Below are 40752 nucleotides of genomic sequence, written 5' to 3'. Positions count from 1 at the left end.
ACGTCGCTAAGCTGGGCATATTCGCGTGATAACGCACGGAAACGATCCTGATCGGCAATCACGCCGGCATCGCCCAGCAACGCTTCCACTTCCTCGTGGCGTTCCTGGAGCGCTTCCAGCTTGGCAACAATAGAACTCTTCATGTAATAGCGGGTATCCCAGTGATAGGTCGTGACCGGCTAGATTACTCTAAACCGAGGCTGTCACGTAAGATCTGCAGGCGTTCGCTATCGCCGTCGCGTGCGGCCTGCTGCAGTGATTTGGTTGGAGCATGGATTAAACGGTTGGTCAGCTTATGCGCCAACTCTTGCAATACTTTTTCGGCGTCAGCGCCTTGCTGTAACGCGGCAAGTGCGCGTTCCTGCAATTCGGCACGCACCTGATCGGCTTGTGACCGGTATTCACGAATGGTTTCGACGGCACTTTGTGCCCGCAGCCAGGCCATAAATTCGCCGCTTTCCTGCACCACAATGCTTTCAGCTTGCACGGCGGCGGCTTTGCGCTGCGCCATGTTCTGCTCGATGATGGCTTGCAGATCGTCGACGCTGTACAAATAGGCGTTAGCCAGTTTGCCCACTTCGGGCTCGACATCGCGCGGAACGGCGATATCCACCAGCAGCATTGGCTGATTGCGACGTGCTTTCAGCGCGCGCTCCACCATGCCTTTGCCGATAATCGGCAGCGGGCTGGCGGTGGAAGAGATAATAATGTCGGCATCGGCCAGGCGGGTTTCGATATCGCCCAGCCCAATCACTTCCGCGCCCACTTCATCGGCCAGCAACTGCGCACGTTCGCGCGTGCGGTTAGCAATCATCAGCTTCTTCACCGAATGTTCACGCAGATGGCGCGCCACCAATTCGATGGTTTCACCAGCGCCAACCAGCAGCACATTGACGGTGCTAAGCGATTCAAAGATTTGACGAGCCAGAGAACAGGCGGCAAAAGCGACCGATACTGCGCTGGCACCAATTTCGGTTTCGGTGCGCACGCGTTTAGCGACAGAGAAAGTTTTCTGGAACATGCGCTCCAGTTCGCTGCTCAACGCGTGATCGCGTGATGAATCAGCAAACGCTTTTTTTACCTGACCTAAAATCTGCGGTTCACCCAACACCAGCGAATCGAGGCCGCTGGCAACACGCATCAAGTGGCTGACCGCCGCGTTATCGTGATGCCAATACAAACTGGCTCGCACATCTTCTTCACGCAGGTCGTGATACGCACACAGCCACTGCACCAGCTTCTCCTGCAAATCGGTTTGCTGCTCTACACTCAGGTAGAGTTCCGTCCGGTTACAGGTTGAGAGAACCACGCCACTCTGCACCATCGGCTGAGACAGCAGGCTATTCAGCGCCTGTTCCAGCGTGTCGGGTGTAAACGCAACGCGTTCGCGCAGCGCAACTGGGGCAGTTTTGTGGTTGATTCCGAGGGCTAGCAGCGTCATGGTGAATTCGGGTTGGGATATCCCAATAATTGTCAGGGTTTTGTGCAGCGCATTCTACAAGATGCCACAGGTCAAGAAAAGCCATACAAAGCCTATGACTGTAATAAGATTAAACTGATCGTGCGCAATTATCGCTACATCGCCATTGACGGCTTACCTGCGGATGGTTAGCGTTACCGGTTACGAAGTAAAAACGTGTCTGAGGAGATGACCACGTGATGCATTTGCCCCCGCGCAAGTTACTGCGCCTTTTACCCCTTGCCAGCGTGTTACTGGCTGCATGTACCATTAACAAACCACAAGGTCCGGGCCCAAGCACCACGTCACCACAATGGCAGCAGCATCAGCAAGCTGTCGCCAAAATTAGCCAATATCAGACGCGCGGCGCCTTCGCTTATCTTTCTGATAAACAAAAAGTCTATGCACGCTTTAACTGGCAGCAAACCGCCGCCGATCGTTATCGCCTGCTGTTAACCAATCCGCTCGGCAGCACCGAATTGCAGCTCGATGCGCAAGGTTCTGTGGTGCAGATCGTCGATAACAAAGGCAAGCGTTACGTCAGCAATGACGCCGAGAAGATGATTTCGCAGTTGACCGGCATGGATATCCCGCTAGCGAATCTGCGTCAGTGGATGATGGGCTTGCCGGGCGATGCCAGCGATTATCAGCTGAACAGTAATTATCAGCTGCAAAGCGTGAACTACAGCCGCAACGGCCAGCAATGGCAGGTCAAAATCAACGATTACGACAGCAAAGTGAATCCACCGCTGCCGGCGAATCTGGAGCTGACCGAAGGCGGGCAACGTATCAAACTGCGCATGGATAGCTGGACCACACAATGATCACCACGTGGCCCGCGCCAGCAAAGCTGAATCTCTTTTTGTATATCACTGGCCGTCGTACTGACGGCTACCACAATCTGCAAACCCTGTTTCAGTTTCTTGATTACGGCGACACGCTGGAAATCATCCCGGATAACAGTGGCAAGATTACGTTACTGACGCCGCTCGATGGCGTGCCAGATGAACAGAACCTGATTGTGCGTGCCGCACAGGCGTTGAAAGCCGCTGCCACCGAGCGCGGAACCCTTCCTGCGCAAGCCGGCGCCACCATCGCGCTGGAAAAGAGTTTGCCGATGGGCGGCGGATTGGGCGGCGGTTCATCCGATGCCGCAACCGTGCTGGTTGCCTTAAATCATCTGTGGCAAACCGATCTCAGCGTCGATGAGCTTGCGACGATTGGCATCAAATTGGGTGCAGATGTACCGGTGTTTGTGCGCGGTCACGCGGCCTTTGCCGAAGGTGTTGGCGAGCAGTTGCAGCCAGCCAATCCTGCGGAAAAATGGTATCTGGTGGCGCATCCGGGCGTGAGCATCGCCACACCCGATTTGTTCCGCGATCCGGATCTGACGCGTGATTCACCAATCCGCACATTAGATGAACTGTTACAGCGTCCTTTTCACAATGATTGTGAGGCTGTGGCAAGAAAACGTTTTCGTAAGGTTGATGCGCTGCTTTCCTGGCTGCTAGAATACGCGCCGTCGCGCCTGACTGGGACCGGAGCTTGTGTGTTTGCTGAATTTGACACCGAGTCCGACGCACGTCAGGTGCTGGAGCTTGCCCCGAAATGGATTTGCGGATTTGTGGCGCGCGGGCTTAATCTCTCGCCGTTGCAGCGCACACTTTCTGGGCTCTAAGCGTTAACGTGACAGTGTCACTCGTTCCAGACACTGCACGTGGCGCATTAACACACCCGTATGAACATGCTCTTTGGTATTCGCCGGTTACTCTAGAGCCGTTCATTCTCTGGACGCCAAGCCTGAGGTTCTTCTCGTGCCTGATATGAAGCTATTTGCTGGTAACGCCACCCCGGAACTAGCACAACGTATTGCCAACCGCCTTTACACTAGCCTCGGAGACGCCGCTGTTGGCCGTTTCAGTGATGGTGAAGTAAGTGTACAGATCAACGAAAATGTACGCGGTGGTGATATTTTCATCATCCAGTCCACCTGTGCCCCCACCAACGATAATCTGATGGAGCTGGTTGTGATGGTCGACGCATTGCGTCGGGCTTCTGCTGGTCGTATTACTGCTGTTATTCCTTATTTTGGCTATGCGCGTCAGGATCGCCGTGTGCGTTCTGCTCGTGTGCCGATCACCGCCAAAGTGGTTGCCGATTTCCTTTCCAGCGTGGGTGTTGACCGTGTTCTCACCGTTGACCTGCATGCTGAACAGATTCAGGGCTTCTTTGATGTCCCGGTGGATAACGTATTTGGTAGCCCAATTTTGCTGGAAGATATGCTGCAGATTGGTCTGGAAAACCCAATCGTTGTTTCTCCAGACATTGGTGGCGTAGTGCGTGCCCGTGCTATCGCTAAACTGCTCAACGATACCGATATGGCTATCATCGACAAGCGTCGCCCGCGCGCGAACGTTTCTCAGGTGATGCACATCATTGGTGACGTTGCAGGTCGTGACTGTGTACTGGTCGACGATATGATCGACACCGGCGGTACGCTGTGCAAAGCGGCTGAAGCGTTGAAAGAGCGCGGCGCGAAACGCGTATTCGCCTATGCAACTCACCCAATCTTCTCTGGCAACGCGGTTGAAAACCTGCGTAAGTCAGTTATCGATCAGGTGATTGTATGCGATACCATTCCGCTGTCTGAAGAGATGAAGTCACTGCCAAACGTGCGTACCTTAACGCTGTCTGGCATGCTGGCCGAAGCGATTCGTCGTATCAGCAACGAAGAATCGATCTCCGCGATGTTTGAGCATTAATTCATCGCATGAAACCGGGCCCAGTGCCCGGTTTTTCTTTATCGTAGATGATGAATTCCCACCGATTAAGCCGCTGTTGCCACTGATATTCACGCGATAAATTTCGTTAAAATCCGCAATTTTCGCTGCCATTCACTATTTTCATTCCGTGCGCATTGCCGCCCTTTAGCGGTCCATTGATTAGTGGTATTTTTCTTGACACTTTTTTTCAAGAGCTCCGACCACTATGCCCCTCGACATGTATACGCTGTTTGTTTGCGAGCTCTACGTGCTGGGGTTTTTAAGCATTATTTTGGTATTTGCGTGGGTCGGCGCGCAATATGACCGCGTGCTGGGCTGCACCACATTAGCGTTAGTTCTCACGTTCGCCACGGTGCTGCTCAGCAGCTTGCGCAGCGGCGGATTCCAATTTTTACCGGTCGCGATGGGCAATGTTCTACTGCTACTGGCTTACGGCAATTTGCTCAATGCCTTCCGTTTATTCTGCGGAAAACCGCTTGGACTCAGTTGGCTAGGCGGCGCACTCTTGTGGGCGATCCTCTGCATCTTCCCGGAATTCTATTACAGCCAACCCAAACGCGTTTTAGTGATCTGTTTGCTGTGCATTATCTACACCGGCGCGTTAATCCGCTTGTTGTGGCGCGTGCGCGCAAGCCTCACCGTGACGTTTTGGCCGGCACAAATTCTGCTGTGGATTCACCTGTTATTTCACGTGGCGCGCATCTTTCTGGATGATGCGGTGGCTACGCCGGTGCACGGCGCAATTGCCGGTTCGAGTTTCTCAGTCTACGTAATACTGGAATCAATCTTATTTGTGATTGGCCTGACATTCACCATTCTGGCGATGGTCAATGAACGTACGCAAATTGCGCACAAATTGGCATCGCTGCGCGATCCGTTGACCAGCGTGTGGAACCGCCGCGCGTTGTTTGAACAAGCGGACAAAATGGTGCAACGCAGCACGCGCCCCGCTCAACCGTTTATCTATAATGCAGTGCTATTCGATTTAGACCATTTCAAAAGCATTAACGATCGCTATGGTCATCAGCAAGGTGACCAGGTTTTAGTGGATTTTTGTTTGGTGGTGCAGGCGTTATTGCCGCAGGAAAGTCATTTTGCCCGTTTGGGCGGTGAGGAGTTTGCCGCGATTATCCCCGGCGATGGCGATCAAGCGCGAATCGCTTGTGAACGTATTCGATTAGCGACACAGCTGTCGCAGCCCAACGACGTGTGTTACACCGTCAGCATTGGCTTTGCTACCGCGTTGCAACCGGGACAACCTTTCCCGCCTTTATTGGCGTTGGCCGATGAAGCGCTGTATCGCGCTAAAGCCAGCGGCCGTAATCGCACCGAAAGTTATCAGGCAACATTACAGCCGCAGCAGGAAACAGTGCTGACTTAATGCGAAGAGTGATCGCGACGGCAGCGTTTGTCGCCATAATGACGCAGCCAGTAATAACGATCTTCAACTCTTTCACGTCCGCTCACGCGCGCACCCACCAGCCATAACAATGCACCCACGAAGATGCTGAACATGGCGCCATGCGCGAGGAATTGCGGCAAGTTTAGAGAAGGAAGCTGATTGATAATGGAATACCCGACGCCCAGAACCATCGTCAGTAAACCTAAGCACATCAAACCATTACCTACATAGCGGCATTGTTGACGTTTCATGATCCACCTCCATCCATATGACTATAAAACCAAAACAGCACGTATGGTTAACTAGCCATAAGCTTAGGCAATAGTTGCCGCTTAAGTTGCGTACAGGATCACATATCCTTCACAACCTTTGACAAATCTTTACCGCCATAACCTTGATTTCGATAGAAATTGATTAGTCACGCAGAGACATTATCTGTGGCGCATGGCCTTTGTGATCCGTGTCGCCAGGCAGTAAACTATCGCCCTTTCCGCAGCAAGACAGGATAAACATTGTGAGCAGCATTAAACTGATTGTGGGGCTAGCCAATCCCGGCGCTGAATACGCCGCAACACGCCATAACGCAGGCGCCTGGTATGTTGATTTACTGGCCAGCCGTAACAATCAGTCGTTAAAAGACGAACCCAAATTCTTTGGCTACACCGCGCGCTTGTCATTAGCGGGGGAAGATGTGCGCTTGCTGGTGCCGACCACCTTTATGAACCTGAGCGGCAAAGCGGTAGCAGCGATGGCGACTTTTTATCGCATCGCGCCGGAAGAAATTTTGGTGGCACACGATGAGTTGGATTTACCACCGGGCGTGGCGAAATTCAAACAAGGCGGCGGCCACGGCGGCCATAACGGCCTGAAAGACATCATCAGCAAATTGGGCAACAACAATAATTTTCACCGTCTGCGCGTCGGCATCGGTCATCCTGGCGATCGCAATAAAGTCACCGGCTTTGTGCTGGGCAAGCCGCCGGCCAGCGAGCAAAAGCTGATAGACGACGCAGTAGATGAAGCGGTGCGCTGCACCGAGCTGTGGCTAAAAGAAGACAAAATTAAGGCGATGAATCGCCTGCACGCCTTCAAGGCGGGCTAAGGCCAATTCCCGCGCCGCAGAAGGCAATTCTGTGTATAATGCGCGAAATTTTTTGAATCTGTCGGCGCTGTTTCGCAGCGTCGCGCACTCAGTGAGAAAGGTAATCAGACCATGGGATTTAAATGCGGTATTGTGGGCCTGCCGAACGTCGGTAAATCCACCCTGTTCAACGCGCTGACCAAAGCGGGTATCGAAGCAGCCAACTTTCCGTTCTGCACCATCGAGCCAAACACCGGTGTGGTGCCAATGCCCGATCTGCGCCTCGATCAACTGAGCGAGATTGTTAAGCCACAGCGCGTGGTGCCAACCACCATGGAATTCGTCGATATCGCCGGTTTAGTGGAAGGCGCATCGAAAGGCGAAGGTTTGGGCAACAAGTTCCTGACCAACATCCGTGAAACCGAAGCCATCGGTCATGTGGTGCGCTGCTTCGAAAATGACAACATCATCCACGTTGCGGGTAAAGTTAACCCAGCCGAAGATATTGATGTGATTAACACCGAGTTGGCGCTGTCGGATCTTGATACCTGTGAGCGCGCGATTCAGCGTTGCCAGAAGAAAGCCAAAGGCGGCGACAAAGATGCTAAAGCCGAACTGGCCGCGCTGGAAAAATGCCTGCCGCACCTTTCCGAAGCCGGCATGTTGCGTGCACTGGATCTGGATGCTGACGAAAAAGCCGCCATCCGCTATTTGAGCTTCCTGACGCTGAAGCCGACCATGTACATTGCTAACGTCAGCGAAGACGGTTTTGAAAACAACCCGTATCTCGATCAAGTCCGTGCGATTGCGGAAGCCGAAGGTTCTGTGGTGGTTCCGGTGTGTGCTGCGGTTGAATCTGACATCGCCGAGCTGGAAGATGATGAGCGCGACGAGTTCATGGCGGAATTGGGTCTGGAAGAGCCAGGTCTTAACCGTGTGATCCGCGCCGGTTATGCTTTGCTGAACCTGCAAACTTACTTCACCGCGGGCGTGAAAGAAGTGCGTGCATGGACCATTCCTGTCGGTGCGACCGCGCCACAAGCGGCCGGTAAAATCCACACCGACTTCGAGAAAGGCTTTATCCGCGCGCAAACCATCGCATTTGACGATTTCGTGGCGTTCAAAGGTGAACAAGGCGCGAAAGAAGCCGGCAAAATGCGTTCAGAAGGTAAAGAATACATCGTTAAAGATGGCGACGTGATGAACTTCCTGTTCAACGTCTAAATATTCTGCCTGAAAAAATCCACGCTTCTGCGTGGATTTTTTGTTTCTGGCACCTGATTATCTTCCACTATGCTTAAAAGGCTCATTAATTACGGGAGACGATCATGTTGCGAATCACCCTATTAATTCCGGCCCTGTTTCTTACCATTATTCATACAGCGCAAGCCGACGAACCGCCTTTATTTCAGGATTTAACCCCAAGCACCGCCAACCTAAATCAGTACCAATGGAACATGCGTCCGCTGGTAATTTTTGCGCCGTCAAAAACAGATGCCAATTATATTAGCCAAATGGCGATGTTAAGAAACAACGCCGACCAACTTGCCGACCGCGATATTGTGGTGCTGAGTGATACCACGCCAGCGGAAAATGGCGTGCTGCGTTCACAACTCAAACCCGAAGGTTTTGCTGTGGTATTGGTGGGTAAAGATGGCGGGATAAAACTGCGCGAAACAACGCCATTGAGTTCGGAAGTGTTGCTATCGACTATCGACCAAATGCCAATGCGTAAAGCCGGTCAGAAGTGAAAGAGTAAAAGCCTGAGAACAGGATTCCCAGGCTTAATCGCATAACGTGATTTATGGCTTATTCAGTATCGCCATACTGCTCATCGGAAACATGCTCCAGCCACTCAACCACTTTGCCATCCTGCGCTTCCTGAATCGCGATGTGCGTCATCGCGGTGGTTGCGCTCGCGCCGTGCCAATGCTTTTCGTGTGCTGGAATACACACCACGTCGCCCGGACGAATTTCACGCGCCGGCTCACCCCAGGTTTGCACATAGCCAAAACCGGACGTCACGATCAAGCGCTGCCCCAATGGATGGGTATGCCACGCGGTGCGTGCGCCCGGCTCAAACGTCACATGGCCGGCGCTGGCACGCGCATTTTCATCCGCGGCAAACAGTGGATCAATGCGTACGGTGCCGGTAAACCAGTCTTCTGGGCCAACCATGGATGCTTGTGCGCCGGTTTTGTTGATAGTCGTCATCTCGTTTCCTTAAACATTTTGCCTGTTGTTGGAGTCCAGTATGCCTGAGGGATTGATGCGCATTAACCCTCTAAACCTGAATGCATTTATGAGGAATAATCATCAATATTGTTCTCCACGATGCGTTAACGCACAGTGTAGCCACCATCAACCGGTAATGCGTGACCAATAACGAAGCTGGATTGAGGGCTGCACAGCCACAGCACCGCATCGGCAATCTCCTCAGCACGGCCCAGCCGTTTAATCGGCACGTCTTTCATCATTTCAGCCATCGCTTCGGGCTGGCTTTCTAACATGCCAGCAACCATCGGCGTTTCAATGATTCCCGGGCAAACCGCATTAATGCGGATGTTTTGCGCGGCGTATTCCAAACCGGCGCTTTTGGTTAATCCCACCACGCCATGTTTTGATGCATGGTAAATGCCGCGTTCCGCTATCCCGACCAAACCACCCAGCGAGGAGTTATTGACGATGGCGCCACTGCCCTGCTTCTTCATCTGGATTAGTTGGTACTTCATGCAGTTCCAGATGCCACGCAAATTCACATCCATTACGAAGTCATAATCTGCCGGATCGGCGATGGCTGTTTCAGCGACCGGGCTCTGCACGCCAGCATTATTAAAAGCCGCATCAATGCGTCCAAAAGTGGCGACTGCCTGATCAACCATGGCTTTCACTTCATCGATATTGGCGACATTACAGCCAATACCAATGGCATCGTATCCTGCCGCAGTGAGTTCGGCTGCGGCGTGAGTAACCGCCTGTTGATTAATATCAACCAGCACCACCGCAGCGCCAGCCGCCGCAAAAGCGTTGGCAGCAGCCAAGCCCATTCCCGATGCAGCACCGGTAACCAACGCCACCTGACCGTTAAATGAATAATGCATAGTGTATTTCCTGATTCAGTTAATTAGTACAGCGGGTCGTAACCGGGTTTTTTATAGAGTTCGTTGGACTTAGCGAGAATATCCGGCTTATAAACCGCTTCGATCCAGTTCTCTTTTAATACATCCTCAATCGACACAGAAATAGAAGATTCATTAATGCCAAATGCGTTAATTAACGTTTCACTCAATGCTTGAGCGATTGCTGTTTTATTCTCTTCCGACTGGCCGACAATTTTAACAATAATATGTGGCATAAACATTCCTCTATCCAAATGACATGTAATCAACATAGCGTGATTAAATGCCGGCGATAAGCGTCACTGAATGAATAGAGTTATGAGGAATCATCATCAATCGATATTTTCTGCTTTATCAAGTTCATAGACACTGCTGAAAATATATTGTTAATATCAGTCGCACCGAGTACAGGAGCGAAAAATATGGCCCGAGACAATCTCAATGATTTGGTGGCATTTGTCACTGTTGCGCGTGAACAAAGTTTTACCCGAGCAGCAGCACAGTTGGGTGTCTCGCAATCCGCCTTGAGCCATACCATGCGCTCGCTGGAAACTAAGATGGGCGTGCGCTTATTAACGCGCACCACGCGCAGTGTTTCACCGACAGAAATCGGTGAGCAGTTGCTAGCCAGCCTTGCACCGAAATTTGATGATATTTATAGCGAGCTGGCCGCGTTACACGACAAAAAAGAGCATCCGGCGGGCACCATCCGTATTTCAGCCACCGACTTCGCTATTGAAACTATTCTCTGGCCGAAGCTGGCGCCGTTAATGCACACCTATCCCGACATCAATATTGAGTTCGTCAATGATTACGGTCTTACCGATATTGTGGAAAAACGTTATGACGCTGGCGTGCGCTTGGGCGACCAATTGGCCAGCGGCATGATTTCGGCGCGTATCGGTCCAGATATGCGTTTTCTGGTGGTCGGATCGCCCGACTACTTTGCCGGTAAAAACCTGCCGACGTCACCGCAGGATTTGCTCAAGCACCAATGCATCAATCTTCGCCTGCCGGTTCATGGTGGCTTCTACGTGTGGGAGTTTGAGAAAGATGGCCGAGAAGTCACGGCACGCGTTGAAGGCCAGATTATTTTCCACAGCATTTTCCAGATCGTCAAAGCCGCAGTGGCAGGATTTGGCCTGGCACACGTTCCGGAAGAACTGGCGGCGCCTTATTTGCAATCAGGCCAATTAATCAATGTCATGGAAGAGTGGACGCCGTATTGGGAAGGCTTGCACATTTACTATCCCAACCGGCGCGGCTCGTCCAAAGCATTCTCGCTAGTGATCGAAGCGCTGCGCTATCGGAATTAATCGGCAAAATCAGCATCTCGGATCGCACGTTCCGCTGCTGCCAGCGTCACCAGAACATCGCGATCGAGTAATCCTTTCGCCCCGCTATCACCATTAAGTTGTGTCAACGCATGCTGATATTGTTTGGCGAATCCCACCGGATGCCCCGGTTTATCCTGCCAGCACAGACGCGCCTGCTGTGCGCCGCTTTGCAGCGCCCTTGCCACTTGTTGAATATCGTCGGCGGTGACCCAGCCCATATCCCCTGGCAGAATAAGCCAACCGTCCCAGTCGGCGGTGGCGCGCACGCCCGCCGCGATGGTCTCGCCGCTGCCGTTGCTGGCGTAGCGGATGATTTGCGCCTGATAGCTTGCCGCAATCGCCTGGATTTCAGACGCCTCAGGATGACAGACCAACGCCACCGGCAGTCCGCTTTGACTCGCGTTGTGCAGCGTTAAGGCAATCAGCGGCTGCACATTCCCAGCCGCATCAGCGTGAAGCGCCAACAGTTTATGCCCGCGCCCGCCGCTAAGCCGATAGCGCGTGCCTTTGCCCGCCGCCAGAATCACAATGCCGATGCTTATATCTTTCATCAGGTTAACGCATCTGCAAGATGATGACGTTACTGCTGGCGGGATCGGTGCGCTCACGCAGCGCCTTGACGCTTTCGGGTTTCACCGCACTGCCATTATTGCCCCACGAAGTGCGGATAAAGGTCAGCACATCCGCCATCTCTTGATCTGAAAGCTGTTTGCGGAACGGCGGCATGCGATAAGCATCCGGCATGCCATCGGCTACCACGCGAGCTGAACCGTTCAGCGTCACGTTAATCGCCGAAGCATCATCCACCATCATTGATGTCGCACCCGCCAGCGGGGAGATCCACGGCGCTTGTCCTTTGCCATCTGGGCTGTGGCAGCTGCTGCAACGCGCAATAAAGGTCTGCGCGCCCGGCGTGTGTAAGCGTGCGGGCAGTGCCAGCTTGCTGCTGGAATCCTGATATTGCCAATTGAAATTGACCGGCTGATTGTTGCTGCCGGCCGGCAATGCCTTGAGATAATGCGCGATGGCTTTTAAATCGTTATCACTCATGAACTGCGTCGAGTTATTGAAGGCGTCGGCCATTGAACCAAACACCACGCCATGCTGATTACGGCCAGTTTTTAGGAACGCCACCACATCATCTTCGCTCCAGCGCGCCATGCCGGTGTTGCTGTCCCCGCGTAAACTTGGCGCGTACCAACCATCCAGCAATGCGCCCGCAAGGAAATCGGGGCTGCTGCTGTCCAGGCCTTTCTCGTTGAATGCCAGACCGCGCGGCGTATGGCAGCTACCACAATGTCCCGGCCCTTCAACGATATAAGCGCCGCGATTCCACAACTCATCCTGCTGGGCATTGGCTTGCCATGTTGCAGTGGGAGCAAACGCGCCACTCCAGAACGCCAGCGGCCAGCGCATATTCAGCGGCCACGGAATGTCTGATTCCTTGTTTGCCTGATTCACCGGTTTAACCTGATGCTTAAACCACGCGTAGAGATCCTGCACATCCTGATCGTTCAACTTGGCATAAGAAGGAAACGGCATGGCGGGATAAAGACGATGCCCATCTTTTGCCACGCCTTTGCGCACTGCACGATCAAAATCCGCCAGCGTGTAGCGGCCAATCCCGGTGGCGTCGTCAGGCGTGATGTTGCTGGTGTAGATGTTGCCGACCGGCGTGGCCATTTTTAAGCCACCGGAAAATGGCGCGCTGTCTGGCGTGCTGTGGCACGCCACACAATCGCTGAGTCGTGCCACATATTCGCCGCGCTTCAACACGTCGGCATTGGGCGTTGCCAGCGCGGCTTGGCCATCGAATACCGATTTTGGCGTGCGCGTCGCATACAACACCGCGGCCAGCACAATGATGATAATCGCCAATAACCACAGCGAAATCCTGCGTTTCAACATGCTCAATCCCTCAGGTTCGTCGTGGTGGGTTAGGTGAAATCATGGCGTGATAACGGCATACTGCGCGCGCGTTTGCCGGTCAAACGGAACACTGCATTCGCCACCGCAGGCGGTACGGCAGGCAGCGGAGGCTCGCCAATGCCACCCATTTTTTCACCACTTTCAACGATGCGAACGTGCACCTTAGCCATGCGCGAAGCGGGCAGAATCGGATACAGATCATAGTTGCGTGCCAGCGGTTTACCCTGTTGATACACGCACTCTTCCAGCAACACTTGCGATAATCCCAGCGCCGCTGCGCTGTTAACCTGCGCTTTGACGATGGCCGGATTGACGATGCTGCCCGGATCGATGGCTTCCCACACGTCATGCACCATCACTTGCCCATTTTTGATCGATACTTCCGCGATCGCCGCCGCTTCGGTGCCGAACGGTGATGCCATCGCAATACCACGTGCGCGCGTTGATCCATCTGCCGCCTGGAACGGCCCCGGTTTCCAGCCGCCTGACAAATCCGCCACGGCATGCAGCAGGTTGGTCAAGCGTGGATTATCGCGCAACAGATGCAGGCGCAAATCGAACGGATCTTTCTCGCCTTTCGCGGCAATCTCATCAAGGAAGCTTTCGTAGAGGAAATCGTTCATCGAATTGCCCACCGAGCGCCAATAACCGAGCATCACCGGGCCTTTTTTATACAGCTGCGCAATGCGGCGATTGGGGATGGCGTAAGCTTTGCCGGTCAAACCTTCAACGGCGGAATCGTCCATTTTCGCGCCCTGCTTCCCGGCGATACCTTCAGTTGGGCCTTCCGTGATACTGACCGCTTCCAGCGCCAGCGGATAGCCCTCCGCATCCAGCCCGGCACGGAAACGCACCGCCGCCATCGGACGATGGGTATCGCGCAAGAATTCTTCTTCCCGGCTCCAGATGACTTTCACCGGACGTCCGACAGCTTTGGCGAGCGCAATGGCTTGCGGATAGACCATCGCGGTGTCGTAAACGAAGTGGCGACCAAAGAAACCGCCGAGCAGCGGAGAGTGGATGAAGATCTTTTCCGCAGGCAAGCCGGTGCGTTTCGCCGCATCCGCCTGGAACATTTCCGGTGCCTGATTCGGCATCCACAACTCCAGCGAACCATCCTCATTAAAGCGCGCCAGCGCAGAAGGCGGTTCTAACTGGGCATGATTGAGGTACTGGCTGTGATAAGTGGCTTCCAGCGTGCTATGGGCATTTTTCATCGCGTTGACGCTATCGCCTTTAACTTCAGCATCTGCGCCCTCGCCCGGCTCTTTTGCCAGTTGCTCGGCGTGGGCATCGGAAGAGAAGTCGGCAGGCATATAGCGATCGCGCTGATCTTCCGGCGGTTCAAGCCACTCCACTTGTAACGCTTCCGCCGCGCGTTTGGCATGCCACCAACGTTCTGCCACTACTGCCACTGCGCCGGGCAGTCGATGCACCGAATGCACGCCGTTCATGGCAGTGACCTGCGCTTCATTGCGAATCTGTCCAACATTCAACCCGAGGCGTGGCGCGTGCTGGACCGCCGCTTGCAGCATGTTATCGACTTTAATATCAATGCTGTAAATCGCCTGACCGGTGGATTTGGCATACACATCCAGCCGCTTAACCGGCTTACCAATCCAGCGGAATTGCGCCGGATCTTTGAGCTTCACGCTGGCGGGATCGGGCACCGGCATATCCAGCGCACGCTGCGCCAGATCGCCGTAGTTAATCGAACGGCCAGACGCCGGATCGATCACTTTGCCAGGTTCGGTAATCAGATTGCCAATCGGCACCTGCATTTCCAACGCGGCGGCTTGCAGCAGCATCTGTCGAGCTGACGCGCCGAGTCGTCGCATAGTGTTGTAACTCATGCGCACCGACATGCTGCCGCCGGTGATGCGCATCCCCGAATCCATCACTTTGTATTGCGCATCCGCCGGGGCATTTTCCACCACGAAGCTGGCCGGATCGGCATCCAATTCTTCGCCCACGATCTGCGCCATGCCGGTAAAGATCCCTTGTCCGCCTTCGACGAACGGGCTTAAAAAGCGGATGGTGTTATCGGGGCGGATTTCCAGAAAAGCTGGTACGCGCGTGCCAGCAGGCGCAGCAGCGGTCCCTTGCGCGCGCGCCTCGCCAATCGGCAATCCGAGGCCCAGCACAAAAGCGCCCGCCGCAGTGCCAGCCACGCTGAGTAAAAATCGACGACGAGAAAGGTTGTGCGGTTGTTCAGAGGTTAAGGTTTGCAGAAGCGTTTCAGGGAGGTTCATGCTTCACCTCCCTGCTGCGCCACGTCATGAATCGCTGCGCTAATCGCGTTGTACGTGCCGCAGCGACACAGGTTAATCATCGCCGCCACGATCTCTTCATCAGATGGATGCGCCACTTGTTTTAGCAGCGCGGTCGCCGCCATTACCTGGCCGGATTGACAGTAGCCGCATTGCGGTACCTGATGCTGCATCCACGCCTGCACCACGCGTTTGCCAACCTCATCACTCTCAATCGCTTCTATGGTGGTAATGGTTTTTCCCACCACCTGCTCGACCGGCGTCACGCAGGAGCGCACCACTTGCCCGTCGACCAGCACCGAACAAGCGCCGCACTGCGAAAGTCCGCAGCCATATTTAGTGCCGGTCATGCCAAGATCATCGCGGATCACCCACAGCAGCGGCGTATCCCCTTCAGCATCAACCTCAAGCGTTTGGTTATTGATTTGAAGTTTCATAGTTCTCCAGTCACGACATTGAGCAACGCGCTTTATCCGCACAAATATTGGGAGTTATAACAATTAATCCTGGCTGATTTTGATGAGATTTCCTCATAACGCTATTCACAGATAGCCACTCATTAATTATGGCTATGAGTGCTAAGCTGCAAATGCGGCTTAAAATTTATTCGTCGCGCATCTGCAAGCCGGTTTTCCTCCAATATTGATTAGGATTGATGGGTGCAAAATCTCGATATTCAGGTATTAACCCGCGCCCGGCATTGGGCTGAAGACAACGATGTGTGGCTCTGTACCGTGCTGAGCACCTTTGGCTCGTCGCCGCGTCCGCCAGGCACCATGATGGTGTTGCAAGCCGATGGCCGCTATGTCGGTTCGCTGTCAGGTGGATGTATAGAAGAGGATTTTATTGATCGCATTGCCAGCGCGCAGTTTGATCAACCGGCGCAGATTGTGCGCTATGGCGACGGTGGCTTAACGCCAAGCCAGGCGCTGCCGTGCGGCGGCAGGTTGGATATTCTGATTGAGCATTTAGCTGCGGGTTCAAGCAGCGTCGAGTATTTCGAGCAGATGCTGCACGCGTTGCGCGGCGCACTGACGCTGAAAAAAACGCTGGTGCTGCCTGATGCCTGCCCGTCATTGCAGCCTTGTGAGTGGTCAAGTTCGACCATCGCCCATTACAGCGCCACCCAGGTTGAATTAATTCTGGCGGCACCGCCACGCATTATCATTGCCGGCCTCTCCAGCGTGGCGCTGTTTTGCGCCAATTATGCGCTGTCGTTAGGCTTTGAAACTCTTGTATGTGAGCATCGCCAGGAAGTGCGCGACAATTTCGCCAGCAGCCTGCATGCCGATATCACCTTGATCACGCAATTCCCCGCCAGCTATTTAGAACAGCATCCAAGCCACGCTAACACCGCCATTATTTCGGTCACCCACGATCCGCGGATTGATGATTTAACCATGATGGAAGCAATTAACACTGATGCGTTTTATATCGGTGCGATGGGTTCAATGAAAAACAGCCAGGGACGACTGGAACGATTACAGCGCATCGGCGATTTCTCGGCGCAGGATCTGGCGCGCATCCATGCGCCAATTGGATTGGATATCGCCAGTAAAACTCCGGCTGAAATAGCGATTGCGGTGATGGCGGATATTATTCGCTGCAAAAACCAGCGCCATTAACCGGCAACGTCAATCAGCACTTTAATAAAATCAAACTCGCGATTATAGAGTTGTGGAAATAGCGCAGGCGCTTGATGCATACCAATGCGATGGGTTATTAGCGGCGCGGGATTGAGTTGGCCTTTCTGCATATAATCCAGCGACATTTGCCACTCCTTACCCGGAAACGGTGCCGATAGCGAATTCCAGGAACCGCGCACCACTAATTCGTTACGGATGATTTTTTCAAAGCTAGTGCGATCAAATGCCACATCGCCATAAGGAATGCCCAATAACAGCACTGTGCCGCCCTTGTTGGCCAAATTCATGGCATTCACGATGCCGCGCGCATTGCCCGATGATTCAACCACCACATCGCAACCTCTCCCTGCTGTTGCCGCAGCAAAGCGCTGGGCGAAATCAGCATCGCTGACGTTAAACGCGGCATCAGCGCCAGTTTCTAACGCCATCGCCAGTTTGAAGTCATCGGTATCACAAGCAAAGACGTTGGCGGCACCGTAAATGCGCGTCCACTGCACCGCTAACAAACCAATGGTGCCGCAGCCAACAATCACCACGCGGCTGTGCGGTTGGATGCTGACTTGATCCAGCCCATGCACCACCACCGCCGACGGTTCAACAAAGCTGGCGGCGGCGAAATCCAATCCCTCGGGAATCGCCACCACATTCGCCGCAGGCAAACGTACATATTCGGCAAACGCGCCTTGGTGATGGCCGCCGAGCACCTTCAATTCGATGCATTTGGAAAACTGGCTTTGCTGGCAAAATTCGCAATGATGGCAGGGAAAACACGGACAACCAATCACCCGATCGCCGGGACGGAAGCCAGCGACATTTTTACCCACTTCTGCCACGGTACCGGAGAACTCATGTCCCCAGGTCAAACCGGGATTATAGGAGCCAATTTTGCCAAAGCGCGAAATATCAGAGCCGCATATTCCCGCGGTATTTACTTTAATTATCACGTCATCATCGTGCTTAATAAGCAACATCGGCACATCTTCAAATCTGACATCTTGTTTGCCATATAAGTTGAGGGCTTTCATGATGTATTACCTTGGATAAATAGCATTTTCAAACACCGCACATTCCGTAGCGGCGCAATTTATTGCGTTGTATTGATCTTTAAAAATCAACTGAACGCGATAAATCGCGCCGCTACAAATACGCGCTATTTAACTTAATTACTCTTTCTCACCAAACCCGCTGGCAAATAAACCTTTAATTTCACTCATGGCATCATGTTCGTCGCTGCCTTCACAGATAATCTCAATATTAGAATTACCCTTGACGCCAGCGCCGAGCACGCTCATTAATCCCTTTAACTCGATGGTTTTGCCATTATTCACCAACATCACCGATGACTGATATTTCTTGACGGCTTTAATCAGCGTGGCAGCCGGGCGCGCGTGGAGGCCCGTGCTATTAACGACACGTATATTTTCTTTAATCATTTTTAAATCCCGATGTGCAGGTTTTCTTTTATTAATATCAGGAAGCGCGATTCATCATTTGGATTTTGCTAAACACATCGGCTTCCACCGCTGCTTTGGCGCTGGTCATCACACGAGCCAGATTGGCTTCATTATTATTTTCTGTCCAGGCGCGGCCCACGGAAGTAATAAACGCTTTGCGCAAATCGCTGGCAATATTGACTTTCACCACGTTGTATTTCACGAAGCTGCGAATAATCGCTTCATCAATCCCTGAACCACCATGAATCACTAATGGCACCGGACAGATTGCAGCAATCTCTTTTAACAACGGGATATCAATACGTGGAATATCTTCTAAGCCGTGCACGTTTCCAACCGAAACTGCCAGCATGCTACAGCCGGTTTCCTGCACGAAGCGCAACACCTGCTGCGGATCGGTTTTACAATCCGCTTCACTGACGTGGTCGTCCTCTTTACCCAAAATCGCGCCCAGTTCCGCTTCCACCGGCACGCCAAACGATTTACAGAAATCCACCGCTGCTTTAGTAAAGGCAATATTCTCTTCAAATGGCAATTCAGCACCGTCAATCATCACCGAAGTGAAACCGGCGCGTACCGCCTGTTTAACATCATCGAGCTCTTTACCGTGATCGAGATGCAAGCTGATCGGCACATCCATGCTGGCCGCGCGCTTTTTGACGATTTCATAAATGTAATCGTAGCCAGAAAGTTTGGCATTGGTCGGTGCAATCTGAATGAAATTGGGTAAACCTGAACGCTCAATGGCATCCAGAATGGAAATAGTGGTTTCCAGATTGGTGGTATTAAATGCACCGGCCAGCACGCGTTTCTCCTGAATGCTATTCAGCAGAATATTACCGTTTACTAATGGCATAACATTTACCTCTCTCTTCGTTGAAGTACCGTACCTAAATAATATTTGTCGGATTTGAGCCAGACATTGCCAAACTCAATCGCCATATCTTGTTGGAAAAATACCAGCTGTTCTAAATGCAGCACCGGTGCATCTTCATGCACTTCTAAATAATGGCCGCGATCGGCACCAATAATTTTTGCGGCGTAGCGGCTTTCAGAGAAACTGATCTTCTTGCCGGATAATCTTTCAATGGTTGGGAACAGGTTATTGCTGTTGAAATCGATCGCTTCAATGCCTGGGCAATAAGCAATATTGATGCGGTTTTCGATCAGCATCACCTTTTCGCCTTCGACGCTGCGCACACGTTTCAGATATAAAATCGGCGCGCCCACTTCAATGCCTAATTTGGACGCCACCAGCTTAGAAGCCACATCCAGCCGTGATTCAATCACCTGGGTTTCAAAGTGCAGATGCTGGCTTTCCAGCGACTCCGCGAAGGAGAGCAATCCTTCACCCAGCGAATACGAGATATTTTCGCTTTTAACGAACGTTCCCTTCCCCTGCACTTGCACCAGCAAACCTTCATTCACCAGCATGGTGACGGCTTTCTTTACCGTGCCGCGACTGACACCAAGCATCTCCATGATCTGATTCTCAGATGGCACGCGATCGCCGGTGGTGAGATCTCCCTTGTAAATGTTTTCACGGATCCACTCTGAGACTTGAAGGTAAAGCGGGACTTCAGAGTCTTTCAAAACGGTATTCATGCGATGTTCCCTCAGTAATTAAGATCGTCTATGTACGACTATGCACAAGTATCGCCCGAACATAACCTGATTTCCCGCCTTTCACAAACGATCTGCTTCACAAAATCCACGCCCTTAACCGCACGTAAGATCAGGAAATATCGTCACTGTTACGCATCCATCTGCATGATGACTTTCAACACGTCGTTATGCGGATTCGACGCAAATTCGATGGCTTCCTCTAACTGCGATAGCGGGTAAGTGTGGGTGATCATCTCATCCACGTTGATGCGGTTTTGGCGAATAATCTCCACCGCTTCCGGCATCTCATACGACGAAAGCGAATATGTGCCAATCACCGAGATTTCATCGCGGAAGAAACGCGCCGCATCAATGTTGACCATGTTGTGCTGGTCAAACGGGGAGAACACGACGACGCGTCCCCCGCGTCGCAGCAAATTAATGGCTTGCGGCAGAAGTGCAGACACGCCCGCAGCGATGACCACCACATCGACACCTAAACCTTCGGTGATATCACTGATGCGCGCTTCCAGATTTTCAGTAGACGGATTGATGGCATGGTGAATCCCCAGTTTCAAAGCCAGCTCCAGTTTGAACGGTGACAAGTCGGAGACAATGACTTGCGACGCGCCCATCATGGCGCTGAGTTGTGCGCTCAGCAGACCGATGGTGCCCGACCCCATCACTAGCACGCTGCAACCTGGCGTAATTGCCGCTCGTTTCAGGCCATGCAGACAGCAACCGATTGGCTCGACCATCGCGGCTTTTTCCCACGACACGCCTTCTGGAATTTTGTGCGTCAGATGTTTAACGTGCAGCTCCGGCAAACGGATGTACTCGGCAAAACCGCCTGGTTCGATGTGGGTGGGTTTAAACTGTTCGCACAGCGTAAAATGGCCGCGGTCGCAGTAGTGACAGCTAAAACACGGTACATGGATGGCAGTCACCACGCGATCGCCGGGACGGAAACGCGTCACCCGTTTGCCCACTTTCACCACTTCCGCCGCCACTTCATGGCCTAACACCACCGGGCCAGTGACGGTTTGATGCTGCGCTTTATGAATGTCGGTGCCGCACAGACCACAGCTTTTCATTTTCAATAAAATGTCACCGTCCTCAATTTCAGGCACCGGCAACTCTTCGTAGCGGATATCATTTTTGGCGTAATAAACACTGGCTTTCATGGCTCACGTCCTGCTTAGCTGATTTTCAATGTGCATTTTGGTGTGGTAGAGCGGCTGATAGATCTGCTGATAAACACGCTCAAAACCGGTGGCGGCCTGGTTGTCGGGCTGATAACGCACCAGCGCCTCTTCCGGCAAGGTGCGATTGCCCGGCTCAAATCCTGCGCCTTGCGCACCGATCAATGCCGCACCACGACTCACCGCTTCGGGTATGTTGCAGGCCACTATTTCGCGATTAAGAATGGTCGCCTTGAGTTGCAACCAATATGGATTCTGGCAAGCCGCGCCAATCACCATCACCGATTTCCAGTGCGAACCGGTTAAGGATTCATAGGTTTCCAGCAGCAAGCGCAGCTCGTAACACAGACCGTGAAACACCGCTTTCAGGAACGTTTCGGCATCGGTTTTATCTTCCACGCCGTAAATCAATCCTTTGGCATAAATCGATCTTTTCGGCGGCCCGCTGCCACGCAGATGGGGAATGAGAAAACTGTCGGTTGGCGTGGTCGCCGCACCTTTATCCAGCAACCAATGCGTCATGCAGTTGAAATCCGCCGGTTTCAGATTGAACAGTTTTGAGAACCACTCAATGGCGTAGCCAGCCGATGGCAGCGAGGCGTAAAGCGTGTAGGCATTCGGCAACACATGAGAACCATTCGATACGCGTGATTGAAAGTACGGTTCGGTGGCCGACGGTTTATTTAGCACCACCAGCAAACCTTCGGTGGTGCCGGTCGAATTCAGGATCTGCTGTTCATCGGTGATGCCCACCGCTACTGAACCCACCATATGATCGTGACCGGCAATCGAAATATTGGGTGCAGCCGTAATTGCGGTGATGGCACACAACTCCGGAAGCAACTGACCAATCGGTTCACCCGCAGCGACTAACGGGCTGAACAGTGACAAGGGAATATCCAGCGCCGAACAAATCTCTGCCGACCAAACCTGCTCGCTAATATCAAAAGCCAGCGTACGGGAGGCCAGCGAATATTCTGCGCGCTTCACGCCGCTGAGGCGGAAAGCAATATATTCCGCCATGCACAGCCAGTGCGCTGGCTTTTGCTTATTGGCGTGTTCCATTAGCCACAAAATTTTATTCAGGCTGTAATTGCTGTGCGCCGGAATACCGGTAATTTCATACAGCCGACTTTCGCTGATGCGACTAATAACCTGCTCAAGTTGCGGTTGCGTGCGAGTATCGTACCAGGTCATCACCGGGCCAATCACATTATCGTTTTCATCCAGCAACACACCGGCTTCACCGACGCTGGCGACAGAAACGCTGACGATATTTTCTGCATCGTTAATCGCGCTGGCAATGTCACGTAAACCGGCGATGATACCGAGCCACAGCTGGTCGATATCAAAATCACTGCCATATTGCGTACTGTTTTTTGGCGTAATGAAACTGTGCTTTTTAATTAATGCCAGATCTGCGATGCGATATAAGCAGACCTTGCAATTGGTGGTTCCAACATCTATGCCAATCGCGTACATATCTCTCCCCTCAGGCAGGGAATATCATCAATGATTAAGAAAGAAGGGAAATACCACTCTGCCTTTCCCTTTTTATATCGTTATGGCTTATTTCGACATCGCAGCCTGTTGTGCTTCGGCGTGCTCGGCCAACTCTTCACGCTGCATCTGTTTCGTCGTCATGCGATACAGCAGCAAGCAAGTCACGAAAATCACCGGAATCAAGCCCAGGGCGATAATGTTGCCTTCAAAGATCTTCACCATCCAGAAGCGGAACGGGTTGCCGCCATCCAGCAAGCTGGAGATTTCGCTGTCGGTGTTGATCGGGAAGTGAATACTTTTGGCCACCGCAGTGAGAATCGGTGCCGCCGCCGAAGCGACGTACAGATTGACCGTCAACAGCGGGATGCCCAGGATAAAGGCACGCGCAATGTTGCCACGGCAAGCCAGCACCACCATCGAGATTGGCACCCAGATATTCGCCAAATCACCCAGCGGCAGCAGGCGGTTACCCGGCAAAATCACCGCCAGCAACACACCCATCGGAATCAGCAGCAGCGCAGTTGAAAGTACCGATGGATGACCGACCGCCACCGCAATATCAAGCCCGATATACAGATCATCGCGATCCGGGTATTTCTTGCGCAGGAACTTTTTCACCGCCTCAGAGAGTGGCAACAACCCTTCCATCAGCAACTTCACCATGCGCGGCATAATCAGCATCACGGCACCAAGACTCATCGCCAGCGTCAGCACGCCTTTGAAGTCATAGCGCGCCAGCAAGCCGATCCCCGCGCCGAGAAACACGCCTAACATCATCGGTTCGCCAAAGATGCCAAAGCGTTTCTGGATGGTGTCGGCATCGGCATTGAGCTTATTGATGCCCGGAATCTTATCCAGAATCAGGTTACCCAGCAGACCGAACGGGAAGAAGATCGCCGAGGACAAGGTCGGCAAAGAGATGCCCGGCAGATTGAAATACTTCTGAATCATCGGGGCGCACCAATCCGCCAGCAACAGCGTGATGATTGAGGTGACGCCAGCAATCAACAAACCAAACATAAAGCTGCCGGTGACGTTGTAAACCATCGCGCCCACCATCGAGAAGTGCCAGAAGTTCCACACATCGATGTTGACGGTACGTGTCCATTTCATGGTCAACATCAATACGTTAATGCCAATGGTCAGCGGCACCACAAATGGCGCGACCTGCGATGCCCAAGCAATGGCCGCCAGCGGCGTCCAACCCAAATCGACCACCGGCAAGTTAATTCCGGTGTGCTTCACCATGTCTTTTGCCGCTGGGCCGAGTTGATCCAACAACAGGCCGAACACCAGAAAGATGCCGATGAACCCCATGCCAATGGTCAATGAGGAGCGCAGCGATTTGCTGAACCCGGCGCCCAGGCACAGCCCCATAATAAAGATGATGATTGGCAGCATTATCGTGGGGCCAAGCCCCAGCAAATATTGAATCCCGCCATAGAGTGTTTCGAGCATCGGCCTGTCCTCGGTTATTTTTTCAGGATTGAGACGATTTTTTCGAGCAGTTCATCTTCACCAAAACCGGTGAGCAGCGGCAGGCCATTCAACACTGGCGTCTCCAGCGTGGTTTTTACCGCCGAGGTGACAATAATCAGATCCGCCATACCATCCTGAGAGGCGATGGTGCCGATATTGGATTGAATCGGCTCAACGTTAATGCCCTGCTCTTTGCAGTAGGTCACCACTTTTTCCGTCGCCACGGCTGAGGTTGCAATTCCGCTGGTACAGGCGAAGATAATTTTCTTATTCATATCAGACTCCGTTATTTGTAATCGGGATTTAAAATTATTAAGCACGGGTTTAGTCGAGATTTTTTGCCAGTATTTTTATGACTTCATCGCTTGAATCGGTATTTAACAGCGTGTTCATCTGGTCGGTCTTTTGAAACAGCGAAATAAGCTTCATAAGAAATTCCAGGTGCGCATCTTTTTCCTTGAGCAGCAGGAAGAAAATAACGTTAACCTTCATGGTCAGGTCAGGATCTTCAGCCTGATTGAACACAATCCCTTCCGGACACGTCACCACCACCAGACGTTCTTCACGCACATGTTCAACATCTACATGGGGAATCGCCACGCCCATGGTCTCCAGTTGCATTGCCGTAGGATGATGCTGCTCACGCAGGCGCAACGCTTCTGGATAGCTGGACTCAACAATGCCTTTTTCCAGCAACTGATCGCTGATTTTTATAAACAATTCATCACGTTGCTGCGTGGGCAGATGAATGTGAATCAGCTCGTTTTCCAGTGATGTGTTCAATGACATCTTGACCCTCTGTGCATCCAATTAAACGAATAGCCTGACGCCTTAGCGATCAGTAACAGGCATGGTTGTCTATGTACAACTATGTTCAACCTGAGTGAACCGTACTCCTGCAAGCGGTTAATGAGCAATCTGCATGCGCAGATTTTGTGCTGGTGCTCACACAAAAAAGATATCTATTTAGCGGGAATAAATTGAGGATACGATTTAACAGCATGAATTGATTAAACATACGCGATGAATAATCACGACATCTATTGAGAGGTGTAAAAGCAGATTAATTTGAGGGGGGTATTCGTTTGTTAACGATACATAGCGAATTAACTGAGGGCTTGATGGGTTGCGGTGATGACTGCGTACAACAATTGTATATTTCGTAGCGGCGCGATTTATCGCGTTCAGTTGATTTTTAAGGTCAACACAACGCAATAAATTGCGCCGCTACGGTCCGTGCGCTCTGCCAGTAAGCGACTACTTCCCTACTCGCGCCTGCATTGCCGCGGGATAACGCTCGCCGATCACCTTAATGGTTTCCAGCGCCTGGGTCAGTTTCTGCAACTCTGCGGCAGATAAAGTCACGTTTACCGCCCCAAGGTTCTCTTCCAGTCGATGCAGTTTGGTGGTGCCAGGAATCGGCACAATCCACGGTTGCTGCGACAGCAGCCACGCCAGCGCGATTTGCGCTGATGTCACGCCATTATCGGCGGCCAGTTGCGCCACCAGCGTGACCAATTGCTCATTGGCGGCGATGGCTTCAGCGGCGAAACGCGGCACTTTGCTGCGGAAATCATCATCGCCAAAGCTATGACCGGATTTAATCGCGCCGGTTAAAAAACCTTTGCCCAACGGGCTAAACGGCACGAAGCCAATGCCCAACTCTTGCAGCAGCGGCAAGATTTCCTGCTCTGGCTCGCGCCACCACATCGAATATTCACTTTGTAGCGCGGTGACCGGCTGCACCGCATGTGCGCGGCGGATAGTATTGGCGCCAGCTTCCGACAAACCAAAATGCTTCACTTTGCCTTCGTCAATCAGGTCTTTCACCGTGCCAGCCACATCTTCAATCGGCACGTCGGGATCGACGCGATGCTGATACAACAAGTCAATTACATCGGTTTTCAGGCGACGCAGTGAACCTTCTACCGCCTCGCGGATATGCTCAGGGCGGCTATTAAGGATCTGCTGCTTATTATCATCACCAAAGGTGAAACCAAATTTGGTGGCAATCACCACCCGATCGCGATACGGCTGCAACGCTTCGCCAACCACCTCTTCATTCAGGTACGGCCCGTACACTTCGGCGGTATCGAAGAAGGTCACGCCACGTTCTACGGCGGCACGGATCAGGTCAATCGCCTGTTTAGTATTGGTCGCCGGGCCGTAGCCGTAACTCAATCCCATACAGCCGAGGCCAAGCGCGGAGACTTCGAGTTGGCTGTTGCCAAGATAGCGTTTTTGCATGGTTCAGTTCCTCTGAATGGATGTTGTGGGATTACACGTCGAGTTTGCGCTGGGTCAGCCACTCCACCATCGCCGGATCACGATGCGAGAAGAACGCGCTAGTGGCGGTATCCAGTGCGGTGATTTGCTGCATATCGTCGTGGCTCAGTTCAAAGTCCAGCACATTGAAGTTTTCCTCCATGCGCTGTTTGCGCACGGTTTTTGCCAGCGACACGATGCCGCGTTGGTAGATCCAGCGCAGCACCACTTGCCCAACGCTCTTACCATGCGTGGCAGCAATCGCCGCTAGCACGGGATGCTGGAATAACCCGTTTTTACCTTCAGCAAATGGTGCCCAGGCTTCGGCCTGAATGCCGCGCGTTTTCATCCACGGCACCGCATGCAGTTGTTGGTTAAACGGGTTCACTTCCACCTGATTAACCGCCGGAACAATGTTATTGAAGGCGATAAGATCGGCGAGACGGTCGGATTGGAAGTTGCTGACACCAATCGCTTTGATCTTGCCCGCCTGATGCAACTCTTCCATCGCACGCCACGCGCCATGCACATCGCCGTACGGTTGGTGAATTAAATAGAGATCGACATAATCCAGCTGCAAGCGATTCAGTGAACGTTCAAACTGCGCTTTCGCGCCTTCATAACTGCTGCCCTGTAACCACAGTTTAGTGGTAACAAACAGCGCTTCGCGCGCCACACCGCTATTACGTAGCGCGTTGCCAACCTGGGTTTCATTTTGGTAGGAAGCGGCGGTATCAATCAGGCGATAGCCGGTTTCGATGGCATCGATGACCGCGCGTTCGCACTCGGCGGCATCGGTCATTTGAAACACGCCAAAGCCCAGCAAGGGCATTTCAAGGCCGTTATTCAGTTTGGTGGTGTGCATGGCGTTATCCTTTTTGAGTTTGCAAAGAAGGATAACGCCGCAGGATTGATTTGATTAGATAGGGTAATCAGCTAGGGTTTATTAGCCTTGTTCATCAGTCAGACTATGCCCAAGGAGTAAGTTTTCGATGAGGCAACGTATTGTCTCATAAACAATTTCTCTGACCGAACTCATATAATTGCTTTATGGTTTTAAAATTTAATTTTTCCATTAGTCGGCATTTATAGGTCGCCACTGTTTTGGCGCTGAGATTCATTTTTAATGCTACCTCAGCATTTTGCAGGCCATTAAGAAGGAGTTGGAAAACTTTAAACTCTTGAGAGGATAACGTTTCAATCTTTTGCTGGTCCGTTAAATCCGCGCCATCAATTATTTTTCTTTGCACCAGAGGAAAATAGCTGTAACCCTTTATGCCGGCATGGATAGCCGTGATCACTTCGCTCAAAGTATCGTCTTTACTAACAAAACCATTTGCCCCGGCCGACGCGCTCAATGGTGCGTAAAAATCAGGATTTTTTGCCGAAAGCACAATAATGACGCCCGAATAATGGCAGCGTCTAAGCCGTTTGATAACTTCAAGACCATCCAGCCGTGCAATATCAATATCGATGATCACAACATCAGGCTGGTATAAGTCAACCAGATGCTGCGCTTCAATTCCATCATCTGATTCAGCCACGATGGTAAATTGCTCTTTTTCTAATAATGTTCGAACGGCTAAGCGAATCAAAGCATGGTCATCGATAATAATGGTTGGTATTAACGCCATTGTCCTCTCTCAATATTCAAACGGATGAATGCATTCTCATCCAACCTTATTTCATAAGAAATGTAGGTAGTCACCTACATCAACTGACAATCCGTTCCGATTGAGTAAGAAAATTCCCACTTGTAAACTCAATTCAACTTTCAAACATCAGGTTTTAATGCAAAAAAACCGCTTAATCAATTAAATACAATGTATTAAAGGAATAATCATGAAATTGAAAACCCTCGTTACCGCAAGCTTAATTGCTCTAGGAACCATCCCGACAGCTCAGGCTGCTAATGAAGGTAGCGGCACCATTACCTTCACCGGTTCTATCATTGAAGCACCTTGCTCCATCTCGCATGATAATAGCGAGCAAACCATCGATCTTGGCCAAATCTCAAACGTGGCTCTGGCGAAAAGTGGCAAATCTGAACCACGCAAGTTTACGATCGAACTGGAAAACTGTGCGCTATCAACCAAAAAGACCGTTACCACAACGTTCACAGGCCCGGCGGGCGGTTCCAATCGCGTAGGTATTGCTGGAACGGCTAAAGGCGCAAGCATTGCGATTGTTGATGGTGCTTACAACGAGATTAAACTGGGTAGCCCTTCAATTGCACAAGCGTTGCAAGATGGTAATAACGCTCTGAGTTTCGCCGCCTATCTGCAAGGCGATGTCGATGCCGACGATAAAGACCTGCCGATTGTCCCAGGTGACTTTCAGGCGGTGGTCAACTTCGGTCTGAACTACCTGTAATAGCGCCGGGGCATGCGCCGAGTTGCATGCTCCACTCTAAAACCTCAGGTCCATCATGTTCAAACTGTCATCTCGGCCACTAAAAGCGGCACCTTAACGTAAAAAGTAAATCTAAAAGAGTCTTTTAATTTTCCAGCCTTTTCCCTTCTTCTCCAACACCAAAGATGAGAAAAATCCTACGAATGATTTAATTTCACGATTTTGGTGTCGCCATAACTCATCGCTGGCTATTTGTTCTCAACTTTTAAAAGTTTTGTTGATTTGTAAAGCACTTACGTATTTTAGGGAAAACCAAGGTCAAGAACATGAAAGTGGTTTATTTCAACATTTCCCTAACATTACAACCGAAAATTCTTAGTGTGGTGATAGCCAGTTGCTTGCTGGGTTTTTCATATCAGGGCGTTGCTGAAGAGATTGAATTTAATACTGACATTCTTGATATCAACGATCGTAAAAATATTGACCTCTCGCGTTTTTCTAAGAGTGGCTTCATTTTGCCCGGTGAATACGAAATGGTTGTAATGGTGAATAAACGCGTGCTACCGGAACAAACTATCGTGATCCAGGCTGTCGAGACAGATAATAAAAACAAGGTTTGTATAACGCCTGAGTTGGTTGAACAGTTTGGATTGAGAAAAAGGGTATTTGATAAAATCGTCTGGAATCAGGAAGAAAAATGTCTTGATGCGGAAAGTCTCAAAGGATTGGAGCTGCGTCCAGACCTGAGCACATCGACGTTATATATCAGTGTTCCTCAGGCATACTTACAATATTTCAACGAAAACTGGGATGCGCCAGCACAATGGGATAATGGTCTGCCGGGTGTTTTATTTGACTATAATCTGAATGGTCAAACACAAAGTCAGAAAAAAGGCCAGCGTTTAGTACTTAATGCAAACGGCACAACCGGTGCTAACTTGGGTGCATGGCGTTTACGCGCTGATTGGCAATCTCAGCCGAAAAGAATCAATAATAATAAATCTAAAACCCTGGCGCAGCGCTTCGACTGGAGTCGCTATTATGCTTATCGCGCTATCCCTGGCTGGGAAGCGAAAGTATCAGTAGGCGAGGATTATTTAAGTTCAGAGTTGTTTGACAGTTTTAGTTATGCTGGTGCAAGTCTTGCCTCCGATGACAGCCAATTGCCGCCTAATTTACGGGGTTATGCGCCTGAAGTCACAGGTATCGCCCGAACCAATGCGTTGGTGATTATTAGCCAGCAGGGACGCATTCTAAAAGAAATTCAGGTTGCCGCGGGTCCTTTCCGTATTCAGGACATTGAAAACTCGGTATCGGGCAAATTGGATGTGCGGGTCGAGGAACAGGATGGTGAAGCACAAACATTCAGCATTGAAACATCCAATATCCCCTATCTCACCCGGCCAGGTCGGATACGATATAAATTTTTCACCGGAAAATTATCCACGACGCGCCATCAATTAAAAGGGCCGGGCTTTGTTAGTGGTGAATTATCCTGGGGAGTCAGCAACGGTTGGTCACTGTTCGGCGGAGGCATCGGCACAGGGAATTATAGCGCTTTCGCACTGGGTTTAGGTCGAGATCTCTATTGGCTGGGAGCGATGTCATTTGATATTACGCAATCACGCGCGGTATTAAGCAACCTGAACGAGACGCTTACGGGGCGCTCATATCGTCTCAGCTATTCTAAAAACTTTGAACAGTATGACAGTCAAATTACATTTGCTGGCTATCGTTTTTCAGAACGAAACTTTCTCAGCATGAATGAATATCTGGACGCGCGCAAAGGTGGAGCGCACCAAACAAATAGCAAAGAACTTTATACCATCACCTTTAATAAACAGTTTCGTGATTGGCGACTTAGTGCGTATGTTAATTATAATCATCAAACTTACTGGAATCTTCCTGACAATGATCGTTATAGCGCTACTTTATCAAAGTACTTTGATCTAGGAAGATTACGAAATCTAAGTTTATCTTTTTCTGCTTATCGTACCATTAATCCCGGCAACAAAGATGAGGGTGTTTTCCTGTCACTTTCGGTGCCTATTGGTAACAACTCTACCTTGAGTTATAGCGCCGCAGAAAGTCGTGGCGGCAGTAATCAACGTGTTAGCTATTATGGTCGCATAAACCAACGTGATAGTTATCAGCTGGGAACCGGTATTAATCGAGATGGCTCGACAGCCAATGGCAGTATTACTCACGATGGTGAATTAGCGTACCTAAATGCAAACGTGAATACTCAATCAGGTAAAAATACGCAAGCAGGATTTAATATTCGCGGCGGCGCAACGGCGACGACTCAGGGTGCCGCGTTACATGGCAGCACGAATATGGGTGGAACGCGGCTGATGATTGATACCGATGCTGTAGCGGATATTCCCGTCAGCAGCGGTGGATTACCGGTGCACAGTAATCGTTTTGGCAAATTAGTCGTCACCTCAGTAAACAGCTATTACCGTAATAGTGCCAGTCTCGATGTTAATAATCTGCCCGATAATGTCGACGCCGTGCGTTCCGTCGTTGAGGCAACACTGACCGAGGGTGCCATTGGTTATCGTAAATTTGATGTCATTGCCGGAGAGAAAGCGATGGCTATTTTACGCTTAGCTGATGGTTCATATCCACCGTTTGGTGCCACGGTGCGTAACCGGAAAAAACAAGAAGTGGGTATTGTCAGCGATAGCGGTAATGTTTATCTCACGGGTATTAACCCAGGCGAAAGTATGACGGTAAATTGGTCGGAAAAATCGCAGTGCGTTATCGAACTGCCTGCCACTTTAACCTCTGTAGATATGACTGCAAATCTATTTCTTCCTTGTCGAAGAGAAAGTGATATTTAACCCGCAACCTTTATATTGCAACTTATTATGAACGGGGACCAACATGTTTTGTAAGATTAATTCATTGCTAACTTCACTGATCATCGGTGCAGTCGGTAGTCAATCTGCTCAGGCGGCTATTTCATTAGATCGCACACGTATTGTTTTTGATAGCACGCAAAAATCACTAAGCTTGCGTATCAGTAATGAAAATAAAAAATTACCCTATCTGGCCCAAGGATGGCTTGAGGATGCAGAGGGAAAAAAAATCACTGCGCCGCTGGTGGTATTGCCTCCGGTACAGCGTGTAGAACCCGGCGCATCCAGCCAAATTAAAATTCAGGGATTACCCAGCGTTGCAACATTGCCACAAGACAGGGAAAGTTTGTTCTTCTTTAATTTGCGCGAAATCCCCCCTAAATCGTCTAAACCCAATACATTACAGATTGCTTTACAAACGCGCATTAAGCTTTTTTATCGCCCTGCCGCCATCATTGCAGATAAAGACGCAGCGCCATGGCAGGAACAACTCACTTTAAAGCGTGAAGGTGACAAATATCGCATATATAACCCAACTAATTATTATATTACGTTAGTTGAAGGTCGAAAAACGGTCAAAGGCAAGGCTATTGAAAATTTTAAACCCGTGATGATGGCACCAAAGAGCGCGCAACTTCTTACGTCAAGCGTAACGGAGTTAGGTTCTTCACCGGTCATTAATTATGTTAATGATTATGGTGCCAGACCTAAACTCCAATTCACGTGTTTAGCAAACGAGTGTAAGGCCAAACCCATCGAATAATAATAATTCGATTAACTGGCAATTCTTGGTCGTTATTAATAACAGGTCAGAAAATGTGTGGACTTTCATTACTTAAAAACACTGCGTTAATATTGCTATGCTTAATCTCTGTTTATGCCAACGCATCTAAAATCAATGTTAATGTCAACGTATTGGGACCATCGTGCATTATCAATGATGGCAATGCTATTGAAATTGACTTTGGTGATGACGTTCTATCGACCAATTTGAGTACTGGTTCCGGCCCTAAAAAAACAATTTTCATTGAAGTTAAATGCACAAATGATGCGCCTAATAATTGGTATCTTTTCCTTGAAGGTGAACAATGGGAACCCAGCATTAAAGTTTTGAAAACCAGTAAAGAAAACTTGAGTATAGTTTTCTTTACTGGTTCTGAATGGTTACCTTTAAATGAAAAAAAATACTACAGTGGACCAAGAAGCCTTTTTATCATTTCTGCACGCCCAGAATCGATTGGCTCTGCAAAAGTTGAGCCGGGCCCTTTTACCGCCTTTGCTACTGTTAAGATATTTTTCGAATGAGGAGTAGCCTGTTTTTTATCCTGGCTTTCGGGCTTTTCAATCTAGGTTCACTTTGGTGCAATGTCTCTGAGGCCACACCAAACCTGCTGTTTCGCGGTATCATCATCGATCCCCCCGCCTGTAAAATTAATAATGACACCCAAATCAATGTGATTTTCGGTGACGAGTTAGGCGTAGGGAAAATTGACGGCATTCATTATCGGCAAAAAATCGCATACCAGATTCAGTGCTCAGTGGATATGCCTCCTTCCAGGCTAAAACTCACTATAACCGGCAATATTATGAGCAGTGATTTTTCGGCGATTCAGACCAGTAAACCAGGATTGGGCATTCGCCTATTACTTGATAATCAACGTGTCAACATTGGAAATTCTATAATTATAGATCCGACTAAACCGCCGATTTTTGAAGCCGTTCCCGTTGCTAATCCGGGCATTAGATTAAGTGAAGGCAGCTTTGAGGCTATTGCTTCAATTATTGCGGAGTACAATTAAATGCAGAAGATGATATTTCTCAGCTTACTATTTACTCTCGTTTTTCCCTTATCAGTTTTAGCCGCTACTGATATCCATTTCAGCGGCGCGTTGGTAGCTGAACCCTGTGTAATTGAAGCCGGGGATGAAGCCAAAGATGTCGATTTGGGCAATATTGTTGATAAAGAACTTTATTTCAACCAACGAACTTTGACCAAGCCATTAACTCTTACGCTTGCCCATTGTGCTCTGGATATGGCTAAATCAGTGACCATCACGTTTAGTGGCAATGAAAGTAGTGAATTGCCAGGTTTTCTAGCCATGAACCCCGCAAGTAATGCGAAAGGTATCGCCATTGGCATTGAAACATTGTCAGGACAAGCTGTGCTGTTAAATAAAGCATCGCCTCCTGTTTCACTCGAAAATGGCAAAACTGTGATTCTGTTACGCGCTTTCCTGCAAGGTGAGCCATCGGCAATCACTCAGCGTAGCATCACGCCAGGACCTTACAGTGCCACGGCAACATTTAGTCTCAGCTACCAATAAAGGAACAGACATGAAAGTCCGTAGATTATTATTGCTCAGCCTAATGCTGTGGTTATCGGCAGCGATTGCCGGGCCTTTCCCTGTACCATTAACTATTTACCGCACCAGCGATAAAATCCCACAATATAGAGTTAACTGGGCAATCGTTGATATTCCTGAAGCCGATGCTAAAGCCCCTGCCGGTTATTGGTTCGGCAGCGCAGTGGGCGTTGCTAACACTTTTTCTGTTATCCAAAGTGAAACTTGCGTGAATACGATATGCGCGACCAAAGTTAAACCGGGTGAAACTATCAGTGCTGCGGCGATGCGGGCATATAATAAAGGCCCTACGACCACCTATCACTCTGCATCCGGCGGAGCAAATGGGAACTGTGTCGCTTTCGGCGGTATCCCACAAGGGAACACCGCGTATGCCAGCGCGATATTACCCACCGGCTGCATGCGTTCTCCACCGACCAATCTGTATTGTTTTATTGTCACGCCAGAAATCAACCTTAATCATGGCACTATCGCACTCAAAGATGTCACCAATTCCACGGCAACGGCAACGGTCAATATCAATTGCTCACAACAAAACAACGTTAAATTAAGTCTTGAAAGCAAACTTACTTATGTGCAGCTCAATAATAATTACGCAAAAGCGAATCTCTTAATCAACAATAAACTGCCGGGTAAACAACATGCGTTGCCTATTGGCTTATCCTCATTGACGATAACCAGCAAGTTGGAGGGCATTAACCAAGGTGGAAACTATTCAGGCTCCGCGGTGTTAATTATTGAACCGATTTAGTCCCTTTTTTGATGGCTGTACAGCGGCCATTGCCTACCTAAGTTGAGCTAACACTCATTGGCCCTCGCAGTGCTGCGCTTAATAAACGTGCGGATGGATCTAAAGTCAAATCCTTTAGCTTGTCACGATGTGTTTCTAAGTGTATTTTTATGCACCTAATTTGCATAAAAATATCAAGAGCATTCCCAGGAGAAACACCATGTTGAAACGTTTTGCACTTTTCGGCGCTCTGTTGGCGCTGTCGGCAACCGCAGCCCAAGCCACTACTTACACCGTCGGCTCTGGCGGTACCTATCGCCCGTTTGAATTTGAAAATGCCCAGAAACAGCTCGAAGGCTTTGATATTGATATTATTAAAGCGGTGGCGAAAGCGGAGAATTTTGACATCAAACTGGTGAATACGCCGTGGGAAGGCATTTTCGCCACGCTGAACTCAGGCGACCGTGACATCATCATTTCCGGCATTACCATCACCGATAAGCGCAAGCAGATGGTGGATTTTTCTGCACCTTACTTCCCGGCTGAACAAGCCATCGTCGTACCAGAAAATACGCAAGTTTCGTCACTGGAATCGCTGAAATCCATCAACGTTGGCGTGGTGAACTCCAGCACCGGCGATATCGTGGTTTCAGATGTGTTGGGCAAAAACAGCACCGCGATCAAGCGCTTCGATAACACGCCATTGATGTTGCAGGAACTGTATGAAGATGGCATCGGCGCGGCAGTTGGCGACGTGGGCGTGGTGAAGTATTACATCAAAACTCACCCAGAAAAGCAGTTCAAACTGATCTCGGATAACAAATTCCAGCGCCAGTATTTCGGCATTGCCGTAGCAAAAGGCAACGACGAACTGCGCAATAAGATCAACGCCGGTCTGCAAAAAATCGTTGCTGACGGTACTTACGCCAAAATCTACGCCAACTGGTTTGATAACAACGTACCGACGCTTCCCGCGCAGTAAGTTCCGCTTGCCGTCACGCTTGAAAGGACGTTTTTTATGACAGGATTTCGTTGGGAAATCATCCAGGAATATATGCCGTTATTTATCGACGGCGCGATGATGACCCTAAAATGCACCCTGATTTGTGTCATCACCGGCACCTTGTGGGGCTTAACCTTGGGCTTAGGTCGCCTGGCGCAAGCGCCACACGGACCGTGGAAATATATTCTGCATTATGGTGTGCAATGGCCGGTGCGTATTTACATCAGCGCCTTTCGCGGCACGCCGCTGTTTGTGCAGATTATGGTGGTGCACTTCGCATTGATTCCGCTGTTTATCAATCCACGCGATGGCGTATTGGTGGCCAACGGCATTATGTCAGCGGATTTTGCCCGCTCTCTGCGTGCCGATTACGGCGCATTTCTCTCCTGCGTAGTGGCGATCACCCTGAATGCCGGTGCGTACGTTTCAGAGATTTTCCGCGCGGGCATTCAATCGATTGATCGTGGGCAAATGGAAGCCTCGCGTTCACTCGGCATGCCGTATGGCCGCACCATGCGCCGGGTGATTCTGCCGCAGGCGTTTCGTCGCATGCTGCCGCCGTTGGGTAATAATGCCATCGCGATTGTGAAAGATTCCTCGCTGGCTTCGGCGATTGGCCTCGCCGATTTAGCCTACGCCGCACGCACGGTTTCTGGCGCTTATGCCACTTATTGGGAACCGTATCTGGTGATTTCGCTGGTGTATTGGGTGTTCACCTTCGTGCTGTCGCTGCTGGTTCGTTACATGGAAAAGAGGTTTGGCAAAAGTGATTCACGTTGAAAATTTACAGAAAAACTTTGGTGCAACCTCGGTACTGAATGGCATCAGCTGTGACATTCCGGCGCAGGAAGTGTTGTGTGTTATCGGCCCTTCCGGTTCAGGTAAAAGCACCTTTCTGCGTTGCCTGAACGGGCTAGAGAGCATCGAAGGCGGTCGCGTGGTGGTGAACGGTTTTGAGGTGCAAAACCCGAAAACCAACATCAACACGCTGCGTGAACATGTTGGCATGGTGTTCCAGCGCTTCAACCTGTTCCCGCACATGACGGTGCTGGAAAACCTGATCATGGCACCGATGGATGTGCGCAAGCTGTCGCGCCAACAAGCCATTGAGCAAGCCAAAGTGCTGCTGGCGAAAGTCGGTCTGGAAGACAAGATTGATGCGTGGCCGAACAGCTTGTCGGGCGGCCAACAGCAGCGTGTGGCGATTGCCCGCGCGCTGGCGATGGAACCGAGCATTATGCTGTTTGATGAACCGACTTCCGCGCTCGATCCGGAATTGGTTGGTGAAGTGCTCAGCGTGATGAAAATGCTGGCGCAGGAAGGTATGACCATGGTGATCGTCACCCACGAAATGGGCTTCGCCCGCGAAGTGGCCGACCGCGTGTTGTTTATGGATCAAGGCATTATTCAGGAAATCGACACGCCAGAGGTGATTTTCAGTCAGCCAAACAATCCCCGCACGCAGGCGTTTCTCAGTAAGGTGCTGTAAAGCTCGACAACGCTGTCATGCTTGCAAGGTCGCCATTCATGGCGACCGATTCAACACGCAACTTACCCCAACGACAATTTCCGTTGCGGATGCGAGGCGGGCAGTTGGCTTTGTTTACCAAAAATCTTCTCGCGCAGGGTGCCATCTTTATAGGCCGTTTGCGCCAGACCGCGTTTTTGCAGCACCGGCACCACGTGTTCCACCCATTCATCCCACCAGCCCAGCGTGGTAACCGGCACGACGTTGAAACCATCGACACCGGCATCGGCAAACTGTTGCACTTTGTCAGCAATTTGCTCTGGCGTACCGGCGAAGCGGCCTGGCAGCAGCGCATGCTGGATTAAGTATTCGCGCCACGTCAGCACCCGGCCTTGACCATAATCGGCATCCACGGCAATGCGGAATTTTGAACGCATATGCGGGCTGAACGCTTCGCGACGGCTTAACTCCGTCAGTGGCGTATCGGGATCAATATTCGCCAGATCTATACCCGATCCACCGCTGTAGAATCCTTGCAGCGCGTTGATATCAATGTTGTCGAACAGATGTTGTTGTTTGCGCCTGGCCTCTTCTTCGGTAGAACCGATTACCGTCGAGAGCATCACCAGCTTTTTCAAATCTTCCGGCTGGCGACCAAAGTCCACCACGTCCTGATTGAGGATCGCGATGTCTTTGCGCGCGGTGTCCGGCGTTTGTGACGGCAGGAAAGTGACTTCCGCGTTGCGCGCGGCAAAGCGCCGTCCAGCATCTGAGTTTCCGGCCTGGAAAAATACCGGGCTGCGCTGCGGCGACGGCTCAACAATGTGCGGTCCTTCCACCCGATAACGCTTACCAACGTGATTAATCTTGTGGATCTTATCGGCATCGAAAAAGCGATTGGTAGCAGGATCATGCAGCACCGCGCCCTCTTCCCACGACAGTTCCCACAATTTATACGCCACATCCAGATACTCTTGCGCCCATTCGTAGCGTTCATCGTGCGGCACAATGTCCTGATAGCCGTAGTTGCGGAATCCATTGGAGAGATACGAAGTCACAATATTCCAGCCAATGCGGCCGCCCGTGAACTCATCCAGCGACGAAATCTGCCGCGCAAACGAGAACGGATGCGCCTGAATCACGTTGCTGGTCATCACTAAACCCAAATGTTCGGTCACCAATCCCAGCGCCGACAAGAGGGTGATCGGATCCGGTTCAGGAAACTGCGTACCCGCCTGGATGGTGGTTTTGCCGTCGCCGTATTCGATGTCATAAACGCCGACCACATCGGCGATAAACAAGGTATCGAACAGGCCTTTCTCCAGCGTTTTCACCGTCTTCACATAAGCATCAAGCTGGTTGTAGCCGTATTGCACTTGCCCTTCCGGTGTGCGCCAGTAACCGTGGCTGTGATGGTTCGGCGTGAGATGCAAAAATCCGTTATAAATCAATTCACGTGACATATTCGCTCCAGTAACAACGTTAGACGGTTTCCAGCGCAGCCAAACGCGGCAGCGAGGCAAGTAATTTTTGGGTGTAAGGATGGCGTGGGCGGTAGAACACCTCGTCGGCGGCGCCCTGCTCAACTGCCTCGCCATTTTGCATCACCAGCACTCGGTCGCTCATATGATGGATAACGCCGAGATCGTGTGAAATAAACAGATAGCTGACGCCGAGCTGCGCCTGTAAGTCGCTGAGTAGATCGAGGATTTGCGCCTGAATGGTGACATCCAGCGCCGAGACTGCTTCATCCAGCACGATTACTTGCGGATGCGTGGCGATGGCGCGGGCAATCGCCACGCGCTGCCGTTGACCGCCCGACATGCGCGCCGGCCACTGAGTCAGATGTTCAGCGCCCAAACCCACCGCGTGCAGCAGGCTGATCGCTCTTTCGTGCGGCGTTTGTGTCGCGGGATGCCGATCCAACGCAATCGCATCCAGCAAAATGTCGCCCACGCGCCAGCGCGGATCAAAAGACGAAAGCGGATCCTGATACACCACCGCAATCTGGCGGCGAATGGCACGCTGTGCGGTAACCGACGCGTGGCTCCACGGCTGACCAGCAAACAACACCTCGCCGCTGTCCGGCGCTTCGAGCGCCAGTGCAATGCGCGATAACGTGGTTTTACCCGATCCTGATTCGCCGACAATGCCCAAGGTTTCGCCGCGTTTGAGTGAGAACGACACATCCGCCACCGCGTGATGTCCACGGAAGCGCTTCACGATATGGCGTGCTTCCAGTAGCACTTCCGTTGATTTCGTCGTCTGCGTGGGCGCGTTCGGCGCGGCGGCGGAAAGTCGCTGCCCTTTAGTGTGTTCGCTGGGAATGGCGTTGATTAATCCCTGAGTATAGGGATGCTGTGGCTGCTGTAGCACCTGCTGTGCCGCACCAGCTTCGACGATCGCGCCGCCCTGCATTACCAGAATGTGATCGGCAATTTTTGCCACCACGGCTAAATCATGGCTGATGAGAATCACGCTGGTGCCGCGATCTAGCATCTGCCGCAAGACCTCCAGCACCTGCGCTTGTACCGTCACATCCAGCGCGGTGGTCGGTTCATCGGCGATCAGCACATCGGGATGCAAAGCAATCGCTGAGGCGATCAGCGCGCGCTGGCGCAAGCCGCCCGACAATTCGCCTGGCCGCTGTTTAGCCCGGTATTCCGCCTGCGGCACGCCGACTTCTTCCAGCAGCGCGTGCACTTTTTGCTGGCGGCTGGCGGCATTGCCCCAACCGTGCAGCGCCAGCGCTTCGGCGATCTCTTTGCCCACCGGGCGCAGCGGATCGAGTGAGACCAATGCATCTTGCAAAATAAAGCCGACCTTGCGGCCGCGCACCTTACGCCACCAGTTGTCGCTGCGCTGAAGCAGCGATTCGTCGTGCAGGCGCAAAGTGTTGGCCTGCACCTGCAAACCGTCACCCGCTAACCCCACCAGCGCGCGGGCGGTCACGCTTTTGCCCGATCCTGATTCGCCGACCAGCGCCAAACATCTGCCGCGTTGCAGGGTAAAGCTGACGTTTTTCACAATATGGCGCGGCGCTGAATTATCACCGCTGGCCCAAATGTTCAGGTCGCGCACTTCAATTATGTGTTTGCTCATCAGCGCTTCTCCCCTTCGGCTCGCTGCTGGATGTAGCGGCCGATTTGTGTAAATGACAGCGCCACCAGCACAATCGCAATGCCCGGCAATACTTCCAGCCACCAGGCGACGGTGACGTTTATTTTTCCCGCTTCCAGCAGCGCGCCCCATTCCGGTGACGGCGGCACCACGCCCAATCCGAGAAACGATAAGCCGGATGCCCACACCACCGATTGGCCAATGCCGAGTGCTACCAACGAGAACAGCGGCCGGAATACGTTAGGTGCGATGTGCTGGGTAAACAGTCGATGCCATGGATGACCGAGCGCGCGCGCCGCTTCGACATACCCGGATTGC

The 40752-nt window shown here is 51.3% G+C and carries 43 protein-coding genes and 1 pseudogene; 19 read left to right on the top strand and 25 right to left on the bottom strand.

What is annotated here, in order from left to right:
- Both prfA and hemA read right to left on the bottom strand, forming a co-directional pair.
- Positions 1 to 143, bottom strand: a pseudogene (gene prfA / locus ABDW13_RS17985) (peptide chain release factor 1); the annotation flags it as partial.
- Between the two features lie 41 nt (positions 144 to 184).
- Entirely contained in the window at positions 185 to 1441 is a 1257-nt protein-coding gene (hemA, locus tag ABDW13_RS17980; RefSeq protein WP_343553928.1) for a glutamyl-tRNA reductase, read from the bottom strand.
- Positions 1442 to 1659: 218 nt separating this feature from the next.
- On the opposite strand from hemA, the gene lolB reads away from it, so the two are divergent.
- The 4 genes from lolB (at position 1660) to ABDW13_RS17960 (ending at position 5623) form a co-directional block, all read left to right on the top strand.
- Positions 1660 to 2283 carry a lipoprotein insertase outer membrane protein LolB gene (lolB, locus tag ABDW13_RS17975; protein ID WP_343553930.1) on the top strand — a complete coding sequence of 208 codons (624 nt, stop codon included), beginning with the start codon at positions 1660 to 1662 and terminating at the stop codon, positions 2281 to 2283.
- Entirely contained in the window at positions 2280 to 3137 is an 858-nt protein-coding gene (gene ispE / locus ABDW13_RS17970) for a 4-(cytidine 5'-diphospho)-2-C-methyl-D-erythritol kinase (RefSeq protein ID WP_343553927.1), read from the top strand. Before lolB ends, ispE begins: the two co-directional genes overlap by 4 nt.
- Before the next feature lie 136 nt (positions 3138 to 3273).
- Positions 3274 to 4221: a ribose-phosphate diphosphokinase gene (gene prs / locus ABDW13_RS17965; protein WP_006118899.1), complete on the top strand. Its 948-nt coding sequence runs from the start codon at positions 3274 to 3276 to the stop codon at positions 4219 to 4221.
- Between the two features lie 226 nt (positions 4222 to 4447).
- Positions 4448 to 5623, top strand: coding sequence for a GGDEF domain-containing protein (locus ABDW13_RS17960; RefSeq protein WP_343553926.1), 1176 nt, complete (start codon positions 4448 to 4450; stop codon positions 5621 to 5623).
- Here ABDW13_RS17960 and ychH read toward each other — a convergent pair.
- Positions 5620 to 5895 (bottom strand): stress-induced protein YchH, encoded by a 276-nt coding sequence (gene ychH / locus ABDW13_RS17955; protein ID WP_343553925.1) that lies wholly within the window; start codon positions 5893 to 5895, stop codon positions 5620 to 5622. The genes ABDW13_RS17960 and ychH overlap by 4 nt on opposite strands.
- Before the next feature lie 263 nt (positions 5896 to 6158).
- Here ychH and pth point away from each other — a divergent pair, with 263 nt between their 5' ends.
- The 3 genes from pth to ABDW13_RS17940 all read left to right on the top strand — a co-directional run bounded on the left by pth (position 6159) and on the right by ABDW13_RS17940 (position 8476).
- Entirely contained in the window at positions 6159 to 6746 is a 588-nt protein-coding gene (gene pth, locus ABDW13_RS17950) for an aminoacyl-tRNA hydrolase (RefSeq protein WP_176971697.1), read from the top strand.
- A 111-nt stretch (positions 6747 to 6857) separates the two neighbouring features.
- Positions 6858 to 7949 carry a redox-regulated ATPase YchF gene (gene ychF, locus ABDW13_RS17945; RefSeq protein ID WP_343553924.1) on the top strand — a complete coding sequence of 364 codons (1092 nt, stop codon included), beginning with the start codon at positions 6858 to 6860 and terminating at the stop codon, positions 7947 to 7949.
- A gap of 104 nt (positions 7950 to 8053) precedes the next feature.
- On the top strand, positions 8054 to 8476 hold the full coding sequence (locus ABDW13_RS17940) for a DUF4174 domain-containing protein (RefSeq protein ID WP_343553923.1): 423 nt from the start codon (positions 8054 to 8056) through the stop codon (positions 8474 to 8476).
- Positions 8477 to 8534: 58 nt separating this feature from the next.
- Here the strand turns inward: ABDW13_RS17940 and ABDW13_RS17935 are convergent, their stop codons facing one another.
- The 3 genes from ABDW13_RS17935 to ABDW13_RS17925 all read right to left on the bottom strand — a co-directional run bounded on the left by ABDW13_RS17935 (position 8535) and on the right by ABDW13_RS17925 (position 10080).
- Positions 8535 to 8939, bottom strand: a complete 405-nt coding sequence (locus tag ABDW13_RS17935; RefSeq protein WP_343553922.1) for a cupin domain-containing protein — start codon at positions 8937 to 8939, stop codon at positions 8535 to 8537.
- Positions 8940 to 9064: 125 nt separating this feature from the next.
- A complete protein-coding gene (locus ABDW13_RS17930) occupies positions 9065 to 9826 on the bottom strand; it encodes a glucose 1-dehydrogenase (RefSeq protein ID WP_343553921.1) in 762 nt (253 codons plus the stop codon).
- A gap of 23 nt (positions 9827 to 9849) precedes the next feature.
- Complete coding sequence (locus ABDW13_RS17925; protein WP_343553920.1) at positions 9850 to 10080, bottom strand: tautomerase family protein; 231 nt, start codon at positions 10078 to 10080, stop codon at positions 9850 to 9852.
- Between the two features lie 186 nt (positions 10081 to 10266).
- Here ABDW13_RS17925 and ABDW13_RS17920 point away from each other — a divergent pair, with 186 nt between their 5' ends.
- The gene (locus ABDW13_RS17920; RefSeq protein WP_343553919.1) at positions 10267 to 11160 is read left to right on the top strand and encodes a LysR family transcriptional regulator; all 894 of its coding nucleotides are present in this window, start codon (positions 10267 to 10269) and stop codon (positions 11158 to 11160) included.
- On the opposite strand, the gene ABDW13_RS17915 is transcribed toward ABDW13_RS17920, so the two are convergent.
- Genes ABDW13_RS17915 through ABDW13_RS17900 form a run of 4 tightly spaced genes read right to left on the bottom strand, consistent with a single transcriptional unit; the run spans position 11157 to position 15817 of the window.
- Positions 11157 to 11732, bottom strand: coding sequence for an NTP transferase domain-containing protein (locus ABDW13_RS17915; protein WP_343553918.1), 576 nt, complete (start codon positions 11730 to 11732; stop codon positions 11157 to 11159). The two genes, ABDW13_RS17920 and ABDW13_RS17915, sit on opposite strands and share 4 nt — an antisense overlap.
- Positions 11733 to 11736: 4 nt before the next feature.
- On the bottom strand, positions 11737 to 13089 hold the full coding sequence (locus tag ABDW13_RS17910; protein ID WP_343553917.1) for a cytochrome c: 1353 nt from the start codon (positions 13087 to 13089) through the stop codon (positions 11737 to 11739).
- Positions 13090 to 13118: 29 nt separating this feature from the next.
- Positions 13119 to 15362 carry a molybdopterin cofactor-binding domain-containing protein gene (locus ABDW13_RS17905; RefSeq protein ID WP_343553916.1) on the bottom strand — a complete coding sequence of 748 codons (2244 nt, stop codon included), beginning with the start codon at positions 15360 to 15362 and terminating at the stop codon, positions 13119 to 13121.
- The gene (locus ABDW13_RS17900; RefSeq protein ID WP_343553915.1) at positions 15359 to 15817 is read right to left on the bottom strand and encodes a (2Fe-2S)-binding protein; all 459 of its coding nucleotides are present in this window, start codon (positions 15815 to 15817) and stop codon (positions 15359 to 15361) included. Before ABDW13_RS17900 ends, ABDW13_RS17905 begins: the two co-directional genes overlap by 4 nt.
- Before the next feature lie 222 nt (positions 15818 to 16039).
- On the opposite strand from ABDW13_RS17900, the gene ABDW13_RS17895 reads away from it, so the two are divergent.
- Positions 16040 to 17005, top strand: a complete 966-nt coding sequence (locus ABDW13_RS17895) for an XdhC family protein (RefSeq protein ID WP_343553914.1) — start codon at positions 16040 to 16042, stop codon at positions 17003 to 17005.
- Here the strand turns inward: ABDW13_RS17895 and ABDW13_RS17890 are convergent.
- From ABDW13_RS17890 to ABDW13_RS17835, 12 genes are all read right to left on the bottom strand, one after another.
- Entirely contained in the window at positions 17002 to 18051 is a 1050-nt protein-coding gene (locus ABDW13_RS17890; RefSeq protein ID WP_343553913.1) for a galactitol-1-phosphate 5-dehydrogenase, read from the bottom strand. The genes ABDW13_RS17895 and ABDW13_RS17890 overlap by 4 nt on opposite strands.
- Positions 18052 to 18189: 138 nt before the next feature.
- The gene (locus tag ABDW13_RS17885) at positions 18190 to 18459 is read right to left on the bottom strand and encodes an HPr family phosphocarrier protein (RefSeq protein ID WP_343553912.1); all 270 of its coding nucleotides are present in this window, start codon (positions 18457 to 18459) and stop codon (positions 18190 to 18192) included.
- Positions 18460 to 18496: 37 nt separating this feature from the next.
- Positions 18497 to 19336 carry a class II aldolase gene (locus ABDW13_RS17880; protein ID WP_343553911.1) on the bottom strand — a complete coding sequence of 280 codons (840 nt, stop codon included), beginning with the start codon at positions 19334 to 19336 and terminating at the stop codon, positions 18497 to 18499.
- A gap of 5 nt (positions 19337 to 19341) precedes the next feature.
- Positions 19342 to 20085, bottom strand: a complete 744-nt coding sequence (locus ABDW13_RS17875; protein WP_343553910.1) for a GntR family transcriptional regulator — start codon at positions 20083 to 20085, stop codon at positions 19342 to 19344.
- A 149-nt stretch (positions 20086 to 20234) separates the two neighbouring features.
- Positions 20235 to 21269, bottom strand: coding sequence for a zinc-dependent dehydrogenase (locus ABDW13_RS17870; protein WP_343553909.1), 1035 nt, complete (start codon positions 21267 to 21269; stop codon positions 20235 to 20237).
- 3 nt (positions 21270 to 21272) lie between these two features.
- Positions 21273 to 22769 carry an FGGY family carbohydrate kinase gene (locus ABDW13_RS17865; protein WP_343553908.1) on the bottom strand — a complete coding sequence of 499 codons (1497 nt, stop codon included), beginning with the start codon at positions 22767 to 22769 and terminating at the stop codon, positions 21273 to 21275.
- An 87-nt stretch (positions 22770 to 22856) separates the two neighbouring features.
- Positions 22857 to 24248, bottom strand: coding sequence for a PTS galactitol transporter subunit IIC (locus ABDW13_RS17860; RefSeq protein WP_343553907.1), 1392 nt, complete (start codon positions 24246 to 24248; stop codon positions 22857 to 22859).
- 14 nt (positions 24249 to 24262) lie between these two features.
- The gene (locus ABDW13_RS17855; protein ID WP_343553906.1) at positions 24263 to 24544 is read right to left on the bottom strand and encodes a PTS sugar transporter subunit IIB; all 282 of its coding nucleotides are present in this window, start codon (positions 24542 to 24544) and stop codon (positions 24263 to 24265) included.
- Positions 24545 to 24593: 49 nt separating this feature from the next.
- A complete protein-coding gene (locus ABDW13_RS17850) occupies positions 24594 to 25058 on the bottom strand; it encodes a PTS sugar transporter subunit IIA (protein ID WP_343553905.1) in 465 nt (154 codons plus the stop codon).
- Positions 25059 to 25526: 468 nt separating this feature from the next.
- Positions 25527 to 26516, bottom strand: a complete 990-nt coding sequence (locus tag ABDW13_RS17845) for an aldo/keto reductase (protein WP_343553904.1) — start codon at positions 26514 to 26516, stop codon at positions 25527 to 25529.
- A 31-nt stretch (positions 26517 to 26547) separates the two neighbouring features.
- Complete coding sequence (locus ABDW13_RS17840) at positions 26548 to 27399, bottom strand: aldo/keto reductase (protein WP_343553903.1); 852 nt, start codon at positions 27397 to 27399, stop codon at positions 26548 to 26550.
- 145 nt (positions 27400 to 27544) lie between these two features.
- The gene (locus ABDW13_RS17835) at positions 27545 to 28168 is read right to left on the bottom strand and encodes a response regulator (protein ID WP_343553902.1); all 624 of its coding nucleotides are present in this window, start codon (positions 28166 to 28168) and stop codon (positions 27545 to 27547) included.
- Between the two features lie 208 nt (positions 28169 to 28376).
- Here ABDW13_RS17835 and ABDW13_RS17830 point away from each other — a divergent pair, with 208 nt between their 5' ends.
- From ABDW13_RS17830 to ABDW13_RS17785, 10 genes are all read left to right on the top strand, one after another.
- Positions 28377 to 28907: a type 1 fimbrial protein gene (locus ABDW13_RS17830; RefSeq protein WP_343553901.1), complete on the top strand. Its 531-nt coding sequence runs from the start codon at positions 28377 to 28379 to the stop codon at positions 28905 to 28907.
- 305 nt (positions 28908 to 29212) lie between these two features.
- Positions 29213 to 31732, top strand: a complete 2520-nt coding sequence (locus tag ABDW13_RS17825) for an outer membrane usher protein (RefSeq protein ID WP_343553900.1) — start codon at positions 29213 to 29215, stop codon at positions 31730 to 31732.
- Positions 31733 to 31775: 43 nt separating this feature from the next.
- A complete protein-coding gene (locus ABDW13_RS17820) occupies positions 31776 to 32513 on the top strand; it encodes a fimbria/pilus periplasmic chaperone (RefSeq protein WP_343553899.1) in 738 nt (245 codons plus the stop codon).
- Between the two features lie 53 nt (positions 32514 to 32566).
- Positions 32567 to 33055 (top strand): fimbrial protein, encoded by a 489-nt coding sequence (locus ABDW13_RS17815; RefSeq protein ID WP_343553898.1) that lies wholly within the window; start codon positions 32567 to 32569, stop codon positions 33053 to 33055.
- Entirely contained in the window at positions 33052 to 33549 is a 498-nt protein-coding gene (locus ABDW13_RS17810; RefSeq protein WP_343553897.1) for a fimbrial protein, read from the top strand. Before ABDW13_RS17815 ends, ABDW13_RS17810 begins: the two co-directional genes overlap by 4 nt.
- Positions 33550 to 34074, top strand: a complete 525-nt coding sequence (locus tag ABDW13_RS17805) for a fimbrial protein (RefSeq protein WP_343553896.1) — start codon at positions 33550 to 33552, stop codon at positions 34072 to 34074.
- Positions 34075 to 34084: 10 nt separating this feature from the next.
- The gene (locus ABDW13_RS17800; protein WP_343553895.1) at positions 34085 to 34864 is read left to right on the top strand and encodes a hypothetical protein; all 780 of its coding nucleotides are present in this window, start codon (positions 34085 to 34087) and stop codon (positions 34862 to 34864) included.
- Positions 34865 to 35063: 199 nt separating this feature from the next.
- A complete protein-coding gene (locus ABDW13_RS17795) occupies positions 35064 to 35825 on the top strand; it encodes a basic amino acid ABC transporter substrate-binding protein (RefSeq protein WP_343553894.1) in 762 nt (253 codons plus the stop codon).
- 36 nt (positions 35826 to 35861) lie between these two features.
- Positions 35862 to 36626 (top strand): amino acid ABC transporter permease, encoded by a 765-nt coding sequence (locus tag ABDW13_RS17790; RefSeq protein WP_343553893.1) that lies wholly within the window; start codon positions 35862 to 35864, stop codon positions 36624 to 36626.
- Positions 36613 to 37335 carry an amino acid ABC transporter ATP-binding protein gene (locus tag ABDW13_RS17785; protein WP_343553929.1) on the top strand — a complete coding sequence of 241 codons (723 nt, stop codon included), beginning with the start codon at positions 36613 to 36615 and terminating at the stop codon, positions 37333 to 37335. The genes ABDW13_RS17790 and ABDW13_RS17785 overlap by 14 nt, the downstream gene beginning before the upstream one ends.
- 62 nt (positions 37336 to 37397) lie before the next feature.
- On the opposite strand, the gene ABDW13_RS17780 is transcribed toward ABDW13_RS17785, so the two are convergent.
- The 3 genes from ABDW13_RS17780 to ABDW13_RS17770 all read right to left on the bottom strand — a co-directional run.
- Positions 37398 to 38777 (bottom strand): NtaA/DmoA family FMN-dependent monooxygenase, encoded by a 1380-nt coding sequence (locus tag ABDW13_RS17780; protein ID WP_343553892.1) that lies wholly within the window; start codon positions 38775 to 38777, stop codon positions 37398 to 37400.
- A gap of 19 nt (positions 38778 to 38796) precedes the next feature.
- Complete coding sequence (locus ABDW13_RS17775) at positions 38797 to 40416, bottom strand: ABC transporter ATP-binding protein (protein ID WP_343553891.1); 1620 nt, start codon at positions 40414 to 40416, stop codon at positions 38797 to 38799.
- The coding region (locus ABDW13_RS17770) for an ABC transporter permease subunit (protein ID WP_343553890.1) at positions 40416 to 40752 on the bottom strand (337 nt) is incomplete at its 5' end. The genes ABDW13_RS17775 and ABDW13_RS17770, both read right to left, overlap by 1 nt.

It is taken from the genome of Pantoea sp. (genome assembly GCF_039594315.1).
In the GTDB taxonomy this organism is placed as follows: Bacteria; Pseudomonadota; Gammaproteobacteria; order Enterobacterales; family Enterobacteriaceae; genus Pantoea.
This window is presented reverse-complemented; position numbering and strand designations above follow the sequence as displayed.

Excerpts from the sequence above, each read along its gene's own strand:
- ABDW13_RS17840 (WP_343553903.1), bottom strand. The coding sequence starts at position 27,399 with ATGCACACCACCAAACTGAATAACGGCCTTGAAATGCCCTTGCTGGGC.
- ABDW13_RS17855 (WP_343553906.1), bottom strand. The coding sequence starts at position 24,544 with ATGAATAAGAAAATTATCTTCGCCTGTACCAGCGGAATTGCAACCTCA.
- ABDW13_RS17865 (WP_343553908.1), bottom strand. The coding sequence starts at position 22,769 with ATGTACGCGATTGGCATAGATGTTGGAACCACCAATTGCAAGGTCTGC.
- ABDW13_RS17890 (WP_343553913.1), bottom strand. The coding sequence starts at position 18,051 with ATGAAAGCCCTCAACTTATATGGCAAACAAGATGTCAGATTTGAAGAT.
- ABDW13_RS17920 (WP_343553919.1), top strand. The coding sequence starts at position 10,267 with ATGGCCCGAGACAATCTCAATGATTTGGTGGCATTTGTCACTGTTGCG.
- ABDW13_RS17925 (WP_343553920.1), bottom strand. The coding sequence starts at position 10,080 with ATGCCACATATTATTGTTAAAATTGTCGGCCAGTCGGAAGAGAATAAA.
- ABDW13_RS17780 (WP_343553892.1), bottom strand. The coding sequence starts at position 38,777 with ATGTCACGTGAATTGATTTATAACGGATTTTTGCATCTCACGCCGAAC.
- ABDW13_RS17795 (WP_343553894.1), top strand. The coding sequence starts at position 35,064 with ATGTTGAAACGTTTTGCACTTTTCGGCGCTCTGTTGGCGCTGTCGGCA.
- ABDW13_RS17800 (WP_343553895.1), top strand. The coding sequence starts at position 34,085 with ATGAAAGTCCGTAGATTATTATTGCTCAGCCTAATGCTGTGGTTATCG.
- ABDW13_RS17935 (WP_343553922.1), bottom strand. The coding sequence starts at position 8,939 with ATGACGACTATCAACAAAACCGGCGCACAAGCATCCATGGTTGGCCCA.
- ABDW13_RS17825 (WP_343553900.1), top strand. The coding sequence starts at position 29,213 with ATGAAAGTGGTTTATTTCAACATTTCCCTAACATTACAACCGAAAATT.
- ABDW13_RS17845 (WP_343553904.1), bottom strand. The coding sequence starts at position 26,516 with ATGCAAAAACGCTATCTTGGCAACAGCCAACTCGAAGTCTCCGCGCTT.
- ABDW13_RS17940 (WP_343553923.1), top strand. The coding sequence starts at position 8,054 with ATGTTGCGAATCACCCTATTAATTCCGGCCCTGTTTCTTACCATTATT.
- ABDW13_RS17910 (WP_343553917.1), bottom strand. The coding sequence starts at position 13,089 with ATGTTGAAACGCAGGATTTCGCTGTGGTTATTGGCGATTATCATCATT.
- ABDW13_RS17905 (WP_343553916.1), bottom strand. The coding sequence starts at position 15,362 with ATGAACCTCCCTGAAACGCTTCTGCAAACCTTAACCTCTGAACAACCG.
- ABDW13_RS17815 (WP_343553898.1), top strand. The coding sequence starts at position 32,567 with ATGTGTGGACTTTCATTACTTAAAAACACTGCGTTAATATTGCTATGC.
- ABDW13_RS17960 (WP_343553926.1), top strand. The coding sequence starts at position 4,448 with ATGCCCCTCGACATGTATACGCTGTTTGTTTGCGAGCTCTACGTGCTG.
- lolB (WP_343553930.1), top strand. The coding sequence starts at position 1,660 with ATGCATTTGCCCCCGCGCAAGTTACTGCGCCTTTTACCCCTTGCCAGC.
- ABDW13_RS17775 (WP_343553891.1), bottom strand. The coding sequence starts at position 40,416 with ATGAGCAAACACATAATTGAAGTGCGCGACCTGAACATTTGGGCCAGC.
- ispE (WP_343553927.1), top strand. The coding sequence starts at position 2,280 with ATGATCACCACGTGGCCCGCGCCAGCAAAGCTGAATCTCTTTTTGTAT.
- ychF (WP_343553924.1), top strand. The coding sequence starts at position 6,858 with ATGGGATTTAAATGCGGTATTGTGGGCCTGCCGAACGTCGGTAAATCC.
- ABDW13_RS17915 (WP_343553918.1), bottom strand. The coding sequence starts at position 11,732 with ATGAAAGATATAAGCATCGGCATTGTGATTCTGGCGGCGGGCAAAGGC.
- ABDW13_RS17790 (WP_343553893.1), top strand. The coding sequence starts at position 35,862 with ATGACAGGATTTCGTTGGGAAATCATCCAGGAATATATGCCGTTATTT.
- ABDW13_RS17850 (WP_343553905.1), bottom strand. The coding sequence starts at position 25,058 with ATGTCATTGAACACATCACTGGAAAACGAGCTGATTCACATTCATCTG.
- ABDW13_RS17870 (WP_343553909.1), bottom strand. The coding sequence starts at position 21,269 with ATGAAAGCCAGTGTTTATTACGCCAAAAATGATATCCGCTACGAAGAG.
- ABDW13_RS17830 (WP_343553901.1), top strand. The coding sequence starts at position 28,377 with ATGAAATTGAAAACCCTCGTTACCGCAAGCTTAATTGCTCTAGGAACC.
- ABDW13_RS17875 (WP_343553910.1), bottom strand. The coding sequence starts at position 20,085 with ATGAATACCGTTTTGAAAGACTCTGAAGTCCCGCTTTACCTTCAAGTC.
- ABDW13_RS17885 (WP_343553912.1), bottom strand. The coding sequence starts at position 18,459 with ATGATTAAAGAAAATATACGTGTCGTTAATAGCACGGGCCTCCACGCG.
- ABDW13_RS17805 (WP_343553896.1), top strand. The coding sequence starts at position 33,550 with ATGCAGAAGATGATATTTCTCAGCTTACTATTTACTCTCGTTTTTCCC.
- ABDW13_RS17930 (WP_343553921.1), bottom strand. The coding sequence starts at position 9,826 with ATGCATTATTCATTTAACGGTCAGGTGGCGTTGGTTACCGGTGCTGCA.
- ABDW13_RS17835 (WP_343553902.1), bottom strand. The coding sequence starts at position 28,168 with ATGGCGTTAATACCAACCATTATTATCGATGACCATGCTTTGATTCGC.
- ychH (WP_343553925.1), bottom strand. The coding sequence starts at position 5,895 with ATGAAACGTCAACAATGCCGCTATGTAGGTAATGGTTTGATGTGCTTA.
- hemA (WP_343553928.1), bottom strand. The coding sequence starts at position 1,441 with ATGACGCTGCTAGCCCTCGGAATCAACCACAAAACTGCCCCAGTTGCG.
- ABDW13_RS17810 (WP_343553897.1), top strand. The coding sequence starts at position 33,052 with ATGAGGAGTAGCCTGTTTTTTATCCTGGCTTTCGGGCTTTTCAATCTA.
- ABDW13_RS17900 (WP_343553915.1), bottom strand. The coding sequence starts at position 15,817 with ATGAAACTTCAAATCAATAACCAAACGCTTGAGGTTGATGCTGAAGGG.
- ABDW13_RS17820 (WP_343553899.1), top strand. The coding sequence starts at position 31,776 with ATGTTTTGTAAGATTAATTCATTGCTAACTTCACTGATCATCGGTGCA.
- ABDW13_RS17880 (WP_343553911.1), bottom strand. The coding sequence starts at position 19,336 with ATGCCATTAGTAAACGGTAATATTCTGCTGAATAGCATTCAGGAGAAA.
- ABDW13_RS17860 (WP_343553907.1), bottom strand. The coding sequence starts at position 24,248 with ATGCTCGAAACACTCTATGGCGGGATTCAATATTTGCTGGGGCTTGGC.